The organism is Aquipseudomonas guryensis (genome assembly GCF_014164785.1).
Taxonomy (GTDB): domain Bacteria; phylum Pseudomonadota; class Gammaproteobacteria; order Pseudomonadales; family Pseudomonadaceae; genus Aquipseudomonas; species Aquipseudomonas guryensis.
In genome coordinates this window covers 454,309-510,291 of the sequence record NZ_JACJFN010000004.1, presented here as the reverse complement: position 1 = coordinate 510,291, position 55,983 = coordinate 454,309, and the positions used below count along the sequence as shown (strand labels likewise).

General features: G+C 62.5%; 55 protein-coding genes, 2 tRNA genes and 1 pseudogene (1 of these 58 only partly in view). 17 read left to right on the top strand and 41 right to left on the bottom strand.

Features of this window, described 5'->3' with window-relative positions:
• The 16 genes from pcaF to H3H45_RS17445 form a co-directional block, all read right to left on the bottom strand.
• On the bottom strand, positions 1-480 hold the start of the coding sequence (gene pcaF / locus H3H45_RS17520) for a 3-oxoadipyl-CoA thiolase (RefSeq protein WP_182834975.1). Its footprint begins 726 nt before the window's first position; 480 of the gene's 1,206 nt are visible here — the first part of the coding sequence; it begins with the start codon at positions 478-480; its stop codon lies beyond the left edge, outside the window.
• On the bottom strand, positions 477-1,259 hold the full coding sequence (locus tag H3H45_RS17515; protein ID WP_182834974.1) for a CoA-transferase subunit beta: 783 nt from the start codon (positions 1,257-1,259) through the stop codon (positions 477-479). The genes pcaF and H3H45_RS17515 overlap by 4 nt, the downstream gene beginning before the upstream one ends.
• On the bottom strand, positions 1,259-2,107 hold the full coding sequence (locus H3H45_RS17510; protein ID WP_182834973.1) for a CoA transferase subunit A: 849 nt from the start codon (positions 2,105-2,107) through the stop codon (positions 1,259-1,261). Before H3H45_RS17510 ends, H3H45_RS17515 begins: the two co-directional genes overlap by 1 nt.
• Before the next feature lie 186 nt (positions 2,108-2,293).
• Complete coding sequence (locus tag H3H45_RS17505; RefSeq protein ID WP_182834972.1) at positions 2,294-3,574, bottom strand: OprD family porin; 1,281 nt, start codon at positions 3,572-3,574, stop codon at positions 2,294-2,296.
• A gap of 89 nt (positions 3,575-3,663) precedes the next feature.
• Positions 3,664-4,869: a benzoate/H(+) symporter BenE family transporter gene (locus H3H45_RS17500; RefSeq protein WP_182834971.1), complete on the bottom strand. Its 1,206-nt coding sequence runs from the start codon at positions 4,867-4,869 to the stop codon at positions 3,664-3,666.
• 240 nt (positions 4,870-5,109) lie between these two features.
• A complete protein-coding gene (gene catA / locus H3H45_RS17495; protein WP_182834970.1) occupies positions 5,110-6,051 on the bottom strand; it encodes a catechol 1,2-dioxygenase in 942 nt (313 codons plus the stop codon).
• Positions 6,052-6,224: 173 nt separating this feature from the next.
• Positions 6,225-6,515 (bottom strand): muconolactone Delta-isomerase, encoded by a 291-nt coding sequence (catC, locus tag H3H45_RS17490; RefSeq protein WP_160490745.1) that lies wholly within the window; start codon positions 6,513-6,515, stop codon positions 6,225-6,227.
• A 16-nt stretch (positions 6,516-6,531) separates the two neighbouring features.
• On the bottom strand, positions 6,532-7,653 hold the full coding sequence (locus tag H3H45_RS17485; RefSeq protein ID WP_182834969.1) for a muconate cycloisomerase family protein: 1,122 nt from the start codon (positions 7,651-7,653) through the stop codon (positions 6,532-6,534).
• 28 nt (positions 7,654-7,681) lie between these two features.
• On the bottom strand, positions 7,682-9,022 hold the full coding sequence (locus H3H45_RS17480; protein ID WP_182834968.1) for an MFS transporter: 1,341 nt from the start codon (positions 9,020-9,022) through the stop codon (positions 7,682-7,684).
• Positions 9,023-9,086: 64 nt separating this feature from the next.
• On the bottom strand, positions 9,087-9,857 hold the full coding sequence (locus tag H3H45_RS17475; RefSeq protein WP_182834967.1) for a 1,6-dihydroxycyclohexa-2,4-diene-1-carboxylate dehydrogenase: 771 nt from the start codon (positions 9,855-9,857) through the stop codon (positions 9,087-9,089).
• An 18-nt stretch (positions 9,858-9,875) separates the two neighbouring features.
• Positions 9,876-10,886, bottom strand: coding sequence for a benzoate 1,2-dioxygenase electron transfer component BenC (gene benC / locus H3H45_RS17470; protein WP_182834966.1), 1,011 nt, complete (start codon positions 10,884-10,886; stop codon positions 9,876-9,878).
• A gap of 82 nt (positions 10,887-10,968) precedes the next feature.
• A complete protein-coding gene (gene benB, locus H3H45_RS17465; protein ID WP_021701569.1) occupies positions 10,969-11,457 on the bottom strand; it encodes a benzoate 1,2-dioxygenase small subunit in 489 nt (162 codons plus the stop codon).
• Entirely contained in the window at positions 11,458-12,819 is a 1,362-nt protein-coding gene (gene benA / locus H3H45_RS17460) for a benzoate 1,2-dioxygenase large subunit (RefSeq protein WP_182834965.1), read from the bottom strand.
• A 276-nt stretch (positions 12,820-13,095) separates the two neighbouring features.
• Entirely contained in the window at positions 13,096-14,052 is a 957-nt protein-coding gene (locus H3H45_RS17455) for an AraC family transcriptional regulator (protein WP_182834964.1), read from the bottom strand.
• Positions 14,053-14,299: 247 nt separating this feature from the next.
• Complete coding sequence (locus H3H45_RS17450) at positions 14,300-15,142, bottom strand: IclR family transcriptional regulator domain-containing protein (RefSeq protein ID WP_182834963.1); 843 nt, start codon at positions 15,140-15,142, stop codon at positions 14,300-14,302.
• A 273-nt stretch (positions 15,143-15,415) separates the two neighbouring features.
• The gene (locus tag H3H45_RS17445) at positions 15,416-16,309 is read right to left on the bottom strand and encodes a LysR family transcriptional regulator (RefSeq protein WP_182834962.1); all 894 of its coding nucleotides are present in this window, start codon (positions 16,307-16,309) and stop codon (positions 15,416-15,418) included.
• A 114-nt stretch (positions 16,310-16,423) separates the two neighbouring features.
• Between H3H45_RS17445 and H3H45_RS17440 the strand changes: the two genes are divergently transcribed.
• From H3H45_RS17440 to tal, 5 genes are all read left to right on the top strand, one after another.
• The gene (locus H3H45_RS17440) at positions 16,424-17,392 is read left to right on the top strand and encodes a cyclase family protein (RefSeq protein ID WP_182834961.1); all 969 of its coding nucleotides are present in this window, start codon (positions 16,424-16,426) and stop codon (positions 17,390-17,392) included.
• A gap of 61 nt (positions 17,393-17,453) precedes the next feature.
• A complete protein-coding gene (locus H3H45_RS17435) occupies positions 17,454-18,344 on the top strand; it encodes an EamA family transporter (protein ID WP_182834960.1) in 891 nt (296 codons plus the stop codon).
• 63 nt (positions 18,345-18,407) lie between these two features.
• On the top strand, positions 18,408-18,848 hold the full coding sequence (locus tag H3H45_RS17430; protein WP_182834959.1) for a VOC family protein: 441 nt from the start codon (positions 18,408-18,410) through the stop codon (positions 18,846-18,848).
• 240 nt (positions 18,849-19,088) lie between these two features.
• Positions 19,089-20,084, top strand: a complete 996-nt coding sequence (dusA, locus tag H3H45_RS17425; RefSeq protein WP_182834958.1) for a tRNA dihydrouridine(20/20a) synthase DusA — start codon at positions 19,089-19,091, stop codon at positions 20,082-20,084.
• 87 nt (positions 20,085-20,171) lie between these two features.
• A complete protein-coding gene (gene tal / locus H3H45_RS17420) occupies positions 20,172-21,095 on the top strand; it encodes a transaldolase (RefSeq protein WP_182834957.1) in 924 nt (307 codons plus the stop codon).
• Between the two features lie 119 nt (positions 21,096-21,214).
• Here tal and rssC read toward each other — a convergent pair whose 3' ends face one another.
• Entirely contained in the window at positions 21,215-21,709 is a 495-nt protein-coding gene (gene rssC / locus H3H45_RS17415) for an anti-sigma factor antagonist RssC (protein WP_182834956.1), read from the bottom strand.
• Positions 21,706-22,890, bottom strand: a complete 1,185-nt coding sequence (rssB, locus tag H3H45_RS17410; protein ID WP_182834955.1) for a two-component system response regulator RssB — start codon at positions 22,888-22,890, stop codon at positions 21,706-21,708. Before rssB ends, rssC begins: the two co-directional genes overlap by 4 nt.
• 208 nt (positions 22,891-23,098) lie before the next feature.
• Here rssB and H3H45_RS17405 point away from each other — a divergent pair, with 208 nt between their 5' ends.
• Positions 23,099-23,398, top strand: a complete 300-nt coding sequence (locus H3H45_RS17405; RefSeq protein WP_182834954.1) for a PilZ domain-containing protein — start codon at positions 23,099-23,101, stop codon at positions 23,396-23,398.
• Positions 23,399-23,459: 61 nt separating this feature from the next.
• On the opposite strand, the gene H3H45_RS17400 is transcribed toward H3H45_RS17405, so the two are convergent.
• Positions 23,460-24,161: an MlaA family lipoprotein gene (locus tag H3H45_RS17400; protein ID WP_182834953.1), complete on the bottom strand. Its 702-nt coding sequence runs from the start codon at positions 24,159-24,161 to the stop codon at positions 23,460-23,462.
• A gap of 108 nt (positions 24,162-24,269) precedes the next feature.
• Here H3H45_RS17400 and H3H45_RS17395 point away from each other — a divergent pair, with 108 nt between their 5' ends.
• The 3 genes from H3H45_RS17395 to H3H45_RS17385 all read left to right on the top strand — a co-directional run bounded on the left by H3H45_RS17395 (position 24,270) and on the right by H3H45_RS17385 (position 25,771).
• Positions 24,270-24,677: an acyl-CoA thioesterase gene (locus tag H3H45_RS17395; RefSeq protein WP_182834952.1), complete on the top strand. Its 408-nt coding sequence runs from the start codon at positions 24,270-24,272 to the stop codon at positions 24,675-24,677.
• Between the two features lie 68 nt (positions 24,678-24,745).
• Positions 24,746-25,393, top strand: coding sequence for an HAD family phosphatase (locus H3H45_RS17390; RefSeq protein WP_182834951.1), 648 nt, complete (start codon positions 24,746-24,748; stop codon positions 25,391-25,393).
• 114 nt (positions 25,394-25,507) lie between these two features.
• Positions 25,508-25,771, top strand: coding sequence for a DUF4404 family protein (locus tag H3H45_RS17385; RefSeq protein ID WP_182834950.1), 264 nt, complete (start codon positions 25,508-25,510; stop codon positions 25,769-25,771).
• 61 nt (positions 25,772-25,832) lie between these two features.
• On the opposite strand, the gene queF is transcribed toward H3H45_RS17385, so the two are convergent.
• From queF to H3H45_RS17365, 4 genes are all read right to left on the bottom strand, one after another.
• Positions 25,833-26,663, bottom strand: a complete 831-nt coding sequence (gene queF, locus H3H45_RS17380) for an NADPH-dependent 7-cyano-7-deazaguanine reductase QueF (RefSeq protein ID WP_182834949.1) — start codon at positions 26,661-26,663, stop codon at positions 25,833-25,835.
• Between the two features lie 278 nt (positions 26,664-26,941).
• Complete coding sequence (locus H3H45_RS17375) at positions 26,942-27,646, bottom strand: copper resistance protein B (RefSeq protein ID WP_182834948.1); 705 nt, start codon at positions 27,644-27,646, stop codon at positions 26,942-26,944.
• The gene (locus H3H45_RS17370) at positions 27,633-29,411 is read right to left on the bottom strand and encodes a copper resistance system multicopper oxidase (protein WP_182834947.1); all 1,779 of its coding nucleotides are present in this window, start codon (positions 29,409-29,411) and stop codon (positions 27,633-27,635) included. The genes H3H45_RS17375 and H3H45_RS17370 overlap by 14 nt, the downstream gene beginning before the upstream one ends.
• Positions 29,408-29,938, bottom strand: coding sequence for a cupredoxin domain-containing protein (locus H3H45_RS17365; protein WP_182834946.1), 531 nt, complete (start codon positions 29,936-29,938; stop codon positions 29,408-29,410). Before H3H45_RS17365 ends, H3H45_RS17370 begins: the two co-directional genes overlap by 4 nt.
• A gap of 160 nt (positions 29,939-30,098) precedes the next feature.
• Between H3H45_RS17365 and H3H45_RS17360 the strand changes: the two genes are divergently transcribed.
• Entirely contained in the window at positions 30,099-30,776 is a 678-nt protein-coding gene (locus H3H45_RS17360) for a heavy metal response regulator transcription factor (RefSeq protein ID WP_182834945.1), read from the top strand.
• Complete coding sequence (locus tag H3H45_RS17355) at positions 30,776-32,116, top strand: heavy metal sensor histidine kinase (RefSeq protein WP_182834944.1); 1,341 nt, start codon at positions 30,776-30,778, stop codon at positions 32,114-32,116. Before H3H45_RS17360 ends, H3H45_RS17355 begins: the two co-directional genes overlap by 1 nt.
• A gap of 130 nt (positions 32,117-32,246) precedes the next feature.
• Here H3H45_RS17355 and H3H45_RS17350 read toward each other — a convergent pair whose 3' ends face one another.
• Positions 32,247-33,218: a GlxA family transcriptional regulator gene (locus H3H45_RS17350; protein ID WP_182834943.1), complete on the bottom strand. Its 972-nt coding sequence runs from the start codon at positions 33,216-33,218 to the stop codon at positions 32,247-32,249.
• Positions 33,219-33,322: 104 nt separating this feature from the next.
• Here H3H45_RS17350 and H3H45_RS17345 point away from each other — a divergent pair, with 104 nt between their 5' ends.
• The gene (locus tag H3H45_RS17345) at positions 33,323-33,871 is read left to right on the top strand and encodes a thioesterase family protein (RefSeq protein WP_182834942.1); all 549 of its coding nucleotides are present in this window, start codon (positions 33,323-33,325) and stop codon (positions 33,869-33,871) included.
• A 130-nt stretch (positions 33,872-34,001) separates the two neighbouring features.
• Here H3H45_RS17345 and H3H45_RS17340 read toward each other — a convergent pair whose 3' ends face one another.
• Together H3H45_RS17340 and H3H45_RS17335 are read right to left on the bottom strand one after the other, a co-directional pair.
• Positions 34,002-35,357, bottom strand: a complete 1,356-nt coding sequence (locus H3H45_RS17340; protein ID WP_182834941.1) for a hemolysin family protein — start codon at positions 35,355-35,357, stop codon at positions 34,002-34,004.
• 161 nt (positions 35,358-35,518) lie between these two features.
• Positions 35,519-36,010, bottom strand: a complete 492-nt coding sequence (locus H3H45_RS17335) for a hypothetical protein (RefSeq protein WP_182834940.1) — start codon at positions 36,008-36,010, stop codon at positions 35,519-35,521.
• A gap of 239 nt (positions 36,011-36,249) precedes the next feature.
• Here H3H45_RS17335 and H3H45_RS17330 point away from each other — a divergent pair, with 239 nt between their 5' ends.
• Entirely contained in the window at positions 36,250-36,963 is a 714-nt protein-coding gene (locus tag H3H45_RS17330) for a tRNA (adenine(22)-N(1))-methyltransferase (protein ID WP_220494329.1), read from the top strand.
• Positions 36,964-37,027: 64 nt separating this feature from the next.
• On the opposite strand, the gene H3H45_RS17325 is transcribed toward H3H45_RS17330, so the two are convergent.
• The 6 genes from H3H45_RS17325 to H3H45_RS17300 all read right to left on the bottom strand — a co-directional run bounded on the left by H3H45_RS17325 (position 37,028) and on the right by H3H45_RS17300 (position 42,214).
• Positions 37,028-38,215 (bottom strand): NnrS family protein, encoded by a 1,188-nt coding sequence (locus H3H45_RS17325; RefSeq protein WP_182834938.1) that lies wholly within the window; start codon positions 38,213-38,215, stop codon positions 37,028-37,030.
• Positions 38,202-38,465: a transmembrane sensor/regulator PpyR gene (locus tag H3H45_RS17320; RefSeq protein WP_182834937.1), complete on the bottom strand. Its 264-nt coding sequence runs from the start codon at positions 38,463-38,465 to the stop codon at positions 38,202-38,204. Before H3H45_RS17320 ends, H3H45_RS17325 begins: the two co-directional genes overlap by 14 nt.
• 955 nt (positions 38,466-39,420) lie before the next feature.
• Positions 39,421-40,164, bottom strand: coding sequence for an SDR family oxidoreductase (locus tag H3H45_RS17315; RefSeq protein ID WP_182834936.1), 744 nt, complete (start codon positions 40,162-40,164; stop codon positions 39,421-39,423).
• Complete coding sequence (locus tag H3H45_RS17310; protein WP_182834935.1) at positions 40,161-40,658, bottom strand: hypothetical protein; 498 nt, start codon at positions 40,656-40,658, stop codon at positions 40,161-40,163. Before H3H45_RS17310 ends, H3H45_RS17315 begins: the two co-directional genes overlap by 4 nt.
• A gap of 16 nt (positions 40,659-40,674) precedes the next feature.
• The gene (hmpA, locus tag H3H45_RS17305; RefSeq protein WP_182834934.1) at positions 40,675-41,853 is read right to left on the bottom strand and encodes an NO-inducible flavohemoprotein; all 1,179 of its coding nucleotides are present in this window, start codon (positions 41,851-41,853) and stop codon (positions 40,675-40,677) included.
• A 10-nt stretch (positions 41,854-41,863) separates the two neighbouring features.
• Positions 41,864-42,214 (bottom strand): hypothetical protein, encoded by a 351-nt coding sequence (locus H3H45_RS17300; RefSeq protein ID WP_182834933.1) that lies wholly within the window; start codon positions 42,212-42,214, stop codon positions 41,864-41,866.
• 184 nt (positions 42,215-42,398) lie between these two features.
• Here H3H45_RS17300 and norR point away from each other — a divergent pair, with 184 nt between their 5' ends.
• Positions 42,399-43,958: a nitric oxide reductase transcriptional regulator NorR gene (gene norR / locus H3H45_RS17295; RefSeq protein ID WP_182834932.1), complete on the top strand. Its 1,560-nt coding sequence runs from the start codon at positions 42,399-42,401 to the stop codon at positions 43,956-43,958.
• Positions 43,910-44,290: pseudogene (locus H3H45_RS17290) on the top strand (tRNA (adenine(22)-N(1))-methyltransferase TrmK); the annotation flags it as partial. The gene norR and the pseudogene H3H45_RS17290, both read left to right, overlap by 49 nt.
• A 154-nt stretch (positions 44,291-44,444) precedes the next feature.
• Here the strand turns inward: H3H45_RS17290 and H3H45_RS17285 are convergent.
• The 7 genes from H3H45_RS17285 to H3H45_RS17255 form a co-directional block, all read right to left on the bottom strand.
• Positions 44,445-45,587, bottom strand: coding sequence for a hypothetical protein (locus tag H3H45_RS17285; protein ID WP_182834931.1), 1,143 nt, complete (start codon positions 45,585-45,587; stop codon positions 44,445-44,447).
• 264 nt (positions 45,588-45,851) lie between these two features.
• Positions 45,852-46,607: a hypothetical protein gene (locus H3H45_RS17280; RefSeq protein ID WP_182834930.1), complete on the bottom strand. Its 756-nt coding sequence runs from the start codon at positions 46,605-46,607 to the stop codon at positions 45,852-45,854.
• A gap of 507 nt (positions 46,608-47,114) precedes the next feature.
• Positions 47,115-50,183, bottom strand: a complete 3,069-nt coding sequence (locus H3H45_RS17275; RefSeq protein WP_182834929.1) for an efflux RND transporter permease subunit — start codon at positions 50,181-50,183, stop codon at positions 47,115-47,117.
• Positions 50,180-51,205: an efflux RND transporter periplasmic adaptor subunit gene (locus tag H3H45_RS17270; RefSeq protein WP_182834928.1), complete on the bottom strand. Its 1,026-nt coding sequence runs from the start codon at positions 51,203-51,205 to the stop codon at positions 50,180-50,182. The genes H3H45_RS17275 and H3H45_RS17270 overlap by 4 nt, the downstream gene beginning before the upstream one ends.
• 129 nt (positions 51,206-51,334) lie before the next feature.
• The gene (locus H3H45_RS17265; protein WP_173207270.1) at positions 51,335-52,114 is read right to left on the bottom strand and encodes an ABC transporter permease; all 780 of its coding nucleotides are present in this window, start codon (positions 52,112-52,114) and stop codon (positions 51,335-51,337) included.
• Complete coding sequence (locus H3H45_RS17260) at positions 52,111-53,043, bottom strand: ABC transporter ATP-binding protein (RefSeq protein ID WP_182834927.1); 933 nt, start codon at positions 53,041-53,043, stop codon at positions 52,111-52,113. Before H3H45_RS17260 ends, H3H45_RS17265 begins: the two co-directional genes overlap by 4 nt.
• A 342-nt stretch (positions 53,044-53,385) precedes the next feature.
• A complete protein-coding gene (locus tag H3H45_RS17255; RefSeq protein ID WP_182834926.1) occupies positions 53,386-54,060 on the bottom strand; it encodes a transglutaminase-like domain-containing protein in 675 nt (224 codons plus the stop codon).
• A gap of 198 nt (positions 54,061-54,258) precedes the next feature.
• Here H3H45_RS17255 and H3H45_RS17250 point away from each other — a divergent pair, with 198 nt between their 5' ends.
• A complete protein-coding gene (locus H3H45_RS17250) occupies positions 54,259-54,669 on the top strand; it encodes a PA2817 family protein (protein WP_182834925.1) in 411 nt (136 codons plus the stop codon).
• A gap of 129 nt (positions 54,670-54,798) precedes the next feature.
• On the opposite strand, the gene H3H45_RS17245 is transcribed toward H3H45_RS17250, so the two are convergent.
• Together H3H45_RS17245 and H3H45_RS17240 are read right to left on the bottom strand one after the other, a co-directional pair.
• Positions 54,799-54,874: transfer RNA gene (locus H3H45_RS17245), tRNA-Gly, on the bottom strand.
• A 5-nt stretch (positions 54,875-54,879) separates the two neighbouring features.
• Positions 54,880-54,955 (bottom strand) — tRNA-Glu (locus H3H45_RS17240).
• Positions 54,956-55,177: 222 nt separating this feature from the next.
• On the opposite strand from H3H45_RS17240, the gene H3H45_RS17235 reads away from it, so the two are divergent.
• Entirely contained in the window at positions 55,178-55,945 is a 768-nt protein-coding gene (locus tag H3H45_RS17235) for a hypothetical protein (RefSeq protein ID WP_182834924.1), read from the top strand.
• The last annotated feature ends 38 nt before the right edge of the window (positions 55,946-55,983 follow it).

Sequence of the window (55,983 nt, the reverse complement as noted above, 5' to 3'; positions counted from 1 at the left end):
ACCGTACTGCGCCTTCATCAGCGGGTTGATGAAACGCCAGCCGATGGTGGTGTCCTCAATCTTCTGGTTGCGACTCCAGACACTGTCGGCCTTGCCCATCACATAGGGCGCACGCGACATCGACTCGACGCCGCCGGCCAGGGCCAGCTCCATCTCACCAGCGGCGATGGCGCGAAACGCCGTGCCCACTGCATCCATGCCCGAGGCACAGAGGCGGTTCAGGGTCACACCTGGGATGCTCTCCGGCAGGCCCGCCAGCAGCAAAGCCATACGCGCGACGTTGCGGTTGTCCTCGCCGGCCTGGTTGGCGCAGCCCATAAAGACTTCATCGATGGCCGTCAGATCCAGGCCTGGATTGCGCTCGATAAGGGCCTTGAGCGGGATGGCCGCCAGGTCGTCGGCGCGCACCGCTGCCAGGCCGCCGCCGAAGCGGCCGATCGGCGTGCGGATGGCATCGCAGATGAAGACGTCGCGGCTCATTCATCACCCCCAGCCTGGCCGTGGGCGGCGGCGGTACGTGCTTCCAGGGCGCGCAGCGCTTCCAGCTCAAAGGCCTCGGGCGCCGAGGTCTCGGCCACCTGCGCGGCGAAGCGGATCGGCCAGCCGGTGGCGGCGATGATCTGCTCGCGGCTTACGCCCGGGTGGATCGAGGTGACCACGAATTCCTTGCTGCCGGCTTCCGGCTCCATGATGCACAGGTCGGTGATGATCGCCACCGGGCCGGCACCGGGCAGGCCCAGCTGCTGGCGATGCTCGCCGCCTTCGCCATGGCCGACCGAGGTGATGAAGGCCAGCTTGTCGACGAAGGTACGGTGGCCCTGCTTGAGGATGATGAACACCTTCTTCGCCGAACCGGCGATCTCCGGCGCGCCGCCGGCACCCGGCAGGCGCACTTTCGGGTTGTGGTAGTCGCCGATAACCGTGGTGTTGATGTTGCCGAACCTGTCGACCTGGGCCGCGCCGAGAAAGCCGACGTCGATACGCCCGCCCTGCAGCCAGTAGCGGAAGATCTCGCCAGTGGGCACCACGGTGTCGGCGGTCTCGGCCAGTTCACCGTCACCGATGGACAGCGGCAGCACGCTGGGCTTGGCGCCGATCGGGCCGGATTCGTAGATCAGGGTCACGTCTGGGGCGTGGGTCAGGCGCGCCAGGTTGGCCGCCTTGGACGGCAGGCCGATGCCGACGAAAGTCACATCGCTGTTGCCGAGACGGCGCGAGGCAGCCACGGTCATCATTTCATTGGTGCTGTAGGCGCTCATCAGTTGGCCTCCGCGAGCTTGGCTTGGTAGGCGGCGAAATCGGCAGTGCCACGGATATAGGTGTCGATCCAGGCAGTGAAGCGGTCGCGGTCGCGGGCAATCGGGTCCCAGGCCTGGTAGAAGCGGTTGTCGCGCTCGTAGTAGCCGTGGGCATAGGACGGATGCGCGCCGCCCGGCACCAGACACACGGCGCTCAGCACCCAGCCCGGCAGCACGCAGGCGTTCATCGGCGCATTGAGCTCGTCGACGATCTCCTCAACTGTGACGATGCAGCGCTTGGCGGCCAGGGCAGCTTCCTTCTGCACGCCGAGGATGCCCTGGATCAGCACATTGCCCTTGCGGTCGGCCTTCTGCGCGTGGATCACGGTGACGTCCGGGCGCACGCTGGGCACGGCGGCCAGCTTCTCGCCGGTGAACGGACAGGTAACGCTCTTGATCAGCGGGTTGACCTTGGGCAGGTCTGAGCCGGCGTAGGCGCGCAGCACGGCGAACGGCAAACCCGAGGCGCCGGCCACATAGGCGTTGGCCATATCGGCGTGGCTGTGTTCCTCGATCTCCAGGGCATGCGGCCAGCCCTTCTCCACCGCGTCGCGCAGGCGGTGCAGCGAACCCACGCCGGGGTTGCCGCCCCAGGAGAACACCAGCTTCTTCGCGCAGCCGGCGCCGATCAGCAGGTCATAGACCAGGTCCGGGGTCATGCGGTTGAGGGTCAGATCCTTGCGCCCCTGACGGATGATTTCATGGGCCGCGGCAGTCGGGATCAAGTGGGTGAAGCCTTCGAGGGCGATGCTGTCGCCGTCGTGAACGAAGCGCTGAATGGCTTCGCGCAGGGAGAGGATTTCAGCCATGGGAGTTCTCGTGTGGTTTACGTGGCGCAGGCACGCCGGTGAATAGAAGTTAGCGCCGGGCCTGTGACCAAACAATCCGATAATCGACTATTGGTTCGATAATCGAACAGCTCTGTGTATTTTTCAGCCAAGGGCGTCAGGCCTAGGTGCCTGGCTGGCCGGACCCCAGGTCCGGCCGCCCTCACCTCAAAGCAGGTTCCAGCTGTAGTTAAAGATCAGTCGGTTCTCGTCGATGTCGCTGCGGTAGTTGGAGCGTGCGGTGACGTTGCGCACGCGCACGCCGAGGCCCTTCAGCGCGCCGCTCTGCACCGTGTAGCCAATATCCAGGTCACGCTCGAAGTCCTTGCCCTCATACTGCGGACCGCCACGGTTGGTGGCCTGGGCATCGACATTGTCGCCCTGGATATAACGCACCCCGGCGATCAACCCCGGCACGCCCAGGGCGCTGAAGTCGTAGTCGTAGCGCACCTGCCAGGAACGCTCGTCGGCCGAGGCGAACTCGTAGGTCGGCACCTCGTTGCCCAGCGGCGCGATGTTGGCGAACACCCGCGGGAAGGCGTTGTCGCCGTACATGGCCTGGTAGCCGAGGTAGACGGTGTGACCGCCGTGCTTGGCCGACAGCAGGGAGAAGAACGCCTGGTTGTCGATGTCGCCGAGCAGGCGGTCGCCGTCTTCCTGGGCGTCGTAGTAGCCGAGGTTGGCGCCGAGGGTCCAGGCGCCCAGCGGCTGGCTGTGCTTGAGGCCGAGGAAGCGCTGGTTGTAGATGTCTTCCAACTGGCCGTACCAGGCGCTGGCGGTGCTGCGCGCGGCATTGAAGGCGTAGTCGCCGCCGGCATAGTTGAAGGCATCGCTGACCGCGCCGCGCTGCGGCAGGTGGCCGAGCATGGCGATCATCTGGTCGTCGCCGGCCTCGTTGCGCAGGCTGGTGGAGTTGAGGTGGCCGGCCTGCAGGGTCAGCCCGGCGATCTCGCTGGATGTCAGGTTCACGCCCTGGTAGCTGGGCGGCAGCAGGCGGATATCGGAGAACGCCAGCACCGGCAGGTTCGGCTGCAGATCGCCGACCTTCAGCTCGGTCTTGGACAGGCGCACCTTGCCGGTCACGCCCAAGCGACTGTATTCGTCGGCCGCCTCGCCGTCGTCCTGCACCGGCAGCAGGCCGCTGTTGACCCGCCCACGGCCGCTGTCGAGCTTGATGCCGAGCAGGCCGATGGCGTCCACGCCGAAGCCCAGCGGACCCTCGGTATAGCCGGACTTGAAGTTGAGGATAAAGCCCTGGGCCCACTCCTCCGCCTTGGACTGCTGGTTCGGCCCGACTATGTCGGAGAAGTCGCGGCTGAAGTAGTAGTTGCGCGCCGTGAGGCTGGCAGTGGTGTCTTCGATGAAGCCGCCCTCGCCGGCCGGGCTCAGGCTCGGCAGGCAGGCGGCAATGGCGGTGGACAGCAGGCAAAGGCGTGGGGTGTGCATCATCGTCGTGGTGCTCTTGTTGTTATCGAGGTTGCAGGAATCCGCCCGGCAGCCTCGGGGCGGCCGGTTGCGGGGGTGGATCAGGGCTTGCGTCAGTCGCGCGCGGGCGCGGCGCGCGGCGCCGGTATTGGCGTCCGGCGCAGGCGCAGCAGCAGATGCGCGCCGAGGCCGAACAGCAGGCCCCAGAAGGCCGCCGACAGGCCGAGGAAACTCACCCCGGAGGCTGTCACCAGAAAGGTGAACAGTCCGGCGTCACGCTCGGCGGTCTCGTTCAGGCTGCGCGCCAGCGCCTCGCTGAACGCGCCGTACAGCGCCAGCCCGGCCAAGGCGGCGATCAGCGCCGCGGGAAAGGCGGCGAACAGCGATACCAGGGTGGCGCCGCCGATGCCCAGCGCCAGGTAAGCCAGGCTGCCGACCACCGCGGCCACGTAGCGCCGCTCGGGGTCCTCGTGGGCCTCACGGCCGGTACACAGGCTGGCGGTGACCGCCGCCAGGTTCAGGCCGTGGCAGCCGAACGGCGCCAGCAGCGCGCCACCCAGGGCACTGGCGCCGATAATCGGGCTGGCCGGGGTGGCGTAGCCGGCATTGCGCAGCACCGCCATGCCCGGCATGAACTGCCCGGTGAGCGCCACCAGCACCAGGGGCAGCGCCAGGTTGAGGGTGGCGGCCAGGCTGAACTCCGGGGCGATCCACTGCGGCGTGGCCAGCTGCAGCACCAGCGCCTCGCTGCACAGCTGACCACCGAGCAGGGTCAGCGCAGCGCCCACGAGCAAGACGCCGGCCACCGCGTAGCGTGGCGCCTTGCGACGCAGCAGCAGGTAGGTGACGAACATGCTGACGATCAGCAGTGGCTGTTCGGGCAGCGCCTTGAACACCTCGATGCCGAAGGCGAACAGGATGCCTGCCTGCAGGCCGGCGGCGATGGAGCCGGGCAGCCGGGCGATCAGCCGGTCGAAGCTGCCGCTCAGGGCGATCAGCAGCAGGATCAGGTTGGCCACCAGGTAGGCGCCGATGGCCTGGTTCAGGCCCAGCTCGGGCAAGGCGCCGACCAGCAGCGCGCTGCCGGGGATCGACCAGGCGATCACCACCGGCGTGCGGTAGCGCAGGCTGAGCAAGAGGCCCAGCGCGCCACTGCCGATGGAGATGGCCCAGACCCAGGACGACAGCAGCGCCTGCGACAGGCCGGCGCTTTCCGCGGCATGGAAGATCAGCACCAGCGGCCCGGCGTAGGAGATGGTGGTGGCGAGCAGCCCGGCCACCAGGGCGGGCAGGCTGAAGTCGTTGAGCAGGGCTTTCATGGTCCCTCGCAAGGTAAACATGGCGTTCCTTTGGAAACGCTCTTGTTGTTTGTTATGAGCCACCCACTCAAAGGGAGAAGTGACGGTACGGCTCATATCAGCGCACGGGCGCTTTGCTCCCCTCGCCCATTCATGGGAGAGGGGTCGGGGGAGAGGGAGACAAGCAGCACCGAGTTGCCTGCCCAGCCCTCTCCCCAGCCCTCTCCCGTAAACGGGAGAGGGGGCTAAAGCGTCGAGTGCTTAAGCGTCCTGCAGTGCACGCGGGCGGGCGCTGCGCTGCTCGGCGGTCGGAGCCGGGGCCTTCTGCAGCTGGAAGTTGAACTCCAGGGTGGCGAAGCGGTTGCCGTCGAGGCCACGGTCGCGCGCGGCGGCGGCGTCTTCGACAAACTGGATATCGCCGACAAGGCCGTCGCGGGTGGCGTAGGCGAAGTCGTCCCACAGGTACTTCTCACCCGCCAGGTTGATCTGGGTGGTCAGGTGACGATAAGCCGGCGCGGAGATGAAGAAGTGGATATGCGCCGGGCGCTGGCCATGGCGGCCGAGCAGGTCCAGGCATTCCTGGGTCGGACCGTCCGGGGCGCAGCCGTAGCCGCACGGCACGATACTGCGGGCGCGGTAGCGGCCCTCGGCGTCGGTGACGATGCGCCGACGCAGGTTGTAGGCGCTCTGGCTCTTGTCGAAGTAGGAGTAGTTGCCCTGGGTGTTGGCATGCCACAGGTCGACCACGGCACCGGCCACCGGCTGGCCATCGGTGTCGCGCACCACGCCTTCGAGGAACATCACGGTGGCCTGGTCCAGCTCAGTGCCGTCGTCCATCCGCGCCTCGCCTTCGCAGACCGGGGCGCCGGCGACGTACAGCGGACCTTCGATGGTGCGCGGGGTGCCGCCACTGAGGCCGACCTGGGCATCCTTGGCGTCCTGCAGCAGGTCGAGGAAGTGCTCGATGCCCAGGCCAGCCGCCAGCAGGCCGGCTTCGTTGCGCCCGCCTAGGCGGTTGAGGTAGTCCACCGCCTTCCAGAACTCGTCGTCGCTGACCTCCAGGTCTTCGACGATCCTGGCGATGTCGCTGATGATGCGCAGGGTGAGCTGCTTGAGGCGCGGGCTGCCCTGGTCGTTGTTGAGGCCGCTGGCCTCCTTGAACAGGTCCTGGACTTCGGCAGTGTGGCTAACTTTGACGGTCATGAGTATTTCCTCGCTTGTTGTTGTCGGGGCTTCGAGGGTGTTTGCAAATTACTGCGCTCGACCAAGCTGCGTTGAAATCCGCCTCAAAATGCTCATGTACTACTCGTACACTCCGCTTTCTCGGCTGATTTCGCCTTGCCTGGCCATCGCTCGCTACTTTTGCAAATACCCTCTTAGCGGTCGTCGCTATGAATCGACGAGGGGTGGCGGCAGACGCCGTCGATTTCGATATCCATGTAGGGGAACAGCGGCAGCTGCAGCAGGGTGTCGTGCAGGGCCTCGACGCTGGCCACGTCGAATACGCTGTAGTTGGCGTAGTGCCCGGCGATGCGCCACAGGTGGCGCCACTTGCCTTCGCGCATTAGGCCCTGGGCCAGTTCCTTCTCGTCGGCCTTGAGCTGGGCGGCCTTGGCCGGGTCCATGTCGGCCGGCAGGCGGACGGTCATCTTTACGTGGAACAGCATGGGAATTTCCTCCGCTCTACTTGCGGGCGAAGAACGCCAGGCGCTCTTCGTCCAGGGTCAGGCCCAGGCCCGGGGTGCGCGGCATCTGCAGGGCGAAGTCGCGGTAAACCGGCGCCTCGGTGACGATTTCTTCGGTCAGCAGCAGCGGGCCGAACAGCTCGGTGCCCCAGGTCAGCTGGCGCAGCGTGACGAAGGCATGGGCCGAGGCCAGGGTGCCGATGGCGCCTTCGAGCATGGTGCCGCCGTACAGGGCGATGCCGGCGCTTTCTGCGATCTGCGCGGTGCGCAGTACGGCGCGCGGGCCGCCGTTCTTGGCGATCTTCAGGGCGAACACCGAGGCCGCTCCGTCGGCCGCCAGGCTGAAGGCGTCCTCGACGCTCTCGATCGATTCGTCGGCCATGATCGGCGCCGGGCTGCGCTGGTTCAGGCGCACCTGGCCGGCGCGGTTGATCCGCGAGATGGGCTGTTCGATCAGGTCGATGCCGTTGTCGCCCAGCACCTGGCAGGCGCGGATGGCCTGGGACTCGTCCCAGCCCTGGTTGACGTCGACCCGCACGCTGGCGCGCTCGCCCAGGGCCTGCTTGATGGCGATGACGTGCTTGAGATCCTGGCTCACCGGGTTGGCGCCGATCTTCAGCTTGAAGATGCGGTGCCGACGCAGATCGAGCATCTGCTCGGCCTCGGCGATGTCCTTGGTGGTATCGCCGGAAGCCAGGGTCCAGGCCACTTCCAGGCTGTCGCGCACGCGGCCGCCGAGTAACTCACTGACCGCCAGGCCCAGGCGCTTGCCCTGGGCGTCGAGCAGCGCGCTTTCCAGGCCGGACTTGGCGAAGGTGTTGCCCTTGGCCGCCTTGTCCAGGCGCAGCATGGCGGCATTGATATTGGCCGAGTCCTGACCGACCAGCAGCGGGCCGAGGTGGCTGTCGATGTTCTGCTTGATGCTCTCCGGGCTCTCGTTGCCATAGGCCAAGCCACCGATGGTGGTCGACTCGCCGATGCCTTCGAGGCCGTCACTGCAGCGCACGCGGATCACCACCAGGGTCTGCTGCTGCATGGTGTGCATCGCCAGCTTGTGCGGGCGGATGGTCGGCAGATCGACGATCACCGCCGACACGCTTTCGATCAGAACTTGGCTCATTTCACGCTTCCAGTTAGAGGGTTAAGGCTCAGGCCTTGGCGCCAACCATTGCCGCGCCTGCGCTCTGCCGACGCTTGGCACTGACGGCGAACACGCTCATGGCGATGGCGGCGATGGCGCCGGGGATGGCAAAGGCCATGAAGTTCAGTTGCAGCGGCAGGTTGATGCCCATCAGAGCGCCGCCCAGCAGCGGGCCGACGATGGCGCCGTTGCGGCCGATGCCGGAGGCCCAGCCGAGACCGGTGGAGCGGATAGACAGGCCGTAGAACTGCGCGGCGCCGGCGTACAGCAGGATCTGCGTGCCGATGGTGGTGGCGCCGGCAACGAAGATCAGGCCGTACAGCAGCGGCGTCGGGCTCTTGAAGCCAAGCAGGCTGATCGACACGGCGGCGGCGGCGAAGAATGCAACCATTACCTTGCTCAGGTTGAAGCGGTCGCCAAGCCAGCCGCCGAGGATGGCCCCGGCCATGCCGCCGAAGTTCAAGGCGAGCAGGAACGACAGGCTCGAACCCAGGCTGTAGCCGGTGTTGGCCATCAGTTTGGGCAGCCAGGAACTCAGGGCGTAGACCATCAGCAGGCAGCAGAAGAACGCCAGCCACAGGCACAGGGTGCGCAGCGCTCGGCCGTCGCGGAACAACTCGAACACGGCTACGCCCTTGCCCTTGCTGTCACTCATGTGCAGCTGGTCAGACGCGTCGATCTGAAGTTCCGGCTGGATCTTCTGCAACACCGCGCGAGCCTGCTCGTAACGACCCTGGCGCACCAGGAAGCCGACCGACTCCGGCAGCCACCAGAGAATCAGCGGCAACAGCAGCAGCGGTAAGGCGGCGGCGAAGAACATCGACTCCCAGCCGAAGCGCGGCAGCATGTAGATGCCGACGCCGGCGGCGAGCATACCGCCCAGCGAGTAGCCACTGAACATGATGGCCACCAGGGTGCTGCGCAGGCGCTTGGGCGCGTATTCGTTCATCAGTGCCACGGCATTGGGCATCAGGCCACCGCAACCGAGACCGGCGAGGAAACGACAGATGCCGAACTCGGTGGGATTGCTGGCGAAGCCGTTGATGATGGTCGCACTGGAAAACAGCGCGAAGCAGATGGCGATGCCCTTCTTGCGCCCGATCTTGTCGGCCAGGGTGCCAAAGCACAGGGCACCGAACATCATGCCGAACAGTGCATAGCTGCCCAGGGCGCCCGCCTGCAGCGGGGTCAGGCCCCACTCCTGCATGATCGACGGCAGCACCACGCCGTAGATGAACAGGTCGTAGCCGTCGAAGATCAGCAGCAGCGCGCAGAGCGCCATGACCATCCAGTGGAAGCGGCTGAAGCGCGCGTTATCGATGATTTGGTGTACGTCTATCTGTCGCATGGCATCAGTTCTCTCTGTTGTTTTTGTTGTGAACGACTGTTGGACTGGAAGGCGCGACCGGGCACTAGCCCAGGTCGCCGCCGCCTACCGGCAGGGTGACGCCGGTGATGTAGGAGGCCTCGTCCGAGGCGAGAAAAAGGATGGCGCCGACCTGTTCGTCGATGGTTCCGTAGCGCTTCATCAGGCTGCTTTCGAGGGTCTGCGTGACTATCTGCTGGTACCAGCCCTTCTCCTCGGCGCTCTGTTCGGCGGCATTGCGCGGGATGCGCCGCGGCGGCGCCTCGGTGCCTCCGGGAGCGGTGGCGTTGACGCGGATGCCGCGCTCGGCGGTCTCGAACGCCAGACAGGCGGTCAGGGCATTCACCCCGCCCTTGGCCGCGCCGTAAGGCACACGGTTGACCCCGCGAGTAGCGATGGAGGACACGTTTACGATGGCGCCGCTGCCCTGCTCCAGCATCTGCGGGAGCGCGGCGTGGCAGCACCACAGGGTGGGGAACAGCGAGCGACGCACCTCGGCTTCGATCTGTGCGGTTTCGTAGTGCTCGAACGGCTTGGCCCAGATGGTGCCGCCGACGTTGTTGATCAGGATGTCCAGGCGGCCGAAGCGCGCCACGGCGGCCTGCATCACGCCCTGGCAATCTCCGGGCTGCTCCAGGTCGGCGGTCAGAGTCAGCACGTTGCCGCCCAGTTGCTCGGCAAGCTCGTGGACCAGTTCGGAACGGTCCACCGCCACCAGCAGGCCGCCCTCGGCGGCGATGCGCTCAGCGACGCGGCGGCCGATGCCCTGGGCAGCGCCGGTGACCACGGCGATCTTGTCTTGGAAACGCTTGTTCATCATGCCCACCTCACTCGCTCACGCCGATGCGGCGAACTTCTCGTAGTAGAAATTGGCCGGGGCGATGCCCTGCTCACGGATGAACTGGCTGACGGCCTCGACCATCGGCGGCGGGCCGCACAGGTAGATATCCACTTCACCGTCGTTGAGGTGCTTGGGCTCGATGTGCTGGGTGACGTAGCCCTTGTGCGGGTAGCTGCTTTCCGGGTTGGCCACACAGGCGCTGTAGCTGAAGTTGGGAATGCGCGCGGCCAGGGCCTCGAGCTTGTCCATTTCCACCAGGTCGAAATCGTTGGTCACCCCGTAGATCAGGTGCAGCGGATGCGCACTGCCCTGCTCGGCGATCTTCTCCAGCATCGCGGTGAAGGGTGCCAGGCCGGTGCCGCCGGCCAGCAGCAGCAATGGCCGCTTGATCTCGCGCAGGTAGAAACTGCCCAGCGGGCCGGCCAGGGTCATGCTGTCGCCGGCCTTGGCCAGGTTGGTCAGGAAGCTGCTCATCAGCCCGCCCGGCACGTTGCGGATCAGGAAGCTAACTTCGCCATCCTTGGGCAGGCTGCTGAAGGAGTAAGCGCGGGTCTGCTCGCTGCCCGGCACCCGGAGGTTGACGTACTGGCCCGGCAGGAAGGCCAGCTGATTGAGCGCCTCGCCCTTGATCGACAGGGAGATGGTGCTATCAGACAGCTGGCGTACCGAGCTGATGGCCGCCTCGAAGCTGGCCTGCTGGGTCTTGCACACCTCACTGGAAGCCGGCACGCGGATCACGCAGTCGCTCTCGGCGCGCATCTGGCAGGTCAGCACATAGCCCTGCTCGGCCTCGGCTTCGCTCAGGGCATCCTCGATATAGTCGTCGCCGAGGTCGTACTGACCGCCTTCGGCGAAGCACTTGCAGGCACCGCAGGCGCCGTCGCGGCAATCCAGCGGGATGTTGATGCCCTGGCGGTAGGCCGCATCGGCGACGGTTTCGCCGACCTTGGCGTCAATGAAGCGGGTAACCCCATCTTCGAAATTAAGGGCGATCTTGTGGCTCATGGCGCACCTCGCAATGCGTTTTTCGGCGTGCAGCGGCCCGAAACGGGAGCGCAGTGCTCCCGCCGGCAACGCTGCCGCGGATTCAGATGTGGTAAACGTCGATGACCTGCCTGACGTAGTCGTTCTTCAGGACCACCTTCTTGGCCTTGATCAGCGGGTTCTCGCCACGCGTATCGAGGGTGTAGAAGCTGGTGCCGTAGAAGTGGTCGACGGTCTTGTAGCGAAAGCTCAGGGTGTGCCAGTTGAAGCGCACCTTGGTCAGCCCATCGCCCTGCTCGACGATCTCGATGTTGTTGATGTTGTGCGAAGTGCGGGTATCCGGAATGGTGGCGCTGGAGCGTTCGGTACGGATACGGAACACCCGGTCTTCCAGGCCGCTGCGGTTGCCGTACCAGATCAGCGAGATCTCGGTCTGTGGGTTTTCCACCAGCTCGTCCTTGTCATCCCAGGCCGGCATCCAGAACTCGGCGTCCGGCGCGTACAGCTCCAGCCACTCGTCCCATTGCTTGTCGTCCAGGTAGCGCGCCTCGCGGTAGAGGAAATCGCGCACGGCGTCATAGGTCAGGCTCATTTACGCGCCCTCCACGTGGATCAGTTGCTCTTGCTGCTTTTTCAGCGCGGCGATCATCTGCTGCTGCCAGTAGTGGTGCTGCAGCACGAACAGACCTTCGTCCTCGGTGCGCACGCCGCTCATCAGCGGGTGCAAGTCGATTTCCTTGGCCGACTCGTCGGCGCCGTCGACCCAGTGCTTGGCCCCGCGCGACATGTCGTTCCATTCCATGGCGCGGCCGGCGAAGCCCTGCTGGCAGGCGCGGAACTCTTCCAGGTCATCGGGGGTGGCCATGCCGGAGACGTTGAAGAAATCTTCGTACTGGCGGATGCGGCGGGCGCGGGCCTCGGCACTCTCGCCCTTGGGCGCGATGCAGTAGATGGTCACTTCGGTCTTGTCGACCGACAGCGGCCGGGCCACGCGCAACTGCGAGCCGAACTGGTCCATCAGGTACAGGTTGGGGTACAGGCACAGGTTGCGCGAATGGCCGATCATCCAGTCGGCGCGAGCCTCGCCGAACTCGGCAGCCAGGCGCTCGCGGTCGGCGAACAGCGGGCGGTCCTCGGGGTTGTCCCAGCGCGTCCAGAGCAGCAGGTGACCGTTCTCGAAGGAGTAGAAACCACCGCCCTTCTTGCCCCAGCCGCCGGCGCTCATGGCGCGAATATCGTCGCCGGCTTCTTTCAGCTTGCGCTGCTGCTGGGTCGCCGCGTAGTTCCAGTGCACGGCGGTGACGTGGTAGCCGTCGGCGCCGTTCTCGGCCTGCAGCTTCCAGTTGCCTTCATAGACGTAGGTACTGGAACCGCGCAGCACTTCCAGGCCTTCGCTGGACTGGTCGCAGATCATGTCGATGATCTTCTTCGACTCGCCGAGGAAGTCTTCCAGCGGCGCCACGTCCTCGCGCAGGCTGCCGAACAGGAAGCCGCGGTACGACTCGAAGCGGGCGACCTTCTTCAGGTCATGGGAGCCGTCGCAGTCGAAGCTGTCCGGGTAGCCGGCTTCCTTGGGGTCTTTGACCTTGAGCAGCTTGCCGTTGTTGTTGAAGGTCCAGCCATGGAACGGGCAGGTGTAGGTGGCCTTGTTGCCGCTCTTGAAGCGGCACAGCATGGCGCCGCGGTGGCTGCAGGCGTTGATGAAGGCGTTGAGCTCACCCTCCTTGTTGCGCGCGATGAAGATCGGCTGGCGCCCCATGTAGGTGGTGTAGTAGTCGTTGTTCTGCGGGATCTGGCTTTCGTGGGCCAGGTACAGCCAGTTGCCTTCGAAGATGTGCTGCATCTCCAGGTCGAACAGGCGCGGGTCGGTGAACATCTCGCGCTTGCAGCGGAAAATGCCCTGTTCTTTGTCTTCTTGCAGCAGGCCGTTCAGGTAGTCGAGTCCCAGGTTCATCGCCATGGCTCCGTTGTTATTGTGTCAACGGTATGAAGGCTATGACGGGGAACTGACGGGCAATATCCGCTTTGTGCAGGACCTTTATCCGTTTTATGCAAACCCCGGAACAGCGCGACCAAAGTCGCACAAACCAGTAAATACGTGGATTGCAGCTATTAACAGAGTGCTATACCAGCCCAAGATGGGCAGGCTAGATAGGGTTATGCAGGATCGGAGGAGGCGCCATGCGCACCACCAAGCACGTGCATGGCCTAGGTGCGCACGGAGATAGGCTCAGGACTCGCGACGACGCAACGTATCGGATGGCAGCTCGCCGAAGGCGCTCTTGTAGCTCTCGGAGAAGCGCCCGAGGTGCAGGAAGCCATAGTCCAGCGCCACCTCAGTGACATTGCGCACCCGTGAGGCCGGGTCGCTAAGGCTGGCGCGGATCTGCTCCAGCTTCTTCTGGCGGATGAAGCCCTTCGGCGTGGTGCCGGTGTGCCGCTCGAACAGCGCATAGAGCGAACGCGGGCTGCTGTGGGCCAGCTGTGCCAACTGCTCGACGCTGATGTCCTGCTTGAGGTTGTCTTCGATGAACTGGACGATGCGCTCGAAGCTGGCATCGCCCTGCCCCGGTAGCACACGGCTGACGTTGCTGCTGAGCAGGGCCAACAGCTTGGTGGCGATGATGCGGGTGTACTGCTCCTGCACCTGCGCAACCGTTTGCGCGCTTTCGGCCTCGCTACACACCAGCTGCAACAGACCGGTGAAACCCTCCAGCTGCTGCAGGTTGTGCCGCGGGGCGAAGCGAATGCCGTCGGCCGGGCGCAGCCACTGGCTGTCACGGCAGGTCTTGTCGAGCAGGGTTGAGGGCAGCTTGACGATGAACTTCTCGCAGTCGTCCGAATAGGTCAGGTCGACCGGGTCATCCGGATTGATCAGCAGCAGCTCGCCTGGGCTGAAATAGTGTTCCTCGCCACGCCCGCGCCACAGGCAGTGGCCGCGCAGCAGCACCTGCAGGTGATAGATGGTTTCCAGTGCCGGCGAGGTGACCCGCACGCTGCCGCCATAACTGATGCGACACAGGTCCAGACTGGCAAACTTGCGGTGATTGAGCGAGGCCTCCGGCCGCCCGACGGTGGGCAGACGGATAGCGTGGCAACCGACGTGCTGATTGACGTAGTTCGACACCGCGTAGGGATCGGCACGCTCGAACACGCGGCTGCTGTCACTCAACAGGCAACTGTCCATGGGCAAGGCACTCTGTATTGTTGTTATGTGGCTACGCGGCAGCAGCAAGGCTGCCGGTCATCAGGCTCTGGCTTGATTCTATGTGAGCCAGCGCCCCGGCAAGCACATAAGGGACAGACGGTTACTCGGCAACCCAGCCGGCAGACAGCTGCCGGCGACCTCGTGGACACTAAATGTGCAGCCCGATGGGTTCAACACGACCTTCGGCCAAGTGTTCGATCAGCGCACATAGATTGCGCCCCTTCCCTCAATGGAACAGCCGCGTACTCAGCTCCCGGCTAGCCTCCAGCAGCACCGGCAGGTAACGCGTCTCCAACTCCTGACGCGACACGCGGCTGACATGGGTGCCGACATTGAGCGCCGCCAGGACCTGGCCGGCGGAATCCTTCAACGGTACTGCCACCGAACGCAGGCCAATCTCCAGCTCCTGGTCGATAACCACCCAGCCCTGCTGGCGGATTTCGGCGATGTTGGCGCGCAGGCCTTCAACGGTATGAATGGTGCGACTGGTCTTCACCTGCAGGTCGGCGTGTTCCAGATAGTCATCCAGGGCCAGGTCATCAAGGCCAGCCAGCAGGATGCGGCCCATGGAAGTGCAGTAGGCCGGCAGTCGGCTGCCGACGCTGAGGTCCACTGAAATCAGGCGCTGCGGGGTGGCGGAACGAGCGATATAGAGAATCTCGTCGCCTTCCAGGGTGGCCATGGAGCAGGCCTCGTGCAGCTGCTCACTGAGGCGGTCGAGGATCGGCTGGGCGGTAACCGCCAGCGGTGTCGACGACAGGTAGGCATGGCCGAGGGTGAGCACCTTGGGCAGCAGCGAATAGGTGCGACCATCGGTGGTGGCGTAACCCAGCTTGATCAGGGTATGCAGGCAACGGCGCACGGCGGCGCGGGGAATCTCGGTGCGGTGGCTGATCTGGGCGATGGTCAGGTGGCGCTTGCGCTCTTGGAAAGCGTGGATCACCGCCAGGCCACGGGCCAACGAGGTCATGAAGTTCGGATCGCCGGTCAGCGCTTCGATGCGCTTGGCCGGCGAGGCCACGATAGGCGGTGCCAGGGTCGACAGCGGCAGGCGGGGTTCATCGCTCATGGTCATGATCCTGTGCGAGCTCCAACGTGGAAGTACTGCGACGGAGATTTGCGCGATTATCGAACTACAGATCGATAATCGCAATTACGCTCAACCATTCACACCTTGAAGCGGGTGCCACGCCGGCCAGTCGCTCTCAAACCACTGGCCAGATCCCTCTCGGTACTGCAAACCAGATGCAGCGCAAGCCTGCTTGGCACCGTGAAAGAGGCGAAGCCGTCAGCCAATGCAACTTGCGCAAACAGTCCCGGAATTGCCCAGCCTACGCCCAAGTCAGGTGCTCTCACTCAGCCGGTTCTTGAGGTAGGCCACCAGAACACTGACCCTGCGCGGTAAATACTGGCGATTGGGATAAATGGCGTGCAGGGTGCGCGCCGTGGGCGGGTAATCCGTCAGCACCGGTAGCACAGTCCCGGCAGCCAGCTCTCTGGCGACCATGACCTGTGGCACCAGGCCGAGCCCCTGGTGGTGCAGCACCGCCTGGATCAGCAACAGGCTGTTATCCACGTTCAGTCGCCCACCTACCCGCACCGAACGAATCTCATCACCTGCGGTGAACTGCCACTCTGTGGCGTCACTGCTGCGGCTATAGACGATGCAGTTGTGCTCGGCGAGGTCCTCCAGCTGCACGGGGCTTCCATGTCGCTCCAGGTAGGCAGGGGTTGCTACTACGACTCGCTGCAGCGGGGTCATCGGCATGGCCACCAGGTTCGAATCGGCCAGCTCGGCAGACGCGCGCAACGCCAGATCGATGCCATCGCGCACCAGGTCAACCGGTTGGTCACTGAGGCGCAGCTCCAGTTGCAGCTGCGGGTGCTCATTCTGGAAATCGAGCAGCAGCGGCCCGATCAGGGTCAGCGTCAGCGAAACGGGGGCCGAGATCACCAGGCGTCCCGCCACCTGCTGGCGCTCCAGACTGAGCTGGTCGTGCAATTCCTGGGTTTCCTGCTCGACGCGCAGGCAGTACTCGTAAAACAGCTGACCGGCTTCGGTAAGTTGCAGGCTGCGCGTGCTGCGTTGCAGCAACAGGTTCTGCATCCAGTCTTCCAGGTATTTGACGTACTTGCTGATGGTGGCATTCGAGCACGCCATTTCCTCTGCCGCAGCCGAAAAGCTACCCAGTTTGACGACGCGCACGAAGCAGCGCATTGCCTGCAATCTGTCCATCCCCACCCACCTGGCCTTTTGCGAAGCACGAAAAGTACTTTCGCGATCCCTCTGTTTTTCCGTCCTCTGCGCAACCCTAGAGTAGCCACCGCTACCTATCGCGGAGAACGCCCCATGAAATACCTACCACTTGTCGTCGCGCTCTGCCTCGGCACGCAACTGGCCCAGGCCGACACCACCACTGTTGGCCAGAGCCCCTGGGGCAGCGCCGACGAAATTGGCGCCCTGAACCGTATCACCCCAGAGTCGATTCTGAATGTTGTAAAGCGCGTGAAAAGCGGCAAAACCTACGACCTCAGTGTCGAGTATTACGTGGGCATGCCCAGCTACTACTTCCTGGGACAACCGCGCTACCAGATCTGGAACGTGCACACCCCGCAAGGCACCATCGTTGACGACCCCAATGGCCTGGGCAAGGAGAAGAACAGCCTGATCAGCTACTCCGGATCAGCTATCTCGATGTATGCCCACACCGGCACGCATATCGACGCGCTGTCGCACTTTGGGCTCAAGGGCAAAATCTACAACGGCTTTGCCACCGAGGAGCATCTGGGTGATCGCGGCTGGCACAAGGCCGGTGTAGAGAATTATCCACCGATCATCGCTCGCGGTGTATTGCTCGACGTGGCGCGCTACAAAGGCGTCGAGGTACTCCCCGAGTCCTACGGCATCAGCGTCGAGGACTTGCGCCAGACGGCAAAAGCGCAGGGCATACGTTTTGAATCCGGCGATGTCGTGGTGGTACGCACCGGGCGCATGCAGTGGTTCAAAGAGCCGGAGCGCTACATGCACAACACCCCGGGGTTGACCCGCGAGTCGGCAGACTTCCTGGCAGAACAGGGCGCTGTGGTGATTGGTGTCGACAACATCAGCACCGATGTCTGGCCGTCCAAGGAAAAAGACAACTGGATTCCGGTGCACAGCTCAATGCTGTCGATCAAGGGCGTGCCGATCATGCAGAACGTCTACCTGGAGGAGCTGGCCGCCGACAAGGTCTACCAGTTCGCCTGGTTCGGCGCACCGCTGAAGTTGCGCGGAGCTGACGGCGCACCGATGCGTCCGGTGGCCCTGCCAATCGACTGAGCCGCCAGAGGCTGCTGTGCTGCGTCGACCATCCAATATGCCTGGCGCCAAGGAGTCTGCCATGAACTCGAACCGACTGCCGTTGGACATCGCCATCACGGCCTTGGCGCCCATCATCTGGGGCAGCACCTACCTGGTCACCAGCGAATTTCTGCCGGCCGACTACCCGCTGACCATGGCCCTGTTGCGCGCTTTGCCGGCAGGCCTGCTGTTGCTGCTGATCGTCCGACACCTACCGCGTGGCATGTGGATTTACCGCACGGCCGTTCTCGGCGCGCTGAACTTCTCGGTGTTCTGGAGCCTGCTGTTCGTCGCGGCCTACCGCTTACCCGGTGGTGTGGCAGCCACGGTTGGGGCGATCCAGCCGCTACTGGTTATCGCCTTGGCGCGGCTCTGGTTAGGCCAGGCCTTGCTGCCGCTGGCCATTGTCTCCGGCGTATTCGGCGTCTGCGGCGTCGGCTTGCTGGTGCTGGCACCGGAGGCCGAACTGGATGGGTTCGGCATCCTTGCAGCCCTGATCGGCGCTGCCGCCATGGCGGCCGGTACCGTGCTGTCGCGCCGCTGGCGCCCACCAGTATCCAATCTGACCTTCACCGCCTGGCAGCTCAGCGCGGGCGGCCTGCTCTTGCTGCCGATAGCCCTCTGCTTTGAGCCACCGCTGCCGACTCTGCAACTGCACAACCTGGGCGCAATTGCCTACCTGTCACTGATAGGTGCCGCCCTGACCTACTTCTGCTGGTTCCGCGGGATCGCACGACTGGCTCCGGCGGCCGTGGCCTCACTGGGCCTGCTGAGCCCGCTGGTGGCGGTGTTGCTTGGCTGGCTGGTACTGCGGCAGACACTCACAGCCCTGCAAATAGTCGGAATTTTCATCGTGCTGCTGAGTATCTGGGTCAGCCAGAACGCCAACATACCTCTCGGCGGTGGCAAGGCGCCTCTGCCGGAGCGCTGAATAGCAGCCGCCCAAGCAGCCACGCACTGACTCCAACCAGGCCATTCAAGCAAGGACACTCCTATGCACAGCATCGATAGTGGGCTCACACATGTAGCGTTCTTCATTCGCAACCTGGAGGCCAGCATTCGTTTCTACCAACAGTTTGCCAACATGACCGTCATCCATCGCCGAGAGGCTACTGGAGATATTCAGGCGGTTGCCTGGATGTCTGACTTGTCCCGTCCATTCGCACTGGTGCTGATCGAGTCGGACACACTACGCGACACGCCACTCGGCCCTCACGGCCATCTCGGGGTCGCATGCAGCTCTCGTGAAGCGGTGCAGCAACTGGCAGAGCAGGCCCAGCGCTTGGGTATTCTGCGCTCCCCGCCACAGGATGGCGGCTACCCCGTAGGCTACTGGGCCTACATAGCCGACCCGGATGGCAATACGCTGGAAATTTCCTACGGCCAGAAAATCGCTTTCACCATCCAAGGTTCGGCCAGCGGACTCAGCGCATAAGCACAGCAAGCAGACCACTGGCAAAACACCTCTCAAGCCTTTGCCCTTCGCGGATGCTCCACCGTCAGAAAGGCTGCAGCCGCAGAAGAGCGGACTGCGCCCCCCTCTATCTTTCAAATCTGCCCATGCGTGAACCCGCTGTGCGCTTTGGCGCATCTGTATAATGCCGAGCGCATCTACCCGCCTTACACGTTGCGTGCAACTCATGTGCAGCAACACAGCTGAATACCGGTCGCTAAATTGAAAAATACTCAAACAAGTCAAAAGGCTATATCAAGACGATTTAGCGTCGCGCCGATGATGGACTGGACTGACCGTCACTGCCGCTTTTTCCTGCGCCAGCTGTCCAGCCAGGCCCTGCTGTACACCGAGATGGTCACCACCGGCGCCCTGCTGCATGGCGAGGCCGAGCGTTTTCTGCGTTACAACGAGTGCGAGCACCCGTTGGCCCTGCAGCTCGGCGGCAGCAATCCGGCGGAGCTGGCGACCTGCGCCAAGCTGGCCGAGGCGCATGGCTACGACGAGGTCAATCTGAACGTCGGCTGCCCCAGTGACCGGGTGCAGAACAACATGATCGGCGCCTGCCTGATGGGCCATCCGCAGCTGGTGGCCGACTGCGTCAAGGCCATGCAGGACGCCGTGTCGATCCCGGTCACGGTCAAGCATCGCATCGGCATCAACGGCCGCGACAGCTATGCCGAGCTGTGCGACTTCGTCGGCACGGTGCGCGATGCCGGCTGCACCAGTTTCACCGTGCACGCGCGCATCGCCATTCTCGAAGGCCTGTCGCCCAAGGAAAACCGCGAAGTGCCGCCGCTGCGCTATGAAGTCGCCGCGCAGCTCAAGCAGGACTTCCCGGCGCTGGAGATCATCCTCAACGGCGGGATCAAGACCCTGGAGGAATGCCAGCAGCACCTGCAGACCTTCGACGGGGTGATGTTGGGCCGCGAGGCCTACCACAACCCCTACCTGCTGGCCCAGGTCGACCAGTTGCTGTTCGGCCTGGAGCAACCGGTCATCAGCCGTGCCGAGGCACTGGCGCGCATGCGTCCATACATCGAGCAGCACATCGCCGAAGGTGGCGTGATGCACCATATCACCCGCCATGTGCTCGGCCTGGCCCAGGGCTTCCCCGGCGCGCGACGCTTCCGCCAGCTGCTCTCGGTGGACGTACACAAGGTCAAGGACCCACTGGCCCTGCTCGATCAGGCTGGCGAGTTGCTCGTCGGTCGCTGAAACCTGTTGGAAATGCGCACGCCAGACCGTTGAGCGGGCCTCTGCGCTCGGGTAAGGTCATGCCACTTGCAACGACAGGGTTTCGTCATGACTTCCAAGCTGGACCAACTCAAGCAGTACACCACCGTGGTCGCCGACACCGGCGACCTCGACGCGATCAGCCGGCTCAAGCCGGTGGACGCCACCACCAACCCTTCCCTGCTGCTCAAGGCCGCCGCGCTGCCGCGTTACGCCCATCTGCTGGATGAGGCCGTCAGCGGCTGCCAGGGCGACCTGGGCCTGGCCTGTGACCGTTTCGGCGTGGCTGTCGGCCAGGAGATCCTCAAGGTGATTCCGGGGCGCATCTCCACCGAGGTGGACGCGCGCCTGTCCTTCGACACCCAGGCCACCCTGCGCCGCGCCGAGCGCATCATCGGCCTCTATGACCAGGCCGGGATCGGTCGCGAGCGCGTGCTGATCAAGATTGCCTCCACCTGGGAAGGCATTCGTGCCGCCGAGCAGCTGGAAAAAGCCGGCATCCAGTGCAACCTGACCCTGCTGTTCTCCTTCGCCCAGGCAGTGGCCTGCGCCGATGCCGGCGTATTCCTCATCTCGCCCTTTGTCGGGCGCATCTACGACTGGTACAAGAAGGCCGAGGGCCGCGATTTCGTCGGTGCCGAAGATCCGGGCGTGCAGTCTGTGGCGCGCATCTATCAGTACTACAAGGCCAACGGCTACCAGACCGTGGTCATGGGTGCGAGCTTCCGCAACCTCGGCCAGATCGAGCAACTGGCCGGTTGCGACCGCCTGACCATCAGCCCGGATCTGCTGCAGCAACTGAGCGATGACCAGGGCGAGCTACCGCGCCTGCTCAATGCCGGCAGCGGTGAGGCGCGCCAGAGCCTGGACGAGAGCAGCTTCCGCTGGGCACTCAACGAAGACGCCATGGCCACCGAGAAGCTGGCCGAGGGCATTCGCCTGTTCGCCCGCGACCAGGAAAAGCTCGAGGCACTGCTCGCCGCGCGCGCCTGACACCTGAGCAAAGAAAAAGGGCGATACCTTTGCGGGTATCGCCCTTTTCTATTCCAGGCCGGACTAGCAGGCTGTTTTTAACGCAGCGATGGCAACGCAGGTAGTTCCTCAACTGCCTGCTAGCTGCGCTCCAGCGCGCTCACCAAGTCATGGAACGCCTCGCGATTGGAATCGTTGAGGCCCATGAGGATGCGGTGCGCTTCCAGCACCTTGGCCTTGACCACCGCTTCCGAATGATCCTGCGACGGCAGGTCATCCAGGCACTCCGGGCAAGGGATAGGCTGGTTGACGATATTGAACACCTGATCGAAGCCCATCGACTGCAGCAGCCGGGTGATGTCCGCGTGGGTGGTCACCACGGTCGGCAACAGACCGATCTTTTGCCGCGACAGGATCGAGAGCTTGGCCAGCAGGCCCAGGGTGGTGCTATCGATACTGCGGGTTTCCGTCAGATCGATGACGATCGCCGAAAAATTCAGCGCCGTGAAGATTTTTTCGATTGTGGAATCCAGCGCCGAACACAAGGTCAGACGCACTTCGCCGATGAACTTCAGGACGAAGGTACCGTCCTGCTCGGCAAACTGGATTCTACCGGGGCTATTCCCAGGATTCATGCAAGGTTCCTGCTCAACACCAGCAAGGCGATATCATCGGGCATCTCGCCCAGATTGGCCAGCCCAAGGACCTGACGCAGGCCATCGAGCGTACCGCCGGCTGAGCTTATCAGCTGTGGCAATATGGCTTCTTTCTCTTTGAGTGTATCGCCGGGCAAAAGGTCCAGAATGCCGTCCGACAGCAGGGTCAGGCTGAATGACTGCGGCAGGTCCATTTGCAGGTCGGTGTAGACCGCCTCATTGAACAGACCGACCGGCAGGCCGCGGCCCTCCAGGTAGTGTGCCTGGCCTTCGCTGAACAACACTGGCAGCGGCAGGTGCCCGCCAATGCTGTAGGTCAGCTTGCCGCTCTGCTCATCGATCACCCCGCCGAGCATGGTCACATGCTTGCCCAGCTTGCAGTTGATCAGGCCACGGTTGATATGGCCGAGTACATCGGAAGGCTTGAATTCGGGTAACAGACCACCGCGACGCGACTCGTACAACAGACGAGTGGTCATGAACTTCAGCAGCACGGTAACGAAAGCCGAAGAAGCGCCATGACCCGACACGTCGGCCAGATAGAAGGCGATGCGCCGCTCATCGACCCGGAAGTAGTCGACGAAGTCACCCGACAGGTACAACGACGGAATGATCTGGTGGGCGAACTCCAGCCCATCAACCTTCCAGGGCGTCAGCGGCAGCATGTTCATCTGCACCTGGCGCCCGGCGTTCTGGTCTTCCTGCAGCAAATGCAGGCTGGCTTGCAGCTCGCGGTTGGCGGTTTCCAGCTTCTCGCGGTAGCGCTGGTTTTCCAAGCGCAGATGGGTACGGTCGAGTGCGCGGCGCACTGAGTGCTCGAGTACGGCGAGGTCTTCCAGGGGTTTGATCAGGTAGTCGGCAGCGCCCAGGCGCAACGCTTCGACGGCATCGCTCATCACCCCAGCACCGGAGACCACGATCACCGGCACTTCGGTATTGAGCACATTGATCCGGCGGATCAGCTCGAGGCCATCGACCTGCGGCATGCGCAGATCGCAGATGACCAGATCGGGGCGCTGCAGCTCGAAGACTTCCAACCCCTGCAAGCCATTGGCAGCCTGCAGGACAGTGAACCCGCTGTCCTCGAGGTAGGCGGCGAGGCTGGCACGGACCACCTCGTCATCATCAATAATCAGCAGCTTGGCGCTGGGATTGTGCATGCAGTATCCAGGCAAACGACGCCGGAGAGGGAGTTGACGATGGCGTGTTCGGAGGCTTCCGCACACGATCATTTCACGGCGCAGACGGTACTCCCATCCTGCGGTCGATTCAAGCCGCTGCCGATTGTCGCCCGGCGACTTTACACCTCAAATCCGTGGGGGTTATAACGACCTGCGGGAGAACCCATAAAACAAGAGGACAGGGTCCATGAGCCAAAGCGATCGTGCCTACAGCGAGAAACGTGACTTCATCCGCATGCGACTGGAAGCCCCAGTCACCCTGCATATTGATGACCACGCCATACCCGCCCTGTGCCTCGACCTGTCGAGCACCGGTATGCAACTGGAAGCAGAATGCAACGTAACCATGGGCCAGAAGGTCAAGGTGCATATCGCCTCCGATCACAACGAGCTGCAGGGGCTCAATGCCGAAGGTGAGGTGATGCGCATCATCGATCTGGGCGATGGGCGCCAATCCATCGGGCTGGCCATCCTGTCGATGACCTGAGTTACATCCGGACATGAAAAAAGGCGGCCTCGGCCGCCTTTTTTCATGTCTTGGCGATCGATCAGAAATCGTCGACCACCTCACCGTCCTGCACGCGGAATTCGCGGTTCTGCAGGTAGGCGTTACGGATAAAGATGTACTTGTCGCCACTGACCATCTTCTCGGCATCGAGCAGGCTGGCGCGGGTATCGATGACATTCACGCCACGGGTGACGTTGCGGGTCGGCACATGGTCGATGTAGGGGTACATGCCCAGGTAGCTGTCCGGAATCTTCGCCCCGGCATCGCGCACGCTGCTCGGCCCCATGAACGGCAGCACCAGGTACGGGCCACTGTTCAGGCCCCAGGCACCCAGGGTCTGACCGAAGTCTTCGTCGCTGCGCTGCAGGCCCATCTTGGTCGCCACGTCGAAGAAACCCAGCACGCCGAAGGTGGTGTTGAAGATCAGGCGGCCAGTATCCACGCCTGCATCATGCACCTTGCCCTGCAGCAGGTTGTTGGCCAGGTTGCCGACATCGCCGATGTTGCCGAAGACGTTGTGCACACCATCCTCGAGGAATTGCGGAGTTACGGTCTGGTACCCCTGCGCCAATGGCTTCAGCGCGTAGGTATCGATAGTGTCATTGAAGCGGAATACCGGACGATTGAAGGACTCCCATGGATCGTCTTCAGAAGCCTGCGCCAGTGCCGGAACCAGCACCAGGGTGACACAGGCACACAAACGGCCCAGACGTTCGATCCAGCTTGCAGCAGCCATACGCATTTGCAGTCTCTCCATGGCATCAGTAGTGTGGCGGCCCGCGGCCAGCCCATCAGGTCGCGCAGTATAAACAGCCCGGCCTCTTTAGGCAGCAGCATAGCGGACGAACGCATGACGGAAAAACGCCTTCTGCACACCGCCCATATCCCGGTTCGCTGGGGCGATATGGACAACTACGGCCACGTCAACAACACCGTCTATCTCGAATATGTGCAGGAAGCACGGGTGGAGTGGTTCGCCCTGGCCGGCATTGCTATCGATCACGCCCCGCAGGGGCCGGTCGTCCTGCAGACCCAGCACACCTACCTCAAGTCGGTGGTGCACCCCGCTACCGTGGTGATCGAACTGTATGCCGGCGCGGTCGGGCGCAGCAGCCTGGTGGTCGAGCATCGCCTGAGCACCCGCGAAGACCCGCACAATTGCTACGGCGAAGGCTATTGCAAGCTGGTCTGGATCGACCATGCCAGCAACACCTCAGTGTCGGTGCCAGACAGCCTGCGTAACGTAATGAGCGCCTGAAACCTCGGCGTCACTGAAACGTCATCGATGTGGATTAGCCTGCCCTGTGAATCTCGGGAATCCACTTCATGTCCAGCCCCAACGCAGCCCCCACGTTCAATGCCCTGCTGTTCGGTCTTTCCGGCTGCCTGGTGGATTTCGGCGCCCGTACCTTGCCGGTTGCCCTCGCCCACACCACCGGCCCGCTGGATGACGCCGCCTTGCTGGCCAGCGCCACCGAGCATGCGGAATGCCTGCCGGGTGTCCGCGAACTGCTCGCCCAGGTACAGCGCCAGCAACTGCCGGCGGCCTGGCTCGACGAATTACCGCCAGCCGTCAGCGCCCGCCTGGCCGCTGCCCTGCCCGCCTGGATTGAAGCCGGGCAGCGTGGTGCTGGTCGCCCCTGGCCGGCGCCGGACAGCATCTGGCAGGCCCTAGCCGGTTTGCAGGTGGAGAACCTGCACGGCTGCGTCCTGATCGCCAGCGAACCGCGCCTGCTGCAAGCTGGGTTAAATGCTGGACTGTGGTGCATCGGCCTGGCCACCTGCGGCTCACTGTGCGGCCTGGCCTTGGGCGACTGGCAAGCCCTGCCAAGCACTGAGCGCGAGAAGCTGCGCGTCGAGGCGACCCTGCAGCTCTATCGCCTTGGCGCGCACTCGGTGATCGATCACCCGAGCGAAGTGCCGGCCTGCCTGGAAGATCTCGCCATGCGCCGGCACAAAGGCGAAAAACCCTGAGCGCTTTTGATCTCGATCAGGCAAGAGCGCGCGAGCTGGATTAACCTTTAAACAAAGGGACGGATCTTTGCTGTCGGGTGAGGGTCCACTTTGATGTCTTAAAGGAGAGAAACCATGCCCGAACGCCTGCAGCAACACCTTCAGCAACTACGCGACGAGCTCGCCACCGATATTCCGCTGGACGTAAACGACCGCGCCGCCCTGCTCGAACTGATGCAGGAGATCGACCTGAAACTGGCCAAGGAGCTGGCCAGTGCTCCGGATGCCAGCCTGGTCGACGGCGTCAACCTGGCCGTGGAACGCTTTGAAAGCCAGCACCCGACCCTCGCCGGCACCCTGCGCAATATCCTGCAGAGCCTGGCCAATATGGGGATCTGAGACGCCTCCCGGGATTGCTCCGGGCTAGTACAAAAAAGCCCGCATCACGCGGGCTTTTTGCTTACTGGCGCACCAGCCGCCGGTTGTCCGGGCTGATCGGCGCCGTGCTGCGATACGGGTTGATGTCCAGCCCACCACGGCGCACGTAGCGTGCATACACCGTCAGATGCTGCGGCTGCAGCAGGCGCTGCAGATCGAGGAATACCCGCTCCACACATTGCTCGTGGAAGTCCTGGTGCTGACGGAAGCTCACCACGTAGGCCAGCAGGCTGGCGGCATCCAAGCGCGGGCCATGGTACTCGACCACCAGCGTGCCCCAGTCGGGCTGGCCGGTGACCGGGCAGTTGGACTTGAGCAGGTGGCTATACAGGGTTTCCTCAACGATCTCGCCCGCAGCGCAGCGCAGCAGCTCGGGCCGCGGATGGGCATAGTCGCTGACCGCAATTTCCAGCTCGTCGATGCAGCGGCCCGGCAGAACAGCCACGCCCTCGGCGGCCACCGCATCCAGGCTGCGCACCCGCACCGTCACCGGCGCAGCGGCGCAGGCGGACAAATCACGAGCCAGCACCTGCTCGACCTCGGTTTGACTGGCATAGGTACTCTGGTTCAGCGAATTGAGGTAGAGCTTGAACGACTTGGACTCGATGATATTCGGCGAGTCGGCCGGGATGGCGAACTCGCCGATGGCCACCACCGGCTTGCCAGAAGGCAGCAGCCAGGACAGTTCGTAGCAATTCCAGTAGTCCACGCCCTGATACGGCAAGGTGCTGGCCGTCAGCCCCAGTTCGGCCCACTTGGTAGCGCGCGGAATGGGAAACAACAGCTCGGGAGCGTAGCTGGAAAGGTATTCGCTGGATTTGCCCAGCGGCGAGTGTTCGGCGGGATGTTGCATGGCGACGGCCTGGAAAGCGGAAAACGGCGGGCATTGTACCCCATGCCCAAAGCTCTCTTGTCACCCGTAGCCCGGATGCAATCCGGGAAGCAGGCCACTCCGCCCCCCGGATTGCATCCGGGCTACAAGACTGGCTGCCCCTCGCCCCTTCACGGGAGACGACTGCATGGATGCAGGAGGTAGAGTGAAGCAGGAAGCCAGAGCCGAGGGCTGGGATAGGGTAAATTGCCCACCACCCTCTCCCCCGGCCCCTCTCCCACAAGTGGGAGAGGGGTGATTCACAACCAGAACTTCAGTCCCAGCACCCAGGCGCCCTCCTCGTCGTGCTCGCCTTCGTCGCGCAGCCAATCGCCGCTGCGGCCGTAGGTCTTCTCCCAGACATAGCCGACATAAGGCGAGAATTGCGGGCTGATCCGGTAATTCAGGCGCAGCCCGGCCTCCAGGGTGCTGCCACCGGCGCCGACGCCCAGATCACGGTCGTCGGCCAGGGCCAGGTCATACTCCAGCTTGGGTTCCAGCACCCAGCGCTGGGTCAGCAGCAGTTCGTACTCGGCCTCGACCCGCAGCGACGGGTCGCCGCGTTCGCTGACGAACAGATTGGCATCCAGCTCGACCCACTGCGGCGCCAGACCATTCACACCGAGCACCGCATAGCTGCGCTGCGGCCCCGGCTGATCGTCATGGCGCACGCCGGCCTGCCAGTCGAAGAACTCGCTGGCCATGCGCCGATACAACAGCTGGGTCTCGCTGGACTCAGTCGGCCCGCCGTCGGCGCGCTCGCCGCTGCTTTTCAGCACCGCCTTGTGCAGGTCGTTGCCGTAGGTGGCCTCCAGCTCCCAGGCCAGGGCCTGGTCGTCGCCATCGAAGCGCTGTTCCAGGTGATCCACGGCCAGCTTGGCCACCGGCATAGCGTCCATGTGCGGCTCCATGGCTAGTGCCGGGGTGGCCAGCAGCATGGCAGGTAGCAAATTAATGATGCGCATGTTCACTCTCCTTGGCCGCAGGCTGCTCGCTGTAGAACGGCTGGGTGCTGCCGTCGGCCGCCTCGACCACGATCTTGCGGAACATGCCGCTGCCCATGTGGTAGATCAGGTGACAGTGGAAGGCCCACTCGCCCATGGCATCAACCGGCACGTCCACTTCCAGGGTCTGCCCCGGCGCCACGTTGACCACGTGCTTGAGCGGGTTGAACTGACCGTTGCCCTTGTCCAGCTGCATCCACATGCCGTGCAGGTGCATGGGGTGGTTCATCATGGTCTGGTTGACGAAGCGAAAGCGCACGCGCTCGCCGTACTTGAGGCGGATCGGCTCGGCCTCGGAGTATTTCACCCCGTTGAACGACCAGAAGTAGCGCTCCATGTTGCCGGTCAGCTGCAGCTCGATGGTGCGGTCCGGCGCCCGATAGCCGGCGGCCGGGCGCATGGCCTTGAGATCGCCGTAAACCAGCACCCGCCCGCCCTCCACCGGTTCGGGGGCGATGCCGCTGCCGGCGGCGTAGTCCGGGTTGTTCGCCTGCCCCATGGCCGCGTGACTCATCGCGCCAGGGTCCATGCCGGCCATCTGTGAATGATCCATCCCGGCCATCGCCGAGTGATCCATCCCCGCCATGTTCGAATGGTCCATGCCCTGCATGGCCGAATGATCCATACCAGCCATCTCGCCATCAGCCATCGCGCCATGATCCATACCGCCATGGTCCATCCCGGCGTGGGCCATGCCCATATCGGCCATAGTCAGCAGGCGTGGCGCCCGCAGCTCGGGCACCTCGGCCTGCATGCCGGCCCGCGGCGCCAGGGTGGCACGAGCATAGCCACGGCGGTCCATGGACTCGGCGAACAGGGTGTAGGCCTTGTCTTCCTTGGGCTGGACAATCACGTCGTAAGTTTCCGCCACGGCAATACGCAGCTGATCGACAGTCACCGGCTGCACATCGTTGCCGTCGGCCTGCACCACGGTCATGGCCAGGCCGGGGATGCGCAGGTCGAAGTAGCTCATGCCCGAGCCGTTGATGATGCGCAGGCGCACGCGCTCGCCCGGCTTGAACAGCGCGGTCCAGTTCTGCTCGGTGTCGCGGCCATTGACCAGGAAGCGGAAACCGCTGACATCGGCGATGTCGGTCTTGGCCATGCGCATGTTGCCCCAGTCCCAGCGATCCTTGAGCGCCGCGCTCCAGCCGTCGCGCTTGGCGTCACGGAATAGGTCGCCGAGGGTCGGCTGTTGGTCGTTGTAGTAATCGGCCTGCTTCTTCAGGTTGGCCAGGGTGCGCTCCGGTTTCTCGTCCTGCCAGTCGAACAGCAGCACCGTGTATTCGCGGTCGTAGCGGTACGGCTCGCGACCCTTGGGCTCGATGATCAGCGGCCCGTAGATGCCCTCCTGCTCCTGGAAGTCGGCATGGGCGTGGTACCAGTAGGTACCGGACTGGTTGACCGTAAAGCGATAGGTAAAGGTCTCACCCGGCTGGATGCCGGGGAAGCTGATGCCCGGCACGCCGTCCTGGGTATAGGGCAGGATGATGCCGTGCCAGTGCAGCGCGGTCATGCGATCCAGTTTGTTGGTGACGGCGATCTCCACCGCCTCGCCTTCCTCGAAGCGCAGCTCTGGCGCCGGGCTCTGCCCATTGACGGTCAGCGCCGGACGCACGCCATCACTGAAGCGCACCTGGCCCTCGTCGATCACCAGCTCATAACGACCGGCCTGGGCGGCCAGGCTCAGGCCCAGCAGCCCGGCGGCGAGTAACAGACGCTTCACGGCTGCACCTCAACGTTACCGACCATGCCCGCCTGGTAATGGCCGGGGATGTTGCAGGCGAACTCCAGGCCGGTGCTCTGGCTGAAGGTCCAGGTCAGCTCGGCGCTCTGGCCCGGTTCGAGCATCACCGTATTCGGGTCGTCGTGGGCCATCTTGCCGTGCTGCATGCCGCTCATGTCGTGCTGGCTATGGTCCATCTTGCTCATGTCCTGCTGCAGGCCGGTCGGGGTGAGCATGCCCATCTGCTGCATCATCAGCATGTGCTTCTGATGCTCGGCGTGCATGGCCGCATCGCCCAGGCTGAACTCGTGCAGCAGCGCGCCGTCGTTCTTCAACACGAAACGCACGGTCTCGCCGGCCTTGACCTGTACAGAGGCCGGCTCGTAGTACATATCGCCAAGCACGATTTCCACGGTGCGGTCGGCCTCGGCCGCTTTCGCCGGCTCACCAAAGGCGAAATGACCGGGTTCGGCGAGGGCAGGCAGGCTGATGGCGCAAAGCAGCGGCAGAAGAATACGAACGGACATGAGTGTGGCTCCAAGAATGGAAGATGCCCCACTTTAGGCGCTGCCAACTGGCGCTAAGCTGACGCGAAGATTACAACTTTGTCAGCTTTGCCCATGACCGCCCTCGCCTGGCGTATAAAGCCGGCATCCACCCCGCGCGAGCCCAGGCTGTGAGCCCCAGATGAAATTGCTGATAGTCGAAGACGAACCCAAGACCGGCCAGTACCTGCGCCAGGGCCTCGCCGAGGCCGGTTTCAGCGTCGAACTGGCCACCGACGGCAGCAGCGGCGAACTGCTGGCGCTGTCCGGCGAGCATGACCTGCTGATTCTCGACGTGATGCTACCCGGCCGCGACGGCTGGCAGATCCTGCGTAGCGTGCGCAGCGCCGGCCTGGAAACCCCGGTGCTGTTTCTTACTGCCAGGGACGCAGTTGAGGACCGCGTGCGCGGCCTGGAGGCCGGAGCCGACGATTACCTGGTCAAGCCCTTCGCCTTCACCGAGCTGCTGGCTCGCGTGCGCACCCTGCTACGGCGCAGCAACGGCGTGGCGCAGGACACCCTGCTGCAACTGGCCGACCTGTCCCTCGATCTGCTGCGCCGCCGCGCCGAACGCGCCGGCCAGCGTATCGAGCTGACCGCCAAGGAATTCGCCCTGCTCGAACTGCTGCTGCGCCGCCAGGGTGAAGTACTGCCCAAGTCACTGATCGCCTCGCAGGTGTGGGACATGAATTTCGACAGCGACACCAATGTCATCGAAGTCGCCATCCGCCGCCTGCGCGCCAAGGTCGACGACGGCTTCGCCCAGCCGCTGATCCACACCGTGCGCGGCATGGGCTATGTGCTGGAGGCGCGGCGCTGATGTCCCTCGCCAATCGCCTGGCCCTGCTGTTCGCCGCCTGCGCCGCAGCGGTAGCACTGATCGCCGGCAGCCTGTTCAGCCAGGCCAGCGCCCTGCACTTCATCGACCTGGACCGGCAACTGCTGCAAGGCAAACTGACCGTATTCGCTGACATCCTTAACGGCGCCGATGACCCCGCCACCCTGGCCAGCCGCCGTCCCGCCGTGCTGCAGGAACTGCAACGCCACCCGGAACTGGCCCTGCGCGTCGAAACCCGCGACGGCCAGCTGTGGTTCAGCAGCCTGCCGCAACTCGAGGAACTGTCGATTTCCATGCAGGAACTGCGACGCTGGCGCAACGGCGACACCGACTACCGGGTGATGGAAAAGCCTTTGCCCAACGGTATGCGCCTGAGCCTGCTACTCGACATCACCCACCACCAGCATTTCCTGCAGCAGATGCAACGGCTGATCTGGCTCTGCGTCGGCCTCTCGGCCCTGGCCACCGCCCTGCTCGGCGCCTGGGTCGCGCGCCGTGGCCTGCGCCCGCTGCGCAACATGACCGCCGTGGCGCAGCAAATCAGCGCCAGTTCGCTGACCACCCGCCTGCCGACCCAGGGCCTGCCCGCCGAACTGGGCGAACTGGCGCAGGCCTTCAACGCCATGCTGGCGCGCCTGGAAGATGCCTTCGCCCGCCTCTCGGCCTTCTCCGCCGATATCGCCCACGAGCTGCGCACGCCGCTGTCCAACCTGCTGACCCAGACCCAGGTGATCCTCAGCCAGCCCCGGGAGCTGGAGGACTACCAGGAAGCGCTGCACTCCAACCTGGAGGAGCTGCAGCACCTGGCGCAGATGGTCGGCGACATGCTCCTGCTGGCCAAAGCCGAACACGGCCTGCTGCAGACCCAGCGGGAAAGCCTGGAACTGGGCGCTGAGCTGGCCGCCCTGGCCGAGTATTTCTCCCCGCTGGCCGAGGATGCCGGGGTCACCCTGCGGGTCACCGGCCAGACCACGCTCAGCGCCGATCGCGGTTTGCTGCGCCGCGCCCTGAGCAACCTGATCGACAACGCCCTGCGCTTCACCCCCAGCGGCGGCGAGCTGCACCTGAACACGGCCAGCTCGGGCGCCAGCGTACGCATCGAAGTGGCCAACCTGGGTCCGGAGATTCCGGCCGCGCTGCGCGAGCGCCTGTTCGACCGTTTCTACCGCGCCGACCCGGCCCGCCGCGAAGGCAATGCCGAGCACGCCGGCCTCGGCCTGGCCATCACCCGCTCCATCGTCCGCGCCCATGGCGGCGAGATCCGCTGCGAGTCAGCCGAGGGCTGGACGCGCTTTATCCTGGAGTTTCCCGGCCAGGCATAGGCTTCGCCCGCTCTGCAGCGCTCGGGTGCTGCAAACCCAACGACCGCAGCATACAAGCTGCCGTCAGCTGCATCGGCACTGATGCCCCCAGCCGCAAGTGCGTCTTGATGGAAAGATCGTAAACAGGCTCTCAGGGGCAACCCGCCTGCTGCGCAAACATCTTGCGAAAGGCCGCTGGCGACGAGCCGACACGCTGCTGGAACAAGCGACGAAACGAGTTGCTGTCTTCATAGCCCACCCTGGCGGTGATGCTTTCCAGGCTCAGCTGCGTCGTCTCCAGCAAGTGCTTGGCTTTTTCCAGGCGCAGCGCCTGCAGGTAACCCAGCGCGGTGTAGCCCGTTGCCTCGCGGAAACGCCGCTTGAAATTGCGCTCACCAAAGCCAAAGCGCTCGGCCAGTTCGGCGATCTGGAAGGGCTGATCGAAGCGCGCCTCCATCCAGTTCTGTACCCGCAGGATGGCCTCATCGCCATGCTGCTTGGGCATCGACCAGAGCACGTAAACGGACTGCTCGCTGCGCACATTGTCGATCAGCAGATAGCGACTGCACTGCTGAGCCAGTTCGAGCGAGGCGAAGCGGCGGATCAGGTGCAGCAGCAGGTCTATTGCCGCGCTGGCGCCAGCACCGCTGATCAGGCGTTCGCTTTCGCAGAGAATGCGCCGCTCATCCAGCAGCACCTGCGGATAGCGGCGGCGGAAAAAGTCGGCAAAGGCCCAATGGGTGGTTGCCGGCATGTCATCGAGCAAGCCGGCCTCGGCAAGCATGAAGCTGGCCGTACACATCGCCGCGATAAACGCGCCCTGGGCATGCTGCTGCCGCAGCCAGGGGGCGTACTGAGCCAGCGCCGGCAAGGCATCGCGCAGGCTAAACAGAAAACCCGGAATCAGCACCAGATCGGTTCGCCTGACCTCGGCCAGCGCGGCATCCACCTGCAATGTTTGCCCGGTCGGGCTCGCCACTGGGCAACCGTCGGCAGAAGCGATAACCACCTTGAACGGTTGCTTGCCGGCTTCGGCAAAGCGGTTGGCGGCATCCAGTATCTCGAGCGCCAGGCTGGCACTGGCAATAGAGCACTGCTCGGCCAGCAGAAGCGTCACATGCATACAGGGCTCCATTGCACATATCGCATGAAATAAGTCATTTCTGCACCTACCTTAGCGCAAAGAGCCTGACTAGAGTGCGCCCTCACTCAAGCAGGTGCCTTTTCATGAATCTCTGGTTCCGTCTCATCTGGATGTTGCTGCACCGCCCCTGGCGCCGTCCGGTGCCAGGCCTGGCAACCACGGTCATCAGGCTGGGGGTGTGGCCGCTGGATCTGGACTTCAACCGGCATGTCACCAATGGCCGCTACTTCACCCTCGCGGATGTCGGGCGCATGGATTACGTGCTGCGCAGCGGAGCCTATCGGGTTGCCCTGCGCCACCGGGCGCTGCCCATCGTTGGCGATGTGTGGGGCAAGTTTCGTCGGGAGTTACGGCTGTTTGAAGCCTTCGAGATCCACACCCGCATGCTGGGCTGGGATGCCAAGTGGAGCTTCGTCGAGCACCGCTTCGTCAAGGATGGACGAGTGCTCGGCGTGGTCATCATGCGCGGCCTGTTTCGTGGCCCCAAGGGCAACGTATCACCGGCGGAGTTTGCTCGCGAGCTGGGTCTGGCCGAGCAGTCACCGCAACTGCCGGCCTGGCTAACCGACTGGTCGGCGAGCTGCGACCAACTGAGCAGTCAGCTGCGCGACGAAGAGCAACAACTTGCCTGATGCACAGGCAACAGGTGCAGGAACCGCCTGCGGGCAATGCCTGCTTGTTCGGCATCGCCCATTCTGCTGTGCCGGCAAAAAGCGGTGACCGCGGACAGGTAGCGATCAAGCTCCGATGCATTTTCGCGGGTTAGCGCTGCTTCCCTACCGCGTGATTGTCAGCATCGCTCCAGGGCAAGGTGCCTTCGCCATCGCTGCTGTCGGGAAGCTCGACGGGAGTGGCCAGGACCTTGTCGATGCGCTTGCCGTCCATATCAACCACTTCGAACATCCAGCCATCCCACTCGACGCGGTCGCTGGTCGCCGGCACACGGCCTAGCAGCAGCATGAACATGCCGGATACCGTGTGATAACGCCCTTTGTCCTCTTCGGGCACCGTCTTGAGCGCCAGGCGATCCTTCATCTCGGGAATCGGGATGGCACCATCAAGCAGCCAAGACCCATCATGGCGCTGTACCGCCCAGGCATCTTCAGCGTTGTTGGGGGTGAACTCTCCCGTCACCGCTTCCAGCACGTCCTGCAGGGTCACGATACCCTCCAGCTCACCATACTCGTCGATCACGAAGGCCATCTGCATGCCGCTGGCGCGAAACTGCTCCAGCAATTCCATTCCAGTCAGGGTTTCCGGTACGAAGACGCAGGGGTGCAACTGTTCCGTGAAATCGGGTTTCTCGCCCTTGGCCAGGCAAGCAAAGGCCTGCTTGGCATGAATCACGCCCAGCAGGTTATCGAAACCGCCATCGCAAACCGGGAAGCGTGAATGCTCGGACTCGATCATGGCCTGGATGTTCTCTTCCGGGGTCTTGCGAACATCCACGAAGACCAGATCGGAGCGTGGAATCATCAACGAGCCGAGTTGACGATCGTCCAGGCGGAATACATTGCGCACCATCTCGTGCTGATGCTGCTCGATAACCCCCGTCTCCGAGCCCTCTTCCAGCATGGCGTGGATCTCCTCCTCCGTGACACCTGAGTTGCTCGTCTGGCGGACACCCAAGATGCGCAAAATGGTGTGAGTCGACCACGACAGCAGTACCACGAACGGGCGCGTCAGGAAGGACAGCGTCATCATCGGCCGAGCGACTAGACGAGCAATGGTTTCGGGGTTGAGCTGGCCGATGCGCTTGGGTACCAGCTCGCCAATCACGATGGAGACGTAGGTGATGACGATGACCACACCTGCCGTCGCGCCAATGCTCGCGGTCGCCTCCGCTACGCCCAGGGTCTGTAGCCACGTTGCCAGCGGCGCAGCGAGAACGGCCTCACCGACGATACCGTTGAGGATGCCGATGGAGGTAATGCCGATCTGAATGGCCGAAAGAAACTTGGTCGGATCCTCGCCCAGTTTCAACGCCACCGCAGCGGCCGAATCACCCTCGGCCGCTAATTTCATCAAGCGCGCCTTTCTAGCTGTCACCAGGGCGATCTCCGACATGGCAAACAAGCCATTGAGGACGATCAGCAAGCCCAATGCGAAAAATTCCACTGCTTTCTCCTGCGTGCGTCTCGGCGCACGACTCATCTACTCGTATGTATCAGTGGGTGAACATTGCCCACACGATCAAGAAAGAGCCTCGGCAAGCCGAGGCAAACTCGGGCCCCATGTGCAACCGACACGGGAAAAGGACCCGAAATAAAGGGGGCTGCCTATAGGCGATCCTCCGCCAGGCACCGCAGGACTTCACGGGTGCACATGCCGATGGCAGCGCCTTCACGATCACAGAGCACGCCAAGCTGAGCCTGCTTGCGAACCAGCACACGCAGCGCTTCGTTGACGCTGATCGAGATGGGCAAACAGGGAGCAATGGTGACCAGGCGCAGCACATCAGGGCGGCTGCCCGTCAGCAGCTCTAAGGCCAAGCGCTTTCTGGCCACGTAACCGAGCGGAAAACCGTCGTCGGGCGATGCAAACACCAGGCAGTAGTCGCGTTGCATACGCATGACGGCATCGCGCATGACATCGCACGTATCGCCCACGTGGATGCGTTCAAACTGCTTGAGCGGTGTCGTGATCGTCGACAGTAGAACAGTCAGCGGGCGAACCGAAGAACACGCCTGATCTGACAGGGAGAGGATTTCGCAGTACCGATTTGCCTCGCTAGGAAAAGCGCGACTGGGAGGTTCCGATGTGGTGGTCATGCAAGAATGCTGGAAGCCAAGGGAACCAAATCATAATCGCAGCTGTCTCGCACGCGGCGGGGGATCTTTTACAGACTGTTTCGCTGAGGGCCTCCCTGGACTCTTTCAAATACGCCCTGCTTCTCTGTTACCAGCACTCAATAGTGTCTGCCTGATTTGCCAGGCACGCTGTTGCCCGCCAGAATCGCGCGCCGTTCCGGCCCAACGTGCCGGACGACCCTGGTGAAACGAGGCAGCAGTTGAACGAACAGCGATTATCCGAGCGCCTGGAGCGCGTGGCGACGCACGTGCCGGCCGGTGCGCGGCTGGCCGATATTGGCTCGGATCACGGCTACCTGCTCGTCGCCTTGATGAAGCGTGGCGTGATCGCCTCGGCGGTTGCCGGCGAGGTGGCGTTGACGCCGTTTCACGCGGCGCAGCGCAGCGTGCGCGAGAATGGGCTGAGCCAGTGCATCAGCGTGCGCCTGGCCAATGGCCTGGCGGTGATCGAGCCCGCAGACGGCATCACGGCAATCAGCCTCTGCGGCATGGGCGGCGAAACGATCCGCGACATCCTCGACCGTGATCAGGCACGCCTGAGCGGCCAGGAACGTCTGATCCTGCAGCCCAACGGCGGCGAGCAGCCCCTGCGTCAATGGCTGATGGAACATGGCTACCGCATCCTCGCCGAGGAAGTGCTGCGGGAAAACCGCTTCAACTACGAAATCATCGTCGCCGAGCGCAGCGGACCGGTGCTGTACAGCTCCCAGGAGCTGTACTTCGGCCCTCTGCAATTACAGGAACGCAGCCCGGCATTTCTGGCCAAGTGGCAGCGCCTGTTGCGCCTGAAGCAGCGCACCCTGAGCCACTTCACCCGAGCGCGGCAGGCCGTGCCCGAGGAGAAGATTCAAGCGCTCACCCAACAGGTCCGGTGGGTCAGCGAACTACTTGCTCAAGAAGACACGAAACGCTGAAGGACGCATTTCCGATCAGCGCAATCTCGTTCAAGGCACTTCCTTACTGTTGGGGTGTTTAGGTTCAGCCCGGCTGGCCGTCCGGCCTGGCTTGGCACAGTAAGGGCGTGTAATGGTGCAGGAATAGTAAGAAGGCCATTACCCATGCCAACGCAGCCAGCCAGAGGGCGCTGGGCATAAAGCTAACCAGTAGCACGCGGCTGAATGCGCCAAAGTGAAGCGTGGCGAAAGCCCAGCTGATTGCTGCTGGTGGCTGTAGCGGGCGACCGGTGTGGCCGAGGCTAATCCGGGCAAGCATGGCCAGGATCAATCCGCCCATGCCACCGACTGCCAGGGCATGGGTGGCCAGACTGGACTGACTCAACAGGCCAAGATGCCAGGCCGCCATGCCCAGCGCGGCCAATGCCAGCCAGGCATACGCCAGATGCAACGACCAGAGCAACGGTACCCGCCAGATGCCCGGTTGGTACCACCGCCACAGACGCAGACCATGCAGACCGACGATCAACAGAAACAGCGGCGCCAGCCAGGGTCGTTGTAATTCGTTGCAGCCTGCTGCTGTCAGTCCGGCCACCAATAGCGCGCAGGCCAGGCCGAGTTTGTCGAGCCGTGGGCTGCTTTTGACTGGCAGGGTCAGCCCCAGGCCGCGCAAGGTAAAGAAGGGAATGACACGGCCGCCGATGATGCCGATCAATCCGGCGACCAGCCACAAGGCGCTCAGTACGCCACGCCGCTGCAGGACATCGTCACCCAGGACCAGGCCATACAGCACTTGTGCCTGGCACAGGCTCATTAGAATGAGCACCAGCACGATGGGGTAGTTGTGGCGTTGCCGCACAGCGTGCAGCTGGACAGCAATCACTCCGGCCAGTAGCGGCAGGAACGCTAGCTGCAGCGCAATCAACACACCCAAAGGCAGGGCGCACAGCCAGGCCAGGCGTGCCAGTAGCCAAACCAGGAACAGCAAGGCCAGCGGCCGCCCCTGCAGGCCAGGACGACCGGTCCAGTTCTGCACGGCGGTGAGCAGGAAGCCGGCGATGATCGCGCAGGCAAAGCCAAACAACATTTCGTGGCGGTGCCAAGCAAGGCCACCTCCGCTGGGTTGCCAGTGGTTTAACCAGCCACTAAGCAACATGCTCCAGAGACCGATGGCCAGTACTGCAAAGGCGCTGCCGGCAATGAAAAACGGGCGAAAGCCCAAGCGCCAGATAGGTCTGATCGCCAGTCCCCGAGCGGGATCAGTAAGCAACATGAGTGAAGCTCTCCGCGGATGTGCTCTTGTTCAAGTGGTGAGAGACGAGCAGCCGCATCACGTAGCCGATCTTGATCGCTGATGGGCCGAGAATGGTCAGCGAATGGGCGCCGACCAACTCGACGATGTTCAGGTACTGATCGAGAACATAGGCCAGCGCGATGCCGGCGATCAGCATGACCAGGCCGGTAGCCAGGATCACGCTGGACAGGAAGAGCAGGTTACGGGGCTGGCGGATGTAGTCGATCATGATGGCTTGCTCCGATCAGTAGAGATGATGAGTCAGGCTTCCAGCGCGCTTGGTGGGCCGAAGAGCCCGAAGTGCGCACCCTTAACCTTCAGACTTCGTGCCATCTTTTATTTCATTAAATATCAATACCTTAAGTGCGCACTGTGTATTTATGACCATGGCAAAAAGAGTCATATTGACTCCATGCGGTCAATATGACTCCTGACTCGTTGCTGCAAGTGTTTTTCCCTTGATTGCAGACCGGTCCCGCGAGCTAAACGACGAGCCGCGTCACCGTCGCCTGCTGGCCACTGCTCTTGCTCTTCCGCTGTAATGCAGCGGCACGACTGAAGCTCAAGACGACGTACTGCGCCCTGCTGCTGTCGAGGGGCTCAGCCCAGTTACCCAGGGGCGCTTCAAGGTTGCCGAGCCTCCACGCCGACTGGCTTTGGTGGAAAACCGCCAGCCGCCCCGCTTCGCTACCGACTGCGAGTTACCTGATCCCTAGGATGGTCTGCTGGAAGAGCCTCTAGGTCATCGGGAAGCACATGACTGCCTGGATTGTCCGCCGTATTTGGACAAGCAATTGTGGGGGCTGGTTAACCTCGCTGCGCTAGAACCGGCCAACTGCAGCCAGATCGATCTCAAAGCGCTGGAGGCCTTCGCCAGCCTGGCGACGCCACAGTCAAGCCGAGCGAGCGCATAGCGGTTTGGCACCGTGGGTCGAGGACGAGCGTGAACGTAATGAGCTATATCGCCACGCTAGACCGCAGCCTCGCGGGCTGATCGGCCAGAGCTAGGCCGGCGCGAATTGAAGCAGGAAGTGAGATGGGTCGATGACAGCCAGTGACAGTGTTGCCAATGGCTGTCGAATCACTGGCCGGATAAATCTAAACCCGTGTTAAGAATCATGGAGCCACAACAACACGAGGTTCAGTCCATCCATTGAGTAGATGAACTGAACCTCGTTCAGGCCTCAGATCAGGCTGTAGCCGGCGTCCACCACCCAGTCCTGGCCGAACACCCCTGAAGCGCCGTTCGACAACTGAAAGGCAATAACCTTGGCCACTGCCTCGGGCTCCAGAAACTCCTGCGTCAGCAGCCGTTTTGAGACCCCGTCCGCGACTACCTGAAGCTCACCCTCGGACAGGCCAAGTCCTCCCCAGATGGCGGTCTTCGTCGGCCCCGGTGAAACCATGTTGATGCGGATACCCCTCTTCGAAAACTCCACCGCCATGGTTTTGACCAGCGCCGACAATGCCGCCTTGGTGGCGATGTAGGGGCCCAATCCCTCAAAGGCGATCTGCCGGAGAAAGGTTCCCACAAAAACCACCGAGGCCCCGGGCGACATCAGCACAGACAGTTTTCTGAACACCTGGAGCGCGGCCTTGCCATTGATCTGCCATTGCCGTTCAAAGGCATCGTGATCATCCGCAGCAGACAACATCGCCACGCCCGCATTGGGGACCAGAAAGTCGACAGTGCCCTGTACCTGGGTGAAGTCGCGCAAGCGGTTCAGATCAGCCTCCTCCGTCACATCCGCCTGAAACCACTGCAAATGCACTGGGTACGCCTGGATCAATGGCGTCAGCCCGCCGCAGGTTCTGGAAACGGCAATCACCTTAACGCCCTTACCCAGAAGCTCCGCGCAGGTGGCAAGACCGATGCCTGAACTGGCCCCCGTGACCACTGCCAGCTTATTGAAGCTGTACTCACTCATGGCGCCACCTCCGACTCCTGGCGATGGGGAGCGCCATTCGCCAGCATGGCAGCCCAGGACGGCGGCGTGACCACAGCGCGGTATTCAGCAAGCATTTCAGGCGTAAGAACTTCGATCAGCAGGCGGTTCTCCACCCAAAACTCGATCAGGCTGAAGGCATCGCCCCTGCGCAGTTCACGACAGCACCAGCCCTGTTGCTCAGCGAGCCGGAAAACGGCGTCCGTATCCAAGCCGGTGGCGATGGCCAGATGAAATGCACTCTTTGCAGCCGGAGTATTCCCATATACCCCCACAACATCACCACCCGAGGTATCCGGCACCAGTTGGAGATCATCCGGATACACCTCTAGCGACAAGCCAGTCTGCAACGTTGAGATCGCGATGAATGAGCGCTCAAAGGGCGGAAATGCAAAGACTTCCCCGCCAATGATTTCAGCCAGAACAGCACTGACCTGCGCAGGATTAGCCGCAGGAATAGATGCGTGCAGAATCATTTTTCACCTCTGTTGATCAGATCAGCGCCGAAGCCGGCCCGAAGAATTCGAAATTGATTTTTTCTTCGGGAACCCGCAGCTCCCGCAGCAGGGCGTACACCGCCTTCATGAACGGCTTAGGGCCCAGGAAGTAGACCTGGCTATCCGCGAGGTTCGGGGCCCACTGACGCAACAGGTCGCCCGTCGCAACGCCCGTGGCATCGGCCTGATCACCGGCCTCAGGCTCGCTGTAGCAGACATAGCTGCGCATACCCGGCGCGGTGAGCGACACCTGCGCCAGCCAGTCTTTGAAAGCATGCACTGCGGCATTGCGGGCAAAGTGAATGAAGGTAATGTCACGCCCGCTCGACTTGGCTTTTTCCACCATGCTGATCGACGGAGTGATCCCCACGCCTGCCGTGATAAACACCAGCGGCAAGGTACTTTCATCCAGCCCAAATTCGCCCGCAGGAGGAAAAATCTCCAGCTCTGCGCCTACCTCGATCTGATCATGGAGGTAATTGGAGACCACGCCTCCCGGTTCGCGCTTGACGCTGATCCGGTAGTGCTCGCCATCCGGCGAGTTGGAAATGGAGTAGTTCCGTCGTACGTCCTGACCATTCACCATCAGGCGGATGCCCAGGTACTGGCCGCACGCGTGCTTCAGGACAGGCCCGCCATCCTTGGGGTGTAAATAGAAGGAGCAGATCTCACGGCTCTCGTGCTGTTTGCGCTGCACCACAAAGGTCCGCCCTCCGCGCCAGCCGCCCGGTGCCGTTTGATTCGCCCGGTAAATCTCCTCCTCCGCGCCAATCAAAATATCCGCGAGTTGTTGATACGCCGCCGCCCAGGCCGCAATCACTTCATCAGTGGCAACGCCCTCGCCCAACACATCCCGGATTGCCCGCAACAGACACGCCCCGACAATCGGATAGTGCTCGGGCAGAATCTGCAGGGCAGCGTGCTTGTGGATGACTTGCTTGACCACTCCCGTGATCTGATCGAGCCGATCAATAAACATCGCGTAGTTGATAACCGCATTGGCCAGGGCCCGTGGCTGATCGCCCGAAGCCTGATTGGCCTGGTTGAACAATGGCCTCACCTGCGGGTACTCACTCAGCATGATTGAGTAGAAATGCTGGGTTAGCGTTTCGCCCGTCTGCTTAAGCAGCGGAGCAGTAGCCTTAACCAGCTGGATTTGTTGCTCAGTGATCATGTGGGTGTCCTCAGTGACGGGAAGAGTGGATTCTTGAACCGGAATAGGTGACCTGATCGCCGGCGGCGAAAGACGCTTTCGGCGACCGAACCCTGTAGACCGACCCGTTCTGCGCAGCGACCTCATAACCGCGCTCCGCAAGTCCTGCTGCGCTCTGCGCCTCAGCCCCCACGAAGAACCCCGCAGCGCCGCCTACCAGCGCACCGACTGGCCCACCGGCTGCGCCGCCTGCCATTGCTCCCGCCAACACCCCGACGCCTTTACCGGCGGTGGTATCCGGCACCTCGCTAATGACTTCATCGGCGACAGCCTGGTGACTGACCGCCAACACCACTGCAACAAACAACGATTGAATTTTCATACTGGCCTCTCATAGACATGATCGGATGGATCGCCCAATACATTTCATCTACCGTGCCAAGTTTTTAATTAATACAAATCAATGACTTAAAACAGATTAGAGTCCTAATGACACATATCAAAATTGTCATTAAGACTATTCGATAGTCATAATGACTAGCCCTGCACTCAGGAATTGCACTGACATGTCTTCCAGCACGCTTCTGAACGCCTTGCTTCCGCTGATTGACGATCTGGCGAGCGATATCAGTGAACAGGAGCGGCTGCAACGCCTGCTCCGAGCCATCTCGGCTCTGTTGCCGTGCGATGCGATCGCGCTACTGCGTCTGGAAGGCGAAGCCCTGGTGCCCATTGCCGCCAAAGGCTTGAGCAAGGACATCTATGGCCGCCGCTTCAAAATCGAGGATCACCCAAGGCTGGCCTCGATACTGTCCCAGCGTGAGGCCACTCGATTCCCATCGGACTGCGGACTACCCGACCCCTACGATGGCCTTATCGAAGGCTCAACCGGGAACCTGGAAGTGCATGATTGCCTGGGCTGCCCGCTGTATGTGTTGGGCAAGCCCTGGGGGGTTATCACGCTGGATGCGCTCAATCCGGCCATCTTCGGCCAGGTTTCTCTCGACTACCTGGAGGCCATATCAAAGCTGGCCGCGGCGACCGTCAGCGCCTCCCGCAAGCTGCTTGAACTGAGTGAGAGCCTGGAGTCCGAACACAAGCTGGTGGAAAGCTACAAAGAGGCCGCCCTCAAGCGTGGTCAACGCGAACTGATTGGCAGCAGTCCGGCCGCCACACGGCTGCATGAAGAAATCAAACTGGTGGCCTCAACCGACCTTTCAGTGCTGATCAGCGGTGAAACCGGGGTCGGCAAAGAGCTGGTGGCCAGCGCCATTCACTCCTGGTCGACACGCGCCAGGAAGAACCTGATCAGCATCAACTGCGCCGCACTGCCTGAGAATCTTGTCGAAAGTGAACTGTTCGGGCATGTCAAAGGCGCCTTCTCGGGCGCCCTGACCGACCGCAAAGGCCGCTTTGATGCGGCCGATGGCGGCACGATTTTCCTGGATGAAATCGGCGAACTGCCGCTCAGCGTGCAGGCAAAACTGCTCAGGGTTCTACAGGGCGGATTCATCCAGCGCGTCGGCTCGGACAAAGAACAGCGTGTCGATGTCCGTGTGATCGCCGCGACCAACAGGAATCTCTTCGATGAAGTACTGGCCGGGCGGTTCCGAGCCGACCTGTTTCATCGGATCAGTGTGTACCCGATTCTGGTTCCGCCTCTGCGCGAAAGGGGCAATGACATCCTGATCCTTGCCGGCTTCTTTCTGGAAAGCATGAAACCCAGGATCTCAGCCAACACGATCCGGTTGTCTGGCGAGGTGCAATCTGCCCTGCTGAGTTACTCCTGGCCCGGCAACGTGCGAGAGCTGGAACACACACTGGAGCGCGCCGCCCTCAAGGCCTCGGCCGCCGAACATAAGCCGCGCAAAATCATCACCATCGACAGCCCGCATATCGACTTCAATCAATCCGCTGCGCAACAGCAGGAAAGCGGGCCTACCGGTCACGACCTAGCGTTTTACCGGGATATCAGCCTCAAGGAAGCGACGGACCACTTCCAGCGGGAACTGATCTCAAGACTGTTCGAAGAGCACGGCAACAACTGGACCTCGGTTGCCAAAGCGATTGGTGTTGATCGGGCCAACCTCAGCCGCCTGGCCAAGCGCTTGGGCCTACGGGCCTGAACAGCCCATGGTGCCAGCGCACATGCACTGCCTACCGAGCAATGCGCATACTCGGCGAGGAAGTGCTGCGGGAAAACCGCTTCAACTACGAAATCATCGTCGCCGAGCGCAGCGGGCCGGTGCTGTATAGCGCCCAGGAACTGTACTTCGGCCCTCTGCAATTACAGGAACGCAGCCCGGCATTTCTGGCCAAGTGGCAGCGCCTGTTGCGCCTGAAGCAGCGCACCCTGAGCCACTTCGCCCGAGCGCGGCAGGGCGTGCCCGAGGAGAAGGTGCAAGAGCTCACACAACAGGTCGGATGGATCAGTGAGCTGCTTGCTCAAGAGGGCTGATAACCGTGCGCGCAGCGCACTGCTATCGGCCGGAACCTATATTCTCTTGGCTTGCACGAAGGACCCAAAGCGGTCGCGCACGACAGGCAGAGGCGGCCAGAAGCGGACGTCTTGAGATCCGCAGGACATACCTCAGTACCTTAGCTCTTCGGCTTTAGGCAGAACCGCTGTCCGGTAGCTCGAGAATCGGCTCAATCTCCCACTCGGCCCCTTCCAATACAAACAGAGTCGCCAGAGTACGGGCTTGAAGAGCCTCAAGACGCTCCTGAGGCAGGCGTCCCTTCACCAGAACATCGACGCTGAACATATTTTCATTGAAGCGCACGGTAAGCCCATCCACGACTGCGTTGTACTCGCCGGAACCATCACCTTCAGTAGGCGGTGGTGCGCCATCGTCGATTCGATAGAGCTTGGCTAGCTCGGTAAAGTTCGGGGCATCATCGAACTTCCAATCGTGCGAAATACCGCTACGGGGGTTGTCATGAGACCAAAGGGCTCGTCGCAGATCCCACAGGCGGTTCAGTTTCCGATCAGTACGGTGCATTGACCATTGCTGCCAGTCGAGCGAGGTAAGCCTGGTCCAGCGTCCCGAGCTGACATTCAGCGACCAGCTATCGATATTTTCAATCATCGAGCGGTTTGCACCAAGCCAACGGGTGCCGCCGGTGACCACAACAGAATGACCATCCTCGGAAAGCTCAGCGGTATGGCCATGAAGCCAACCCGGAGACTGGCCATCAGCGGCCACGCGCTCGATACACCAAGTGTCTAACGACAGACGATAAACTGGCGTGACGCCGGCAATGCGTTCGGCGGGATAACCAAGGCAGCCAATGATGAGAAGTGAGCCTTCGACAAGTGTGGCGGAGTGAAAGTCGGTGGCCGCGAATTGATCCTTTGAGTAGCCGTTTATATGAATGGTGCCATCTGGATCGATGACGACCACATCGTTGTAGATATAAAAATCCGGATCATAGTGGTCTTCGTGCTCGCCTCCGACATACACAACACGCCCGTCAGGCAGGGTGGTCTGCGACATCCCGAAACGATCAAAGCACCACATCGGCCCGGCTTCATACGATGAAGGCCCTTTAAATCTTTCATTGCCGATATATGCCGAAAGCTGAGTGCGCACGAGCCAATGCCACGTAGGATTGTCCTGCGACTCTGGGCCGGACTGCACCTCGCGCGGGGAGCGCCAGGCAAGAAACTCCTCCCTCGTTATTGTTGCCGGAGGTTGTGTTTCAGCCTCGTATTTCGCCCTCTGGGCGAGCCTGTACTCTTCCTTGTCAGACATGTGCACTGCTCTCGTCCTAGCCGGGCGTAATCATACCCTTACGCCACGCTGCCGAATGGTTTGACCAAGCTGTGCGTCGATCGGTTGAATCCACAGCCATAAGCGGTCACTCGTCAATACAGCTTCTGACCCAGCGCTGCCTGTCGAAAAGCTGGCGGACAAGGAAGCGTTGTCCACCCTACAGAGTTGCCGAGATCGCGTAGAGTGGAAAACCACGTAGCGTTTTCCACTGTGCCGATATCCAGGCTACTTGCTAAGCGGGCACTAACGTCCCCTCGATGGGCCATGCCCGTTCGCAACTTCATACTGGGCCAAGAATTCGTATAGAGCCTCAACGAGAGACTTGTTCCCGAATGCCTTGGCCACCACGCAGGCAACCATGACGCCCCTGTAAATATAGATCTCCGTGTCTTGCTCGAAAGTCTCGATGTGCGGAGTCTCAGGCACTCCTTCAACGTGGAAGTGCGGTGGATTGCCACCGTACATTTCCATGATGTTCTCCGACGCCGCATGGACATATCCTGAGTATGCTGTGCTCAGGCTCTCTGCCACGTCGAGGGCCTGCGAGACGTTCACCCCTTGGCCAATGGCATTCATGGTGTGGGCACGGATTTTCTTCCGCGGAAGCAGATTCGGCTTGGAGATTTGCAGAGCCCCCTCCGGTCGAGAGAAGACCGCATCTGCATAGAACGCTTCTAGATATTGCGTGTGCCGCTCCGACCAAGCGCCGTTCGTTTCTGCGCAGGCCAAGAAGAAGATGTCTTCCTGAATTTCATCAAGCGTTCGGAAGATAACGCCAACTTCCTGAACGTACCCCGCACTGAGAAGAACTGAGACAGCGTTTAGCCCGCTGATATAGCGAGCCAGTTTTTGTACAAGCGCCTCGCGAATGCCTTTGTTAGCGTAGCGGAAGACAAACGAATCTTTGTGCGGAACCCGCTCTGGTGGGGCGATAGACGATTCCACCCATCGTAGAGTGTTCGTCATTACTATGACGGCTTCGGTCTGGAGATGCGGCATTTCGACGTGCCTACGCCTGAATTTAGCCGAGCCGCGAAGCGGCTTCGGCTTGAAATGAGTTGTTAGGCCCCCTGCGGGTGATGCTCAAGGGCCCAATGATTAATTGCCTCTGTAGCGCGCAGCCTCGCGCCAGCTTGCGATAGCCTGAGATTGGCTCCTGCCTTTTACTTCGATGCGCTGACCTTCGTAGTCGCCAACCACGATCCAGACGCTCTTGGACTTTTGGTACACGGATATCTCATACGGGCGATCCCATACCGTAACGGTGTAATCCACTGGGCATTCCTCCAGTATCGGTAAAGGAGCCTAAATATAAGCAAGCAGTTTGGAAATCTTCACGGTGGAAAACGCTTCGCGGTTTCCACCCTACGCGATCCCGGGAACTCTGTAGGGTGGACAACGTTTACTTGTCCACCAGCTTTTTCGACAGGCAGCGCTGGGGCGGAAGCTGTTTTGTCGCATGACTACTTCTGGCCCGCAGCTGCCAACCACCCTCCTACAAACACCCTAAGCCAACCCCACTTCACCCTGCCCCACCTCCAGCGGCTTCCAGCGCCGCAGCAGGCTGTACAGCGTCGGCACCACAAACAGGGTGAAGAAGGTGCCGACCAGCAGGCCGCCGACGATGACCATGCCGATCTGCTGGCGACTCTCGGCGCCTGCACCGGTGGCGATGGCCAGCGGCAGCGAGCCGAGCACCATGGCACCGGTGGTCATCAGGATCGGCCGCAGGCGCTGCACCGCCGCTTCCATCACCGCCTCGTGCAGCGCCCTGCCCTCGCGCAGCAGGTGGTTGGCGAACTCGACGATGAGGATGCCGTGCTTGGTGATCAGGCCGATCAGGGTCACCAGACCGACCTGCGAGTAGATGTTCAACGTGCCGCCGAACAGCTTGAGCGCCAGCAAGGCGCCGGCCATCGACAGCGGCACGCTGAGCAGGATGATCAGCGGGTCGAGGAAGCTCTCGAACTGCGCGGCCAGCACCAGGTAGATGAAGATCAGCGCCAGCACGAAGATCAGCGCCACGCCACTGCTGGAGTCTTTGAAGTCACGCGAGGTGCCGGTGTAGTCGAACTGGGTTTCGGGCGGGAAGATCGCCCGTGCCTTCTCTTCCAGATGATCAAGTGCCTCGCCGAGGGTGTAGCCGGAGCCGACGTTGGCGGTGACCGTCACCGCGCGCAGCTGGTTGAAGTGGTTGAGCTCGCGCGGGGCCACGGTTTCACGCACTTCGATCAGGTTGGACAGCTGCACCATGTTGTCATTGCGCCCGCGCACGTAGACGCGGTTGAGGTCTTCCGGGTTGCTGCGGTCGACATCCTGCAGCTGCACCAGCACGTCGTACTGCTCGCCGTTCTGCTTGAAGCGGGTCACCTGGCGGCTGCCGAACAGGCTTTCCATGCTTCTGCCGATGGTGGCCACGTCGGTGCCGACCGCCACCGCCTGCTCGCGGTTGACCGTAACCCGCAGCTGGGGGGTGTTGAGCTTGAGGTCGGTATCCAGGCTCTCCAGCCCCGGATAACCGCGCACCTCGGCCAGCAACTGGTCGACGTACTGCTGCAGCTCGGCGTACTCCAGCGAGGAGCGGATCACGAAGTTGACCGGCTGGTTGCGCGCGCTCTGCCCCAGCGGCGGACGGTTGATCGGGAAGGCGCGCACGCCGGGGATGTCCTGCAGCTTGGGCAGCAGTTCGTCACGGATCTCGAACTGGCTGCGCTCGCGTTTGTCCCAGTCCTCCAGCTTCATGAACGACAGGCCCTGGGCCACCGTGGGGAAGCCGACGATGACCATGTAGCGGTTGGTTTCCGGTACCGCGTCGTAGGCGGCTTCCAGCTGCTTGGCGTAGCGGCTGGTGTAGCCCACCGTGGCGCCGTCCGGGCCGTTGATCGAGCCGACGATGGTGCCGGTGTCTTCGGTCGGTGCCAGCTCGCTGCGCAGGCTGCCGAACAGCCAGGCGCACAGCAGCAGAATGCCCAGCAGCAGCGCCACCACCAGCCACCAGGCGCGCAGCACGCGCTCCAGGCCGTGGCGATAGCTGTAGGTGAGGTTGTTCAGGAAGCCTTCGATCAGGTTGTAGACGCGGTTGTGCTTTTGCTGCGGCTGATGGGCCTTGAGCAGGTGGCCGCACATCATCGGTGACAGGGTCAGGGCGACGAAGCCGGACACCAGCACGGCGCCGGCCAGGGTCCAGGCAAACTCGGTGAAGAGTTTTCCCGAGGTGCCCTGCATGAAGCCGATCGGCGCATACACCGCGGCCAGGGTCAGGGTCATGGCGATCACCGCGAAGGCGATCTCGCGGCTGCCGACGAAGGCCGCCTGCATCGGCTTCATGCCCTGCTCGATATGCCGGTGGATGTTCTCCAGCACCACGATGGCGTCATCCACCACCAGACCGATGGCCAGGACCATGGCCAGCAGGGTCAGGGTATTGATGGTGAAGCCCATCAGCGCCATAAGCGCACAGGCACCGATCAGCGACACGGGGATGGTCACCAGCGGAATCAGGGTGGCGCGCAGCGAACGGAGGAACAGGAAGATGATCAGGATGACCAGCAGCACCGCTTCCCAGATGGTGGTGTAGACGTTGCTGATCGACTCGCGGATGAACAGCGAGTTGTCGTTGGCCACCGCCATTTCCATGCCTTCGGGCAGCAGCTTGCGCACCTCGGGCATGGCCTCGCTGAGGCCATCGGAAATCTCCAGCGGGTTGGCCGTGGCCTGCTTGACCAGGCCCATGGACACCGCCGGGCGGCCGTTGAAACGCACCACCGTGCGCTCGTCGGCGGCGCCGATTTCGGCATGGCCGACATCGGACAGGCGCAGCAGATAGCCACGTGAGTCGTCGAGGATGATCTTGTTGAAGTCGTCCGGGGTCTTCAGGTCGGTTTCCGAGAGCACGGAAAACTCGCGTTGCACCGACTCGATGCGCCCGGCCGGAATCTCCACGTTCTGCCGGCGCAGGGCGTCTTCCACGTCCTGCACGGTGAGGTCGTGGGCGGCCAGTTTCTCCGGGTCGAGCCAGATGCGCATGGCGAAGGTGCGCGCGCCGCGAATCTGCACCTCGGAGACGCCGGGAATGCTCTGCAGGCGGTCCTGCACCACCCGTTCCAGCACATCGGTGATCTCCATGGCGGAGAAGCGCTCGCTGTAGAACGCCAGCCAGATCACCGGCTGGGCGTCGGCCTCGACCTTCTGTACCAGCGGCTCGTCAATCTCGTCCGGCAGCAGGCTGCGCACCCGGCCGAGGCGGTCACGCACGTCGTTGGCGGCCTCGTCGGAGTTGCTGCCGAGGCGGAACTGCGCGGTGATCTGGGTGTTTTCCGAGCGGCTGATGGAGCTGACGAAATCCAGGCCCTCGATGCCGGACAGCACGTCCTCGATCGGCTGGGCCACCTGGGATTCCATGATCTCCGGGCTGGCGCCGGGATAGATGACGTTGACCGTGACGATCGGCACATCGATGTTCGGGTACTCGCGCACGGCCAGGCGCTGGTAAGCCATCAGGCCGAGCAGGACGATGATCAGCGACAGCACGGTGGCGAACACCGGCCGGCGGATGCAGATATCCGAGAGGGTCATACGCCCTCCCCGCGCTTGACCGTGCGTACCTCGCGGCCCGGCGCGACCTTCTGCCAGCCGGCGCTGATCAGCGTTTCGTCACCCTGCAGGCCTTCGACCACCTCGGCCTTGCCGCGCAGGCGCTGACCGATGCGGATCTGCCGGCGCTCGACCTTGCCGTCTACCACCAGGTTGACGAACAGCAGCTGGCCCATGGGCATCACCGCTTCCTCGGGAATCAGCAGGGCCTGCGGGCGCTCGGCGAGGATCACCGAGACCTTGACGAACTGGCCGGGCTTGAGGCGCTGGTCGCGGTTGTCGACCTGGGCGCGGATGGCCTGGCTGCGGCCCACTTCATCCAGGCGCGGGTTGAGGGCGATGATCGTACCCTTGAAGCGCTCGCCAGGGTAGGCATCCAGGCTCAGCTCGATGGCCTGGCCGAGACGCACCTGGCTGACCGCCTTCTGCGGGATGCGGAAATCCACCTTGAGCGGGTCGAGCACTTCCAGGTTGACCAGGTCCTGGCCGGCGCTCAGGTAGTCGCCGACGCTGACCTGGCGCAGGCCGAGCACGCCGTCGTAGGGTGCGCGGATCTGCGTCTTGTCCAGGCGCGCCTGGGCCAGGGCCAGGCTGGCGCGGGCGGCTTGCTGCTGGGATTGCGCCTCGTCCTGGGCCTGGGCATTGCTGGCGCCGCGTTTGAACAGCAGCTGGGTGCGCTCGAAGCTCTTTTCCGCCAGATCCAGGTTGGCCCGGGCCTGGGCCAGTTCGGCGCGGGCAATCGCATCATCCAGGCTGACCAACAGCTCGCCGGCCTTGACCGCCTCGCCCTCGCGAAAATGCACGGCCGCCAGGCGCCCACCCAGCTCGGGGCGGATCACGGTCGACTCGTCGGAGCGCAGCGAACCGAAGGTGATCAGCTCATCGCGCACCAGCGTCCGCTCGGGTTGCACCACTTCCACCAGCGGCGCCTGCTCGGCCAGGGCGGGGAGCGGACTGCAGGCAAAAAGACAGGTGAGCAGCAAGGCGTGGCGGCGGGAAGACATCGATCGACCTCTTTGTTGTCCAAGCGGTCGAGTCTAACGGCGGTTGCGCCAGCTGCCGACCGCCGAAAGTGTTACCTCATGTACTAGGGGCTGTTCCCGTTTCGTTCACGGCCGCGACGGAAACAGCCCCTACTGCCGCATGCCCCGCCCGCTCTGCAGCAAGCGAATGCAGACGATGTAGAGCACGCTGCTGGCCAGCAGCATCATGCCGATGGCGACGCCGATATTGATGTCGGAGACGCCGAGGATGCCGTAACGGAAGGCGTTGACCATATGCAGGATGGGGTTGGCCAGAGACACCGTCTGCCAGAACTCCGGCAGCAGGCTGATCGAGTAGAACACCCCGCCCAGGTAGGTCAGCGGCGTCAGCACGAAGGTCGGGATGATCGAGATATCGTCGAAGTTGCGCGCATACACCGCGTTGATGAAACCGCCGAGGGCGAAGGTGATCGCGGTGAGGATGATCACCAGCACGGTCACACCCAGGTGGTGCACCTGCAGGTCGGTGAAGAACAGCGACAACAGCGTGACGATAAAGGCCACCGCCAGGCCGCGCAGCATGCCGCCGACGACATAGCCGATGAGGATGGTGTGCGGCGACACCGGCGACACCAGCAGCTCCTCGATATTGCGCTGGAACTTGCTGCTGAAGAAGCTCGACACCACGTTGCTGTAGGAGTTGGTGATCACCGACATCATGATCAGCCCCGGCACGATGAACTCCATGTAGCTGTACTGGCCGACATCGCCGACCTGGCTGCCGATCAAACGGCCGAAGATGACGAAGTACAGGGCCATGGTGATCGCCGGCGGCAACAAGGTCTGCGCCCAGATGCGGGTGAAGCGGCGCACCTCGCGCACGACAATGGTCTGCAGGGCGATCAGGTTGGAACGCAGTTCGGGACTCATTTCGCCACCTTGGCCAGGTTCTTCTCCACCAGGGAAACGAACAGTTCCTCCAGGCGATTGCTCTTGTTGCGCAGGCTCAACACCTCGACCTTCTGCGCCGCCAGCTGGCGGAACAGCTCGGTGATGCCGAGGTCTTTTTCCACCTGCACTTCCAGGGTGTGCGGGTCGACCAGGGTCGCCGGGTAGCCCAGCAGTTGCGGCGCCACCAGTTGCGCCTCCTTGAGGTCGAGGAGGAAGGTTTCCACGTGCAGGGTCTTGAGCAGCGCCTTCATGCTGGTGTTCTCGACGATGCTGCCGTGGTCGATGATGCCGATGTGGCGACAGAGCTGCTCGGCCTCCTCCAGGTAGTGGGTGGTGAGGATGATGGTGATGCCCTTCTGGTTCAGCTCGGTGAGGAAGCTCCACATCGAGCGGCGCAACTCGATGTCCACCCCGGCGGTGGGCTCGTCGAGAATCAGCAGGCGCGGCTCGTGGACCAGCGCGCGGGCGATCATCAGACGGCGCTTCATGCCGCCGGAGAGCATGCGCGCGGGCACGTCGTGCTTGTCCCACAGGCCGAGCTGGTTGAGGTACTGCTCGGCGCGCTCCTTGGCCACTTTCAGCGGGATGCCGTAGTAGCCGGCCTGGGTCACGACGATGTCGAAGACCTTCTCGAACTGGCTGAAGTTGAACTCCTGCGGCACCACGCCCAGGCAACGCTTGAGGCCGGAAGGGTCGCGATCGAGGTCGTGACCGAACACCTCGACCGTACCGCCGCTCTTGTTCACCAGGGTGGACAGAATGCCGATGGTGGTGGACTTGCCGGCACCGTTGGGGCCGAGCAAGGCAAAGAAGTCGCCTTCGGCTACTTCCAGATCGATGCCCTTGAGGGCCTGGAAGCCATTGCCGTAGGTCTTGGTCAACTGCCGGATGGACAGAGCGGAACTCATGAGGGCTAGGTACTCACCATAAAGAAGAAACTTAGATAGGGACGCGCCGCAGTCTTTGCAATCTATGCATCAGAACCTGTTTACGATCTTCTGAATTAGAGCCAGACAAGGCGCAACGACCAACGGGAGTAACAGCCGCAGGCTGGCCCGAAGGGTGAGCGCTAGCGAATCAAATGGCCGAGGAAGCGGAGTTTACGAGCTGTAAATGAGCATTCCGAGGGCATTTTTAACGCGGTATGGCCGACAGTCAGGAGATCGTAAGCTGGTTCTCAGGTTAGCGGAGCGTGGATGGCCTGCACCCTACCCAGCCTGGGCACAAGAAAAAAGTCGCGAATGCTGATGTTAACTATCGATAGCCTGCATGGCGGCCACTTCGGCTTGCAGATCGCCGCGTAGAAACGCCGAATCGGCGGCGAACAAATGCGGGTAGCAGTGCTGCAGATGCCCGAAGAACAGGGTCTCCGGCAAGTCGTCAAACTGGCCGTGATCGGCCAGGTACTCCATGTAGCGCTCGCCCTGCTGATTGAATGGGTGGAACACGCTATCCGAGCGTCCATCGAACTCCAGCGGCGCCACCTTGAACACCTTGCACAGGGCCAGGTTGAACGCCGGCGTGGCCTTGACCCAGCGCCCATCGAGGAGCAGTTCGGTATAGCCATGCATGGCAAACACTTCGCTGCGCAGTATCTCCAGCAGGCGCGGGCTGGACAGGTGATTGCGCACATCGGCCAGACCGATGCGTGCCGGGATGCCGCAATGCCGGGCGCAGGCCGCCAGTAGCAGTGCCTTGGGCACGCAATAGGACTCGCCGGCGACCAGCGCATGGCTGGCCTTCAGGGTTTCGGGATCGCGGCTGAAGCTGTAGGGGTTGTAGCGGATCTGGTCACGTACCGCGTAATACAGGCTGACCGCCTGCTCGCGCGGATCAAGGCTCGCGCCGCGCCAGGTTTCGCTGAACTCGACTACCAGCGGATGGTCGCTATCGATGAACTGACCGGCTTGAAGGTAGGACGGCATGGCTCGCTCCCAAGGCTTTGTCCCAGTCTATCGAGGCAGCAGTGCGGCGAAAGCGGCGATCCGGCCAAGCTCACCGGCCTTGTCGCCATGTCGTCCCGACAACCGCTACCTATATAGAAGAGTGCTCACCAGCAAGCCGGGACAGCAGGCGCCTGGCGCCCTATACTGCCGCGCTCGTTTTCAATCAGGATCATTGCCATGGCCTCCACCCACCTCGATCACCACCTCGCCCTGCTCACCCACCTGCGCGGCATCCTGGTTGCCCTGGGTGAAGCCGAATTGGTGGAAGACGATACCCACGGCCTGTTCCTCGAGCGCTATGACGAACTGCTGGTGGAACTGCCGAAAGACCCCGAGAACAGCCTGTACCTGGGCCAGGACCTGATCAGCCAGATCTTCCACCGCTACCCGCAGATCGCCCACCTGGTGCCGCGCGATCTGTTGTGGTTCTTCGGTGGCGACTGCCTGCACTTCATGCCGGACGAGGAAATCGAGCTGTACCAGAACCTCGACGAGCGCCGTTATGAAGCCGAGGCCAATGGCCTGCCCTTCGACTGGACCCAGGAAAAGCAGCTGCTGGCCCTGCCGCCGGAAAGCCCCAAGCACTGATAGCCCAGCCCTCCAGCTAAGGAGCCACAATGAAAAGGCCCGCCGGCCATGCCGTGCGGGCCTTTTTATATGGCACTGAATCGCACGCAAACAAAAACGCCACTCTAATGAGCGGCGTTTTTGTTTATTTGGAGCGGGAAACGAGACTCGAACTCGCGACCCCGACCTTGGCAAGGTCGTGCTCTACCAACTGAGCTATTCCCGCAAATATGGCGTCCCCTAGGGGACTCGAACCCCTGTTACCGCCGTGAAAGGGCGGTGTCCTAGGCCACTAGACGAAGGGGACGTGGCCCGGAGCTTACAACAGCTTTCCGGCTCCTTTCGCTCTGCGTTTCCGCTTCTGCGTTGGGAGTGGCGCGCATTCTAGGGATGCTCTTTGAGGTCGTCAACCCTCAATCAAAACTTTTTTCAAATCAATGAGTTCAGTGTGGAAACTGATATAGCGCTATGAGCATATTGGCTAAGGCACTACACTCGGGAGAAAAACAAGCGTTCGGGAGATTCATCGGTGTCCCCACTCCTTATCACCGCCTTGGTTGTTGGCGTCATCGTGATACTCATCGCCATCGGCTACATCAACCATATGGTGGAGAGCAGCAAGCTGGAGAAGGCCCGACTCAAGGCCGACCTCAATGATCGCGTACGGCGTAGTCGCGATGTGTCCGAGAATATGCCCGGCCAGTTGATGAGTCCGGCACTCAAGCTGCTGCTGTCACGCCTGGAACTGCAGTTCAGCGACCGCCTGCTACCTCTCGATAAACAGAACTCCGCCCTGCGCAACCGCATTGCCGAACTGCGCGACATGGTCGCCAAGGGCGAAGACATACCCGTACGCAATGCACCGCAACCGATCCTGACGGAACTCAAGGCCAAGGAAGTGCGTTTCCTCCTGGAAAACTTCCATAGCCAGATCACCCGCGCGGCACAGGATGGCGCACTGCCGGCCAACGATGCCAAGCGCTGGCTCGGCGAGATCCGCCATATCCTCGTACAGCTACATTACGAATTCTTCACCAACCTCGGCCAGCAATCCTTGCAGCAAGGCCAGCCCGGCCAGGCACGCCTTGCCTATGAGCGCGGCGTGCAATACCTGCGCAAACAACCCGATCCGGCCCGCTACCAGAGCCAGCTGCAACTGCTGGAGCAACAGCTGGCCCGCGCCAACGACATGGTTCTGGAAAAGGCCAAACCCACGCCAGACGAGCACAGCGAATTGACCGATGGCCTACAGTCGCTCGGGGAAGACGACTGGAAGAAGAAGAACATCTACGACTGAGCAGCAGTCCAAGAAAAAGCCCGGCATTGCCGGGCTTT

Coding starts and splice junctions, on each gene's coding strand:
- H3H45_RS17515 (WP_182834974.1), bottom strand. CDS start 1,259: ATGAGCGCCTACAGCACCAATGAAATGATGACCGTGGCTGCCTCGCGC.
- H3H45_RS17510 (WP_182834973.1), bottom strand. CDS start 2,107: ATGGCTGAAATCCTCTCCCTGCGCGAAGCCATTCAGCGCTTCGTTCAC.
- H3H45_RS17505 (WP_182834972.1), bottom strand. CDS start 3,574: ATGATGCACACCCCACGCCTTTGCCTGCTGTCCACCGCCATTGCCGCC.
- H3H45_RS17500 (WP_182834971.1), bottom strand. CDS start 4,869: ATGAAAGCCCTGCTCAACGACTTCAGCCTGCCCGCCCTGGTGGCCGGG.
- catA (WP_182834970.1), bottom strand. CDS start 6,051: ATGACCGTCAAAGTTAGCCACACTGCCGAAGTCCAGGACCTGTTCAAG.
- catC (WP_160490745.1), bottom strand. CDS start 6,515: ATGCTGTTCCACGTAAAGATGACCGTCCGCCTGCCGGCCGACATGGAC.
- H3H45_RS17485 (WP_182834969.1), bottom strand. CDS start 7,653: ATGAGCCAAGTTCTGATCGAAAGCGTGTCGGCGGTGATCGTCGATCTG.
- H3H45_RS17480 (WP_182834968.1), bottom strand. CDS start 9,022: ATGCGACAGATAGACGTACACCAAATCATCGATAACGCGCGCTTCAGC.
- H3H45_RS17475 (WP_182834967.1), bottom strand. CDS start 9,857: ATGAACAAGCGTTTCCAAGACAAGATCGCCGTGGTCACCGGCGCTGCC.
- benC (WP_182834966.1), bottom strand. CDS start 10,886: ATGAGCCACAAGATCGCCCTTAATTTCGAAGATGGGGTTACCCGCTTC.
- benB (WP_021701569.1), bottom strand. CDS start 11,457: ATGAGCCTGACCTATGACGCCGTGCGCGATTTCCTCTACCGCGAGGCG.
- benA (WP_182834965.1), bottom strand. CDS start 12,819: ATGAACCTGGGACTCGACTACCTGAACGGCCTGCTGCAAGAAGACAAA.
- H3H45_RS17455 (WP_182834964.1), bottom strand. CDS start 14,052: ATGGACAGTTGCCTGTTGAGTGACAGCAGCCGCGTGTTCGAGCGTGCC.
- H3H45_RS17450 (WP_182834963.1), bottom strand. CDS start 15,142: ATGAGCGATGAACCCCGCCTGCCGCTGTCGACCCTGGCACCGCCTATC.
- H3H45_RS17445 (WP_182834962.1), bottom strand. CDS start 16,309: ATGGACAGATTGCAGGCAATGCGCTGCTTCGTGCGCGTCGTCAAACTG.
- H3H45_RS17440 (WP_182834961.1), top strand. CDS start 16,424: ATGAAATACCTACCACTTGTCGTCGCGCTCTGCCTCGGCACGCAACTG.
- H3H45_RS17435 (WP_182834960.1), top strand. CDS start 17,454: ATGAACTCGAACCGACTGCCGTTGGACATCGCCATCACGGCCTTGGCG.
- H3H45_RS17430 (WP_182834959.1), top strand. CDS start 18,408: ATGCACAGCATCGATAGTGGGCTCACACATGTAGCGTTCTTCATTCGC.
- tal (WP_182834957.1), top strand. CDS start 20,172: ATGACTTCCAAGCTGGACCAACTCAAGCAGTACACCACCGTGGTCGCC.
- rssC (WP_182834956.1), bottom strand. CDS start 21,709: ATGAATCCTGGGAATAGCCCCGGTAGAATCCAGTTTGCCGAGCAGGAC.
- rssB (WP_182834955.1), bottom strand. CDS start 22,890: ATGCACAATCCCAGCGCCAAGCTGCTGATTATTGATGATGACGAGGTG.
- H3H45_RS17405 (WP_182834954.1), top strand. CDS start 23,099: ATGAGCCAAAGCGATCGTGCCTACAGCGAGAAACGTGACTTCATCCGC.
- H3H45_RS17400 (WP_182834953.1), bottom strand. CDS start 24,161: ATGCGTATGGCTGCTGCAAGCTGGATCGAACGTCTGGGCCGTTTGTGT.
- H3H45_RS17395 (WP_182834952.1), top strand. CDS start 24,270: ATGACGGAAAAACGCCTTCTGCACACCGCCCATATCCCGGTTCGCTGG.
- H3H45_RS17390 (WP_182834951.1), top strand. CDS start 24,746: ATGTCCAGCCCCAACGCAGCCCCCACGTTCAATGCCCTGCTGTTCGGT.
- H3H45_RS17385 (WP_182834950.1), top strand. CDS start 25,508: ATGCCCGAACGCCTGCAGCAACACCTTCAGCAACTACGCGACGAGCTC.
- queF (WP_182834949.1), bottom strand. CDS start 26,663: ATGCAACATCCCGCCGAACACTCGCCGCTGGGCAAATCCAGCGAATAC.
- H3H45_RS17375 (WP_182834948.1), bottom strand. CDS start 27,646: ATGCGCATCATTAATTTGCTACCTGCCATGCTGCTGGCCACCCCGGCA.
- H3H45_RS17365 (WP_182834946.1), bottom strand. CDS start 29,938: ATGTCCGTTCGTATTCTTCTGCCGCTGCTTTGCGCCATCAGCCTGCCT.
- H3H45_RS17360 (WP_182834945.1), top strand. CDS start 30,099: ATGAAATTGCTGATAGTCGAAGACGAACCCAAGACCGGCCAGTACCTG.
- H3H45_RS17355 (WP_182834944.1), top strand. CDS start 30,776: ATGTCCCTCGCCAATCGCCTGGCCCTGCTGTTCGCCGCCTGCGCCGCA.
- H3H45_RS17350 (WP_182834943.1), bottom strand. CDS start 33,218: ATGCATGTGACGCTTCTGCTGGCCGAGCAGTGCTCTATTGCCAGTGCC.
- H3H45_RS17345 (WP_182834942.1), top strand. CDS start 33,323: ATGAATCTCTGGTTCCGTCTCATCTGGATGTTGCTGCACCGCCCCTGG.
- H3H45_RS17335 (WP_182834940.1), bottom strand. CDS start 36,010: ATGACCACCACATCGGAACCTCCCAGTCGCGCTTTTCCTAGCGAGGCA.
- H3H45_RS17325 (WP_182834938.1), bottom strand. CDS start 38,215: ATGTTGCTTACTGATCCCGCTCGGGGACTGGCGATCAGACCTATCTGG.
- H3H45_RS17320 (WP_182834937.1), bottom strand. CDS start 38,465: ATGATCGACTACATCCGCCAGCCCCGTAACCTGCTCTTCCTGTCCAGC.
- H3H45_RS17315 (WP_182834936.1), bottom strand. CDS start 40,164: ATGAGTGAGTACAGCTTCAATAAGCTGGCAGTGGTCACGGGGGCCAGT.
- H3H45_RS17310 (WP_182834935.1), bottom strand. CDS start 40,658: ATGATTCTGCACGCATCTATTCCTGCGGCTAATCCTGCGCAGGTCAGT.
- hmpA (WP_182834934.1), bottom strand. CDS start 41,853: ATGATCACTGAGCAACAAATCCAGCTGGTTAAGGCTACTGCTCCGCTG.
- H3H45_RS17300 (WP_182834933.1), bottom strand. CDS start 42,214: ATGAAAATTCAATCGTTGTTTGTTGCAGTGGTGTTGGCGGTCAGTCAC.
- norR (WP_182834932.1), top strand. CDS start 42,399: ATGTCTTCCAGCACGCTTCTGAACGCCTTGCTTCCGCTGATTGACGAT.
- H3H45_RS17285 (WP_182834931.1), bottom strand. CDS start 45,587: ATGTCTGACAAGGAAGAGTACAGGCTCGCCCAGAGGGCGAAATACGAG.
- H3H45_RS17280 (WP_182834930.1), bottom strand. CDS start 46,607: ATGCCGCATCTCCAGACCGAAGCCGTCATAGTAATGACGAACACTCTA.
- H3H45_RS17275 (WP_182834929.1), bottom strand. CDS start 50,183: ATGACCCTCTCGGATATCTGCATCCGCCGGCCGGTGTTCGCCACCGTG.
- H3H45_RS17270 (WP_182834928.1), bottom strand. CDS start 51,205: ATGTCTTCCCGCCGCCACGCCTTGCTGCTCACCTGTCTTTTTGCCTGC.
- H3H45_RS17265 (WP_173207270.1), bottom strand. CDS start 52,114: ATGAGTCCCGAACTGCGTTCCAACCTGATCGCCCTGCAGACCATTGTC.
- H3H45_RS17260 (WP_182834927.1), bottom strand. CDS start 53,043: ATGAGTTCCGCTCTGTCCATCCGGCAGTTGACCAAGACCTACGGCAAT.
- H3H45_RS17255 (WP_182834926.1), bottom strand. CDS start 54,060: ATGCCGTCCTACCTTCAAGCCGGTCAGTTCATCGATAGCGACCATCCG.
- H3H45_RS17250 (WP_182834925.1), top strand. CDS start 54,259: ATGGCCTCCACCCACCTCGATCACCACCTCGCCCTGCTCACCCACCTG.